51 protein-coding genes, 5 tRNA genes and 1 pseudogene (1 of these 57 cut by a window edge) are annotated in these 55444 nt (G+C 65.2%); 25 read left to right on the plus strand and 32 right to left on the minus strand.

Annotated features, from left to right (window positions below):
- Positions 1–3495, plus strand: a 3495-nt coding sequence (locus UB43_RS30075; protein WP_256205159.1) for a DUF5801 repeats-in-toxin domain-containing protein, incomplete at its 5' end; no start/stop codon positions are given.
- A 100-nt stretch (positions 3496–3595) separates the two neighbouring features.
- On the opposite strand, the gene UB43_RS12750 is transcribed toward UB43_RS30075, so the two are convergent.
- The 10 genes from UB43_RS12750 to UB43_RS12795 form a co-directional block, all read right to left on the minus strand.
- Entirely contained in the window at positions 3596–4354 is a 759-nt protein-coding gene (locus tag UB43_RS12750; RefSeq protein ID WP_045211378.1) for a LuxR C-terminal-related transcriptional regulator, read from the minus strand.
- 639 nt (positions 4355–4993) lie between these two features.
- Entirely contained in the window at positions 4994–6373 is a 1380-nt protein-coding gene (locus UB43_RS12755) for a TolC family outer membrane protein (RefSeq protein ID WP_045211381.1), read from the minus strand.
- A 2-nt stretch (positions 6374–6375) separates the two neighbouring features.
- Complete coding sequence (locus tag UB43_RS12760) at positions 6376–7689, minus strand: HlyD family type I secretion periplasmic adaptor subunit (RefSeq protein WP_045211383.1); 1314 nt, start codon at positions 7687–7689, stop codon at positions 6376–6378.
- The gene (locus UB43_RS12765) at positions 7670–9445 is read right to left on the minus strand and encodes a type I secretion system permease/ATPase (RefSeq protein WP_045211385.1); all 1776 of its coding nucleotides are present in this window, start codon (positions 9443–9445) and stop codon (positions 7670–7672) included. Before UB43_RS12765 ends, UB43_RS12760 begins: the two co-directional genes overlap by 20 nt.
- A gap of 310 nt (positions 9446–9755) precedes the next feature.
- Positions 9756–10796: a TerC/Alx family metal homeostasis membrane protein gene (locus UB43_RS12770; RefSeq protein ID WP_045211395.1), complete on the minus strand. Its 1041-nt coding sequence runs from the start codon at positions 10794–10796 to the stop codon at positions 9756–9758.
- A 55-nt stretch (positions 10797–10851) separates the two neighbouring features.
- The gene (locus UB43_RS12775) at positions 10852–11541 is read right to left on the minus strand and encodes an HAD-IB family phosphatase (protein WP_045211397.1); all 690 of its coding nucleotides are present in this window, start codon (positions 11539–11541) and stop codon (positions 10852–10854) included.
- A 352-nt stretch (positions 11542–11893) separates the two neighbouring features.
- A tRNA-Gly gene (locus UB43_RS12780) sits at positions 11894–11969 on the minus strand.
- A gap of 74 nt (positions 11970–12043) precedes the next feature.
- Positions 12044–12119 (minus strand) — tRNA-Gly (locus UB43_RS12785).
- Positions 12120–12203: 84 nt separating this feature from the next.
- Positions 12204–12279 (minus strand) — tRNA-Gly (locus UB43_RS12790).
- Positions 12280–12281: 2 nt separating this feature from the next.
- Positions 12282–12357, minus strand: a tRNA-Glu gene (locus tag UB43_RS12795).
- 215 nt (positions 12358–12572) lie between these two features.
- On the opposite strand from UB43_RS12795, the gene UB43_RS12800 reads away from it, so the two are divergent.
- Both UB43_RS12800 and UB43_RS12805 read left to right on the plus strand, forming a co-directional pair.
- Positions 12573–13343 carry a hypothetical protein gene (locus tag UB43_RS12800; protein WP_045211399.1) on the plus strand — a complete coding sequence of 257 codons (771 nt, stop codon included), beginning with the start codon at positions 12573–12575 and terminating at the stop codon, positions 13341–13343.
- A gap of 39 nt (positions 13344–13382) precedes the next feature.
- Entirely contained in the window at positions 13383–14045 is a 663-nt protein-coding gene (locus UB43_RS12805) for a glutathione S-transferase family protein (protein ID WP_045211400.1), read from the plus strand.
- Between the two features lie 56 nt (positions 14046–14101).
- Here UB43_RS12805 and UB43_RS12810 read toward each other — a convergent pair whose 3' ends face one another.
- Positions 14102–14584, minus strand: a complete 483-nt coding sequence (locus UB43_RS12810; RefSeq protein ID WP_045211401.1) for a GAF domain-containing protein — start codon at positions 14582–14584, stop codon at positions 14102–14104.
- Positions 14581–15477, minus strand: a complete 897-nt coding sequence (locus tag UB43_RS12815) for an ATP-binding protein (RefSeq protein ID WP_045211403.1) — start codon at positions 15475–15477, stop codon at positions 14581–14583. The genes UB43_RS12810 and UB43_RS12815 overlap by 4 nt, the downstream gene beginning before the upstream one ends.
- 121 nt (positions 15478–15598) lie before the next feature.
- On the opposite strand from UB43_RS12815, the gene UB43_RS12820 reads away from it, so the two are divergent.
- Positions 15599–17965, plus strand: coding sequence for an ATP-binding protein (locus UB43_RS12820; RefSeq protein ID WP_045211406.1), 2367 nt, complete (start codon positions 15599–15601; stop codon positions 17963–17965).
- A 1-nt stretch (position 17966) separates the two neighbouring features.
- On the opposite strand, the gene UB43_RS12825 is transcribed toward UB43_RS12820, so the two are convergent.
- The 3 genes from UB43_RS12825 to msrB all read right to left on the minus strand — a co-directional run bounded on the left by UB43_RS12825 (position 17967) and on the right by msrB (position 19544).
- A complete protein-coding gene (locus UB43_RS12825; RefSeq protein ID WP_045211408.1) occupies positions 17967–18437 on the minus strand; it encodes a MarR family winged helix-turn-helix transcriptional regulator in 471 nt (156 codons plus the stop codon).
- Positions 18437–18919, minus strand: a complete 483-nt coding sequence (locus UB43_RS12830) for a glutathione peroxidase (RefSeq protein ID WP_045211410.1) — start codon at positions 18917–18919, stop codon at positions 18437–18439. The genes UB43_RS12825 and UB43_RS12830 overlap by 1 nt, the downstream gene beginning before the upstream one ends.
- Positions 18920–19148: 229 nt before the next feature.
- On the minus strand, positions 19149–19544 hold the full coding sequence (gene msrB / locus UB43_RS12835; protein WP_045211413.1) for a peptide-methionine (R)-S-oxide reductase MsrB: 396 nt from the start codon (positions 19542–19544) through the stop codon (positions 19149–19151).
- 291 nt (positions 19545–19835) lie between these two features.
- Here msrB and UB43_RS12840 point away from each other — a divergent pair, with 291 nt between their 5' ends.
- The 3 genes from UB43_RS12840 (at position 19836) to htpX (ending at position 22553) form a co-directional block, all read left to right on the plus strand.
- Complete coding sequence (locus tag UB43_RS12840; RefSeq protein WP_024766955.1) at positions 19836–21047, plus strand: pyridoxal phosphate-dependent aminotransferase; 1212 nt, start codon at positions 19836–19838, stop codon at positions 21045–21047.
- Positions 21048–21065: 18 nt separating this feature from the next.
- A complete protein-coding gene (locus UB43_RS12845; RefSeq protein ID WP_045211416.1) occupies positions 21066–21506 on the plus strand; it encodes a hypothetical protein in 441 nt (146 codons plus the stop codon).
- A 171-nt stretch (positions 21507–21677) separates the two neighbouring features.
- Positions 21678–22553, plus strand: coding sequence for a protease HtpX (gene htpX / locus UB43_RS12850; RefSeq protein WP_024766954.1), 876 nt, complete (start codon positions 21678–21680; stop codon positions 22551–22553).
- 55 nt (positions 22554–22608) lie between these two features.
- Here htpX and UB43_RS12855 read toward each other — a convergent pair whose 3' ends face one another.
- Together UB43_RS12855 and UB43_RS12860 are read right to left on the minus strand one after the other, a co-directional pair.
- Complete coding sequence (locus UB43_RS12855) at positions 22609–23265, minus strand: thiopurine S-methyltransferase (RefSeq protein ID WP_045211418.1); 657 nt, start codon at positions 23263–23265, stop codon at positions 22609–22611.
- An 11-nt stretch (positions 23266–23276) separates the two neighbouring features.
- Positions 23277–23471, minus strand: a complete 195-nt coding sequence (locus UB43_RS12860) for a hypothetical protein (RefSeq protein ID WP_045211420.1) — start codon at positions 23469–23471, stop codon at positions 23277–23279.
- Between the two features lie 253 nt (positions 23472–23724).
- Here UB43_RS12860 and UB43_RS12865 point away from each other — a divergent pair, with 253 nt between their 5' ends.
- On the plus strand, positions 23725–24495 hold the full coding sequence (locus tag UB43_RS12865; RefSeq protein ID WP_045211424.1) for a class III extradiol ring-cleavage dioxygenase: 771 nt from the start codon (positions 23725–23727) through the stop codon (positions 24493–24495).
- 168 nt (positions 24496–24663) lie between these two features.
- Here the strand turns inward: UB43_RS12865 and UB43_RS12870 are convergent.
- Positions 24664–26399: pseudogene (locus tag UB43_RS12870) on the minus strand (DEAD/DEAH box helicase).
- 302 nt (positions 26400–26701) lie between these two features.
- On the opposite strand from UB43_RS12870, the gene UB43_RS12875 reads away from it, so the two are divergent.
- The 3 genes from UB43_RS12875 (at position 26702) to UB43_RS12885 (ending at position 31196) form a co-directional block, all read left to right on the plus strand.
- Positions 26702–27493, plus strand: a complete 792-nt coding sequence (locus UB43_RS12875; protein ID WP_045211430.1) for a crotonase/enoyl-CoA hydratase family protein — start codon at positions 26702–26704, stop codon at positions 27491–27493.
- A 259-nt stretch (positions 27494–27752) separates the two neighbouring features.
- The gene (locus tag UB43_RS12880; RefSeq protein WP_045211432.1) at positions 27753–29444 is read left to right on the plus strand and encodes a collagen-like triple helix repeat-containing protein; all 1692 of its coding nucleotides are present in this window, start codon (positions 27753–27755) and stop codon (positions 29442–29444) included.
- A gap of 84 nt (positions 29445–29528) precedes the next feature.
- The gene (locus UB43_RS12885; RefSeq protein WP_045211434.1) at positions 29529–31196 is read left to right on the plus strand and encodes a ShlB/FhaC/HecB family hemolysin secretion/activation protein; all 1668 of its coding nucleotides are present in this window, start codon (positions 29529–29531) and stop codon (positions 31194–31196) included.
- A gap of 19 nt (positions 31197–31215) precedes the next feature.
- Here the strand turns inward: UB43_RS12885 and UB43_RS12890 are convergent, their stop codons facing one another.
- Positions 31216–31977 (minus strand): spermidine synthase, encoded by a 762-nt coding sequence (locus tag UB43_RS12890; protein ID WP_045211436.1) that lies wholly within the window; start codon positions 31975–31977, stop codon positions 31216–31218.
- Positions 31978–32378: 401 nt separating this feature from the next.
- Here UB43_RS12890 and UB43_RS12895 point away from each other — a divergent pair, with 401 nt between their 5' ends.
- Positions 32379–33725 carry a class II 3-deoxy-7-phosphoheptulonate synthase gene (locus tag UB43_RS12895; RefSeq protein ID WP_045211438.1) on the plus strand — a complete coding sequence of 449 codons (1347 nt, stop codon included), beginning with the start codon at positions 32379–32381 and terminating at the stop codon, positions 33723–33725.
- Between the two features lie 129 nt (positions 33726–33854).
- Positions 33855–34616, plus strand: coding sequence for a M48 family metalloprotease (locus UB43_RS12900; RefSeq protein WP_045211440.1), 762 nt, complete (start codon positions 33855–33857; stop codon positions 34614–34616).
- Between the two features lie 34 nt (positions 34617–34650).
- Here UB43_RS12900 and UB43_RS12905 read toward each other — a convergent pair whose 3' ends face one another.
- The 3 genes from UB43_RS12905 to UB43_RS12915 form a co-directional block, all read right to left on the minus strand.
- Positions 34651–35871, minus strand: a complete 1221-nt coding sequence (locus tag UB43_RS12905) for a winged helix-turn-helix domain-containing protein (RefSeq protein WP_045211442.1) — start codon at positions 35869–35871, stop codon at positions 34651–34653.
- A 60-nt stretch (positions 35872–35931) separates the two neighbouring features.
- Positions 35932–36402: a DUF3291 domain-containing protein gene (locus tag UB43_RS12910; protein WP_045211445.1), complete on the minus strand. Its 471-nt coding sequence runs from the start codon at positions 36400–36402 to the stop codon at positions 35932–35934.
- An 87-nt stretch (positions 36403–36489) separates the two neighbouring features.
- Complete coding sequence (locus UB43_RS12915; RefSeq protein ID WP_045211450.1) at positions 36490–36720, minus strand: DUF1127 domain-containing protein; 231 nt, start codon at positions 36718–36720, stop codon at positions 36490–36492.
- A gap of 97 nt (positions 36721–36817) precedes the next feature.
- Between UB43_RS12915 and UB43_RS12920 the strand changes: the two genes are divergently transcribed.
- The gene (locus UB43_RS12920) at positions 36818–37669 is read left to right on the plus strand and encodes a LysR family transcriptional regulator (RefSeq protein WP_045211451.1); all 852 of its coding nucleotides are present in this window, start codon (positions 36818–36820) and stop codon (positions 37667–37669) included.
- Between the two features lie 3 nt (positions 37670–37672).
- On the opposite strand, the gene UB43_RS12925 is transcribed toward UB43_RS12920, so the two are convergent.
- The gene (locus tag UB43_RS12925) at positions 37673–38419 is read right to left on the minus strand and encodes a sulfite exporter TauE/SafE family protein (RefSeq protein WP_045211452.1); all 747 of its coding nucleotides are present in this window, start codon (positions 38417–38419) and stop codon (positions 37673–37675) included.
- A 105-nt stretch (positions 38420–38524) separates the two neighbouring features.
- Between UB43_RS12925 and UB43_RS12930 the strand changes: the two genes are divergently transcribed.
- From UB43_RS12930 to UB43_RS12940, 3 genes are all read left to right on the plus strand, one after another.
- Positions 38525–39481: a LysR family transcriptional regulator gene (locus tag UB43_RS12930; protein WP_045211453.1), complete on the plus strand. Its 957-nt coding sequence runs from the start codon at positions 38525–38527 to the stop codon at positions 39479–39481.
- Between the two features lie 62 nt (positions 39482–39543).
- Complete coding sequence (locus UB43_RS12935; protein ID WP_045211454.1) at positions 39544–39993, plus strand: MarR family winged helix-turn-helix transcriptional regulator; 450 nt, start codon at positions 39544–39546, stop codon at positions 39991–39993.
- A 178-nt stretch (positions 39994–40171) separates the two neighbouring features.
- A complete protein-coding gene (locus UB43_RS12940) occupies positions 40172–40600 on the plus strand; it encodes an organic hydroperoxide resistance protein (protein ID WP_045211456.1) in 429 nt (142 codons plus the stop codon).
- Between the two features lie 75 nt (positions 40601–40675).
- Here the strand turns inward: UB43_RS12940 and efp are convergent, their stop codons facing one another.
- Both efp and earP read right to left on the minus strand, forming a co-directional pair.
- Complete coding sequence (gene efp / locus UB43_RS12945) at positions 40676–41242, minus strand: elongation factor P (RefSeq protein ID WP_045211459.1); 567 nt, start codon at positions 41240–41242, stop codon at positions 40676–40678.
- Positions 41243–41284: 42 nt separating this feature from the next.
- A complete protein-coding gene (gene earP, locus UB43_RS12950) occupies positions 41285–42412 on the minus strand; it encodes an elongation factor P maturation arginine rhamnosyltransferase EarP (RefSeq protein ID WP_045211465.1) in 1128 nt (375 codons plus the stop codon).
- A 173-nt stretch (positions 42413–42585) separates the two neighbouring features.
- Here earP and UB43_RS12955 point away from each other — a divergent pair.
- Positions 42586–42675 (plus strand) — tRNA-Ser (locus tag UB43_RS12955).
- A 413-nt stretch (positions 42676–43088) separates the two neighbouring features.
- Entirely contained in the window at positions 43089–43340 is a 252-nt protein-coding gene (gene oprI, locus UB43_RS12960; RefSeq protein WP_017517003.1) for an outer membrane lipoprotei OprI, read from the plus strand.
- Between the two features lie 146 nt (positions 43341–43486).
- On the opposite strand, the gene UB43_RS12965 is transcribed toward oprI, so the two are convergent.
- From UB43_RS12965 to UB43_RS12975, 3 genes are all read right to left on the minus strand, one after another.
- On the minus strand, positions 43487–44470 hold the full coding sequence (locus UB43_RS12965; RefSeq protein WP_045211466.1) for a L,D-transpeptidase family protein: 984 nt from the start codon (positions 44468–44470) through the stop codon (positions 43487–43489).
- A gap of 73 nt (positions 44471–44543) precedes the next feature.
- On the minus strand, positions 44544–44822 hold the full coding sequence (locus UB43_RS12970; RefSeq protein ID WP_045211467.1) for a hypothetical protein: 279 nt from the start codon (positions 44820–44822) through the stop codon (positions 44544–44546).
- A gap of 87 nt (positions 44823–44909) precedes the next feature.
- Positions 44910–45515 carry an arylesterase gene (locus tag UB43_RS12975; protein ID WP_045211468.1) on the minus strand — a complete coding sequence of 202 codons (606 nt, stop codon included), beginning with the start codon at positions 45513–45515 and terminating at the stop codon, positions 44910–44912.
- A 10-nt stretch (positions 45516–45525) separates the two neighbouring features.
- Here UB43_RS12975 and UB43_RS12980 point away from each other — a divergent pair, with 10 nt between their 5' ends.
- Genes UB43_RS12980 through greB form a run of 3 tightly spaced genes read left to right on the plus strand, consistent with a single transcriptional unit; the run spans position 45526 to position 49263 of the window.
- Positions 45526–46209, plus strand: a complete 684-nt coding sequence (locus UB43_RS12980; protein ID WP_045211471.1) for an ABC transporter ATP-binding protein — start codon at positions 45526–45528, stop codon at positions 46207–46209.
- Positions 46210–46222: 13 nt separating this feature from the next.
- Positions 46223–48724, plus strand: a complete 2502-nt coding sequence (locus UB43_RS12985; protein WP_045211473.1) for an ABC transporter permease — start codon at positions 46223–46225, stop codon at positions 48722–48724.
- Between the two features lie 41 nt (positions 48725–48765).
- Positions 48766–49263, plus strand: coding sequence for a transcription elongation factor GreB (greB, locus tag UB43_RS12990; protein WP_045211475.1), 498 nt, complete (start codon positions 48766–48768; stop codon positions 49261–49263).
- Between the two features lie 93 nt (positions 49264–49356).
- Here greB and UB43_RS12995 read toward each other — a convergent pair whose 3' ends face one another.
- The gene (locus tag UB43_RS12995; RefSeq protein WP_045211477.1) at positions 49357–49677 is read right to left on the minus strand and encodes a hypothetical protein; all 321 of its coding nucleotides are present in this window, start codon (positions 49675–49677) and stop codon (positions 49357–49359) included.
- Between the two features lie 181 nt (positions 49678–49858).
- Here UB43_RS12995 and thpR point away from each other — a divergent pair, with 181 nt between their 5' ends.
- Positions 49859–50377, plus strand: a complete 519-nt coding sequence (gene thpR, locus UB43_RS13000) for an RNA 2',3'-cyclic phosphodiesterase (RefSeq protein ID WP_045211479.1) — start codon at positions 49859–49861, stop codon at positions 50375–50377.
- Here the strand turns inward: thpR and UB43_RS13005 are convergent.
- The gene (locus UB43_RS13005; protein ID WP_256205160.1) at positions 50363–51280 is read right to left on the minus strand and encodes a LysR family transcriptional regulator; all 918 of its coding nucleotides are present in this window, start codon (positions 51278–51280) and stop codon (positions 50363–50365) included. The two genes, thpR and UB43_RS13005, sit on opposite strands and share 15 nt — an antisense overlap.
- Before the next feature lie 75 nt (positions 51281–51355).
- Between UB43_RS13005 and UB43_RS13010 the strand changes: the two genes are divergently transcribed.
- Complete coding sequence (locus UB43_RS13010) at positions 51356–52384, plus strand: YeiH family protein (protein ID WP_045211481.1); 1029 nt, start codon at positions 51356–51358, stop codon at positions 52382–52384.
- Between the two features lie 84 nt (positions 52385–52468).
- Here the strand turns inward: UB43_RS13010 and UB43_RS13015 are convergent, their stop codons facing one another.
- Positions 52469–52903 (minus strand): DoxX family protein, encoded by a 435-nt coding sequence (locus UB43_RS13015; protein WP_045211483.1) that lies wholly within the window; start codon positions 52901–52903, stop codon positions 52469–52471.
- Positions 52904–53045: 142 nt separating this feature from the next.
- Positions 53046–54470, minus strand: coding sequence for a transglycosylase SLT domain-containing protein (locus UB43_RS13020; RefSeq protein ID WP_045211485.1), 1425 nt, complete (start codon positions 54468–54470; stop codon positions 53046–53048).
- A 224-nt stretch (positions 54471–54694) separates the two neighbouring features.
- On the opposite strand from UB43_RS13020, the gene UB43_RS13025 reads away from it, so the two are divergent.
- On the plus strand, positions 54695–55444 hold the 5' portion of the coding sequence (locus UB43_RS13025; RefSeq protein ID WP_045211490.1) for a TatD family hydrolase. The gene runs 51 nt beyond the window's last position; the window shows 750 of its 801 coding nt (coding positions 1–750); its start codon is at positions 54695–54697; its stop codon lies off the right edge, out of view.

The following is a 55444-nucleotide window of genomic DNA, read 5'->3' on the forward strand; positions in this document are numbered from 1 at the left end:
GGGCTGACCGACACGGCCACCGGCGAAGCGGTGAACCTGTCGATGAATGGCGCAGTGGTCGAAGGCCGCACCGCCACCACCAACCAGTTGGTGTTCACCGTCAGCGTGGCCGCCAATGGCGACGTCACCCTCGACCAGCAACGTGCCATCGTGCATGCCAACACCAGCGACCCGGATGACTCCCGGACCCTCACCGCCGACAACCTGGTGAAACTCACCGCGACCAAGACCGACGGCGACGGCGACAGCGCCCAGGCCACACTGAACATCGGCCAGAACCTGGTGTTCAAGGACGACGGGCCGAGCATCAGCACCACCGGCGTCGAACCGGTCATGACCGTGGACGAGTCCGTGCTGACGACCGACTCCACGCAGAACTTCGCCGCCAACTTCACCTCGGGCTTCGGCGCCGACGGTGCCGGCACCCTGGCCTACGCGCTGAGCGTGGTGGCGGGCGCTTCCGGGCTCACGGACACGGCCACCGGCCAGGCGGTCAATCTGTCGGTCAACAACGGCGTGGTGGAAGGCCGCACGGCCAGCAGCAACGACCTGGTGTTCAGGGTGAGCGTCGCTGCCAACGGTGACGTGACCCTCGATCAGCTCCGCGCCGTCGTCCATAGCGACACCACCAACCCGGACGACTCGACAACCCTGACTTCCGACGACCTGGTGAAACTCACCGCGACCAAGACCGATGGCGACGGCGACAGCGTTCAAGCCACGCTGAACATCGGTCAGAACCTGGTGTTCAAGGACGACGGCCCGAGCATCAGCACCACCGGCGTCGAGCCGACCCTGACCGTGGACGAATCCGCGCTGGCCACCGACGCGACGCAGAACTTCGCCGCGAACTTCAGCTCGAGCTTCGGCGCCGATGGCGCCGGCACCCTGACCTACGCGCTGAGCGTGACGGCAGGAGGCTCCGGGCTGACCGACACGGCCACCGGCGAGGCGGTTAACCTGTCGATGAATGGCGCCGTGGTCGAAGGCCGCACCGCCACCACCAACCAGTTGGTGTTCACCGTCAGCGTGGCCGCCAATGGCGACGTCACCCTGGACCAGCAGCGCGCCATCGTGCACGCCAACACCAGCAATCCGGACGACTCCAGAAGCCTCACCTCGGATGACCTGGTGAAACTCACCGCGACCAAGACCGACGGCGACGGCGACAGCGCCCAGGCGACCCTGAACATCGGCCAGAACCTGGTGTTCAAGGACGACGGCCCGAGCATCAGCCCCACCGGCACGGAACCCGTGCTGACGGTGGATGACTCGGACCTGACCACCAACGCCCTGCAGGCCTTCTCGGCCAACTTCCTCTCGTCGTTCGGCGCCGACGGGCCCGGCACCCTGACCTACACCCTGGGCTGCGTCTCGGGAGCTTCCGGGCTCACCGATACCGCTACCGGCCAGTCGGTGGTGCTCTCGCTCAATGGCACCGTAGTGGAAGGCCGCTGCGCCATCAGCAACGACCTGGTGTTCACCGTCAGCGTCAATGCCAACGGTGATGTCACCCTCGACCAGCAGCGCGCCATCGTCCACGCCAACACCAGCGACCCGGATGACTCGCGGACCCTCACCTCGGACAACCTGGTGACCCTGACCGCGACCAAGACCGACAAGGACGGCGACAGCGCCCAGGCCACGATGAACATCGGCCAGAACCTGATTTTCAAGGACGACGGGCCGAACATCAGCACCACCGGCAGCGAGCCGACCCTGACGGTGGACGAAACCGTACTGACCACCAACGCCACCGCGAACTTCGCCGCCAACTTCAGCTCCGGCTATGGCGCCGACGGCCCCGGCACCCTCACCTACGCCCTGAGCGTGGTCGCCGGAGCGTCCGGCCTGGTGGACACCGCCACCGGGCAGGCAGTCAACCTGTCGGTCAACAACGGCGTGGTGGAAGGTCGCACCGCCGTCAGCAATGTGCTGGTCTTCACCGTCAGCGCAGCCAGCAACGGTGACGTCACCCTCGACCAGCTGCGCGCCGTGGTCCACGCGAACGCCAGCGATCCGGATGACACCAGAACTCTCACCTCGGACAACCTGGTGAAACTCACCGCAACCATCACCGACAAGGACGGCGACAGCGCCCAGGCAACCCTGAACATCGGGCAGAACCTGATCTTCCACGACGACGGTCCTTCCCTGGCCTTCGGCAACATCGTCGGCACCGGCAGCACCATCGCGCAGACCGGTTACTGGGACCATGCCTTCGGCGCCGACGGGAGCAGCGCAGCGGGCCTGGATATCGTCCTGGCGAACGGGCAGTTCACCCTGGTGCGGCCCAACGGCACCACCACCACCGGGACCGGCACGCTCACCGAAACGTCACCGTCGCCGGATGCCAATGGTGCATTCCACTTCGCCGGCACCCTCACCGGCGACTTCGACAACAATGCCAGCACCGCCAACACCAGCGTCGACTACACGCTGACGGCCCTGGCCGACGGCACCTACACCCTGGACCTGGTGCAGGGCTTCAGCTCGACACTGGTACTGAGCACCGCGAACGGCCAGCTCGGCGCGGGCGGACCGGACCCGGTGCAGACGCTGACCATCGGCACCGACGCCGTGGTGTTCTTCGCGGCCAAGGCGCTGGCACCGCAGACGGGCGCGAACAGCATCCTGACCGGTATCGGACAGGGCGCGACCGACCCCACCGAGGCGCAGTTGCAGACCAACCCGCTGCCGTCCTACATCGACGACCAGAAGGCCCTCAACGTCAGTACCTCGGGCATCGGCGTGAAAAACAACGTCCTGCAGGGCAGCGGTGCCGGCATTACCGCCGGTGACGACAGCTTCGTCGCCAACCCGCAGACGCTGCTGACCTCGGTGAAGGTCTTCATCGACAACTCGGTGGGCGGCTACGACCCGGCGTCGGAATCGCTGTACTACGTCGCCTACTACGACGACGGTACGACCTCCGGCGCGCCGATCAAGGTGCTGGCGGCCAACCTGCAGAACGAGTCCGGCGGGCAGAAATCCTTCACCGTGCAGACCGTCGCCGGCAAGATGATCGACGCCATCCAGCTGACCATGGCCGAAGGCATGATCAAGGTGCCGACCATCCAGTTCATCCGGCAGGTCGAGAACCTGGCCAGCGACGTCAAGCTGTCGTTCAACGCCACGGTGACCGACAAGGACGGCGACGCGGCGACCAGCTCCTTCACCGCCAACCTGTTCGCCAACAAGGCCGCCGGCGGCGCCTTCGACTACACGCTGACGGGCGTGACCGGCACGAAAGAGGCCTTCAACATCGACCTGGCACGCACCGAGAACAAGTACCAGGTCACCGGCTTCGACACCACGGGCCAGCGTGACAAGCTGGTCCTCAATGGCGACGCCACTTCGACCGTGCAGAACATCGACAACAGCGGCGCCAACAGCATCGTGACCATCCACGAGACCGGCGGGCAGCTGACGACCATCACCCTGGTCGGCGTCGATGTCCTCAACACCGATATCGTGCACGGCAGCGCCACGTAGTTCGCACGCGGGATGGATGCGGGGTGGTGTGGAAACCACCCCGCATCGTTTTTTCAGGACGGGGAAACCAGAACCGCCACCGGCGCAGCAAGGTGGCGCTTCAACTGCCCCGCAGCGACGAGCCGTTGCCCGGCGGCTGCGTCCGGTCCAGCTCCACCCAGGCGGATTCCGGCGGCCCCTCGCTGCCGGCCAGCCCGTGTTTGAGCGCGTACATCAGCAGGTCCATGCGGTTGATCAGGTTGAGCTTCTGGTAGATGTTGCTCAGGTGGTTGTGCACCGTGTGTTCGCTGATGCCCAGGCGCTCGGCGATACTCATGTACTTGGCCGAGGGGTCTTCGACGATGGCGCTGATCAGCTCGCGTTCGCGCAGCGTCAGCCGCGCCTGCTTGGCCTGCTCGTGGTTGCACTTGAGCGGTATGTGCCCGCCGGCGGCATAGCCCGAAAGCCCGCCCGCCCAGGCGCGGTCCAGGCCGATATCGCGATGGTGGACATTGACGATGGCCTGGATGATCGACTCGGTCGGGTCTTCCGCCAGCACGATGCCCCGCGCGCCCGCCTCTATCGCCTGGGCGACCGGGACCGCCTCGTACAACCCCTTGAGCACCAGCACCTTCATCTGCGCGCTGCGGGTCAGTTCGCCGACCACCTCCAGCGGGTTCAGGGCATCGGGAAAGAAACTGAAGAAGATCACGTCGGGGCGTTGCTGGTCGGCCAGGTCCAGCGCATAGGTGTAGGTCGTGGCCTGGCCGCTGACCTCCATGCGTGGCTTCCTGGCGTTGATCAGGTCGTGAAGACCTATCAGAACGAGCGGGCGGCAATCGATCAGCATCACCCGTATCGGCTTTCTGTGGTCAGACATGGCCGGCTGACCCCCTCTGCAAAAGTGCGCACGCACGCCCCTCCATCGGTGTTGTTCTCACCGGGCCACAGCGATTGGAGGAAAAACGGAGGCGACGACAGGTTCTCGCGGTGCCAGCCCCGGAGCTGGCGGACAAGGGCTTCTTTGGCGCGGGCATTACCTCCTCGCGCCCGGCCAGGGGAGGTTTTCCCGGGCCGGAAGAAGCCTTTGCGGCGACATGAATACGAATATCTATCAACCAGTTGCACATGATTCTGTGCTCCCTCGTCCGGTCACCTGAGTCTAGGTCAGACCGCTTCGCTACCCGCCTTGCCACCCGTCGACCAGCGGTCCGATTTCGCGGCGAACGGTCGTGCAGGCCCTCCCTGGCAACGCGCGCCAAGCCCGCAAAATCAAAAGCTTGGGACCGCCTGCGACACTCGGGAGGCTGCTGCCGGTCACGGCTGGATTCGTCAATTAAACGACGAATGGCTGGAGAGAAATCACGATAAGCACAGCGTCGTCAAAATATCGTCAATCCCAGCACTTTGCGGGGACCGCGCGAACACAAAGACGACGACCGGCAGCGGGGATTTCACTGGCCGTACGAGAACGGATGCCGGAGCTTCGAGGGCGCGTCGCGCGCCCTGCAAGAGGGGGTCAGGGACGCGGGAAGTCCAGTCTGGAACTGCCGGGGCTCAACCAGCTGTTCACGCTCTGCACGCTCTCGATCGGCGGCTTGCCCGCCCAGCGGTTGAGGGTGAAGACATTGCTGAGGAACTCGTACTGGGTCTTGAGCAGGTCGCGACGGGCGCGGAACTCGTTGCGTACCGCGGCCAGCACATCCACCGCGTTGACCATGCCGTAGCCCAGCGCCTTCTCCGCCGACTCCCGCGACTTGTGCGCCGAGACCAGGGCCAGGCGATTGGCCTGGATCTTCTCGCCGTTGGAATTGGCCGTGAGGTAGGCGCTGGTGATCTCCTTGACCACCCGCCGGCGGATTTCCTCCAGTTGCTCCTCGGCCACCAGTTGGTCCTGATACAGCCCGCGCACCCGCGCCGACGTGGAGCCGCCACTGTAGATCGGCACCTGCAGGCCGACGCCGGCGACATAGCTGTCGGTACGCGGCGCCAGGGAGTTGTTGTAGCCCTCGTTGGTCTGCTGCGCACTGAGGTTCAGGCTCAGCGTCGGGTAGTGCCCGCCCTTGCCGCTGCGCAGCGCCGCCTCCGCCGCCTCGACGCCGCTCTCCCGCGCCTTGAGCGCCGGGTTGAGGGCAATACCGTCGCGCACCCAGCTCTCCAGGCTCTGCTCGGTCATCTGCAGGCGCACGTCATCGCGCACCCGGCTGAGCCGCTCCTTCACCGGTCGCCCGACAATCTCGGTCAACGCCTCACGGCTGATGGTCGCCTGATTGCGTGCCTCCAGCTCCTGCGCTGCGAGCAGGTCCACCCGCGCCTGCAGGTCGAGCTGGTCGGTCACCAGAGCCAACTGTTTGGCGAACAGCGCATTGACCCGGTCGAGGCTTTCCTGGGTGGTGCGCCGCTCGGCGATCACCAGCTCCAGCTCGTCCTCGGCGGCCAGTGCGGTGAAATAGCGCCGCGCCAGTTCCACCGTGGCCTCGGCCTGGGCATCCAGCGCCTCGGATTCCGACTGCAGGGCCATGCTCTTGAACTTCTGGTAGTTCTCCCAAGCCGCCTTGTTGTAGAGGTACTGGCGCAGCACCAGGCTGTAGTTCTCGCTGTCGTAGCTCTCGTCGATCAGGTCGTTGCGCTGGTGGATCTGGTTGGTCCCGGCGTTGAGCGACAGCTGCGGCAGCAGGACGCCCATCGCCTCGCGCTGGTACTCCTTGCCCGCCTGCGCGTGGGCGTAGGAAGCCAGTATCTGCGGGTCCTCCAGTCGCGCCTCGTGGTACAGGTGCAGCAGGTCGGTGGCGTCATCGGCCACACTCACTCCGCCGGACGCCACCGTGGAGGTCTGCGCCAGCGCGCCCCCCGTCGCCAGCATCAGCGCCCCCGCCAGCACAAAGCAGGATGCATCCATGGTCATTCCTCGATCATCGATTGGGACAGGGCGTTGCGCGCCGGCTGCATCAGGTACTGCAACAGGGTGCGTTGCCCGGTGATGATCAGTACGTCAGCCGGCATGCCCGGCAGCAACTTGCGCTCGCCCAGCGCATGGGCACCTTTCTCGGTGACCCGGACCCGCGTCAGGTAGTAGGCGGCGTTGGTCTTTTCACTGACCAGGCGATCCGCCGAGACGTTGATGACCTCGCCCTCGATGACCGGCGTGGTCGCGCTGTTGAAGGCGCTGAAGCGAATGTCCGCACGCTTGCCGATGGCTACGCGGTCGATGTCCACCGGCGGCACCTGGGCCTCGATCACCAGCTCGGACACCGAAGGCACGATGTCCAGCAGTGGCGTCGCCGGGCGCACCACGCCGCCCACCGTGTGCACCGTCATGCCGATCACCATGCCCGCGTCGGGCGCGCGAATGACAATGCGGCCCAGGCGATCCTGAAGGGACGAACGCTTCTCCTGCAGGTCGTAGATGCGCGTCTGCACCTCGGCCAGCTGCTTGGCGACCTCGGCGCTGAAGTCCTTGTCGATCTGCAGGATCTGCAGCTGCGTTTCGTTGATCTGCAGGCGCGTGCGATTGATGGTGGAACGGTGATCGGCGACTTCCGCACGGATCATCTCCAGCTTGCGCTGCTGTTCGAGCAGGCGCTGCTTGTCGACGTACCCCTGCTTGAGCAGGTCGGACAGCTCGCCGATCTCGCCGCTGTAGGAGTTGGCCAGCTGGACCTTGGCGCCGATCATCGATTGCAGCCCGTCGATCTGCTGGTTCAACTGGCCGATGCGCTCGCGCAGCACGGAGATCTGGCCCTGCCGCGACCCCTGGCGGGCATTGAACACCTGCGTCTCGCTCTGCCGCGCCTCGACCCCGCGCGGGCTGGCAAGATCGCCGACACCGTCGAAATTGATCGCTGCCTGCGCATCGCGTTCGGCCTTCAGCCGCGCCTCCATGGCCTCGGCGGCGATCAGCTGGCTGCGCGTCATGTCGAATTCGAAACGCAGCTGTGCGTCGTCGAGCACGATCAGCGGGGCATCGCGCTTGACGATGTCGCCGTCGTGCACCAGCACTTCCTTGACGATGCCGCCTTCGGGGTGCTGCACCGTCTTGCGGTAGGCCTGCACGGTCACCACCCCCGGCGCGTAGACCGCTCCGTCCAGCGGTGCGAATGCGGCCCAGCTGCCGAACAGGCCGAATGTCACCGCGACGATGGCCAGCCCCACGCGACGGACCTTGAGGTCCGACACGGGCAGGTCGGCGAAGCTCTCAATTGGACGACTGGGCATCAGCGTCATCCTTGTGGGTATCCACCGGAGCGATGCTGGCGCCCGCCGGCATCGGACGCTGCGGCACCTGAGGCTGCTGCCTGGCCGTGAGTTCGGCCAGCACCTGGTCGCGGGAGCCGTAGAGCGTGACGGTGCCGTCGTTCATCAGCATCAGCCGGTCGAGCTGGGAAACGAGGTTGGTGCGGTGGGTGATGACGAACACAGTCGCGCCACTCTGCTTGAGCAGGTGGATGGCGGCCGCCAGGGCGCGATCTCCCACGTCGTCGAGGTTGGAGTTGGGCTCGTCGAGCACGATCAGCCTCGGGCTGCCATACAGCGCGCGGGCCAGGCCGATGCGCTGGCGCTGTCCGCCCGAGAGCATCAGCCCTTCGCTGCCGATGACGGTGTCGTAGCCGTCGGGCAGCAGCAGGATCATCTCGTGGACGCCGGCGGTCTTCGCCGCCTGGATGACCTTCTCCGAATCCAGCTCGGTGAAGCGGGCGATGTTCTCGCCGACGGTGCCCTCGAACAGCTCGATGTCCTGGGGCAGGTAGCCGATGTGCGGGCCGAGGTCGTGCTTGTTCCAGGTACTGATGTCCGCGCCGTCCAGGCGGACGACGCCGTGCAATGGAAGCCAGACGCCCATCAACGCCCGCACCAGGGTCGACTTCCCCGCCGCGCTCGGGCCGATGATGCCCACCACGCAACCGGCGGGCACGCTGAAGCTGATGTTCTTGATGATCGGCGTCATCGAGCCGGGCGCCGTGACGACCAGGTTCTCCACCTGGATATGGCCCAGCGGCGCCGGCAACGGCATGCGTTCGGGCTGCGCCTGCAGCTTGTCGAGGATGTCGTTGAGCCGGTTGTACTGCGAGCGGGCCGAAATGAAGCCCTTCCAGCTGCCGATGATCAGGTCCAGCGGCGCCAGCGCCCGGCCGAGCAGAACGGCACCGGCGAAGACCATCCCCGGCCCCACCTGGTGGTCCACGGCCAGGAAAGCCCCCAGGCCCAGCACCAGCGACTGCACCAGCAAACGGAAGGTGCGGGAAATGGTGCTTAGGATCGCGCCCTTGTCGCTGGCCAGGGACTGCAGCAGCAGCACGCCGCGCTGCCGCGCGCCCCAGCGGTCCATCAGGGTTTCCAGCATGCCCATGGACTCGATGACTTCGGCGTTGCGCAGGTTCTTGGTGGTATGCAGCGACGCGGCGATGTGTTCCTTGTTGGCCTGCGCGAGGGCCGGCGCGGTCAGTTTCTCGTTGATGAGCGCGAGCACCAGCAGAAGCACCGCACTGCCCACCGCCACCCAGCCCAGCCAGGGGTGGAAGAGGAACATCACGGCGATGTAGATGGGCAACCAGGGCGCATCGAAGAAAGCGAACAGGCCGCTGCCGGCGAGGAACTGGCGCAGGCCGGTCAGGTCGTTGAGCGGCTGGGCCGAGGCATCCATCCCGCCGCTGAACAGCGCCCGCTTGAAACTGGCCTTGTAGACCTGGCGACTGAGCAGCACGTCGAGCCGCGTGCTGACCCGCACCAGGATGCGCGAGCGGACCCACTCCAGGGAGCCGAGCGTGATCACCAGCAGGGTCATGATCAGCGTCAGCATGGTCAACGTGGTCAAGCTGCCACTGGTGATTACCCGCCCGTAGACCTGCAGCATGTAGAAGGTCGGCACGAGCATCAGCGTGTTGATGAACAGGCTGAAGAAGCCCACGAACAGGAAACTCTCGCGGCAGGCCTGCAGCGCGCTTCGGAGGCTTTCTTCAGGGGTGCTTCGCATGAAAACCTCTGCTCGAGAGGCCAACCTGAGTGGAGCTTAGATCAAGGAAAATGGCGCTGTGCGGCCAATGGCCATGCCGCTTCCAGCCCCGGCCGGCGTCCGTGAAAAACTCGTGAAAAACCGGCTCGGGCAAGCGCCCGAAGGGCGTCGGCAATCCCGCATGCGGAGGCTCTGCAACGGGACTCTTAACCGTCGAAGGCCGGCACGGTCCACGCACTGAAAAATCCGATCATCGGCTTGTGGCACACAGCGCCCGAAACGAGAAAGGCCCGCTGCATAGCGGGCCTTTCTCGTAGCGGTATGGTCCGGATCAGCGCCCGGAAGCCTCGGCCTGAGCGTCCGCCTTGCCCGGGAACACCAGGCTGGCGAGTATGCCCAGCGCCAGAACGACCAGCACCACCATCAGGCTGGTATTGGCATCGATGCTGACGCCATGGTGGAACAACTGGTCGGTGGCGTTCAGACCGAGCTTGGCGGCAATGAAAAACAGCAGGACCACTACGGCCTTTTCCAGGTGGACCAGGTAGCGCTTGAGCGCTTCAAGCACGAAGTACAGCGTGCGCAGGCCGAGGATGGCGAACAGCATGGCCGAGTAGACGATCAGCGGCTCGCGGCTGACGGCGATCACCGCCGGTACCGAGTCGAAGGCGAACAGCACGTCGGAAACCTCGACCACCACCAGGCAGAGCAACAGTGGCGTGGCGAAAAGCGCCCCCTTGGCCGCCAGGCTGATGTCCTTGTTCTCGCTCTTCTGCACTTCGACCTGGAGCTGCTTGCGACTCACGAAGAAGCGCCCGCCCAGCAGCTGCGGCCAGACCGGGAACAACTTGCTGGCGAAGCGGTAAGCCAGGTGCCTGGAGTAGTCCTCTTCCCCGTCATCGTCGCCACCGCCCTTGAGCATCATCACGCCCGTCCAGGCGACGATGGCGGCGAACAGGATTTCCACCCAGGGACCGAAGGCCAGCAGGCCGGTGCCGATGGCCACGAAGATGGCGCGGAACACGATGGCGCCGAGAATGCCCCAGTACAGTACGCGGTGGCGCAGACCGTCCGGCATCTTGAACCAGGCGAAGATGGCAATGAACACGAACAGGTTGTCGACGCTCAGCACCTTCTCCAGCACGTAGCCGGTAAGGAACAGGCTGGCCACCTGGGCACCGTGCTGGATATAGAGAAAACCGGCGAAGCCGAGGGAAATTGCGACCCAGAAGATCGACCAGCCCACGGCGCCGGCCAGGGAGATGGGTTTGTTGTCGCGGTGGGTCGCCATGTCCAGCAGCAGGGCGGCCAGGGCGAGCCCGACGAAGACCGCCAAGGTCAGCGGGGGGAAACCAATGTGTGTCTGTTCCACGATTGCCACTCTCGAAAATGGAATGTCGGCCGGATCGATCCGGCCACCGTTCGGATCAGTCGACCGGGCGGGCTGCGCCGATCTTTCGCCGCCAGCGAGGATGGAAGACCCGCCAATGCGGGTCCTGTGCGGCCCGCAAAAGCGCGTGATCGCCCTGGGTGTCGCCCCAGGCGCGCAACCGGTAAGCCGTGAGGGGGCCGTACTTCGCCTGCAGGCGCAGCACCTTGTTCCCGGCGCGGCAGTTGCCGCCCACGATGCGGCCGGTGAGGCGACCCTGAACGACTTCCAGTTCAGTGCCGATCAGCCCCACGCCCAGGCGCTCGGCGAAGGGCCGCAGCACCAGTGCAGGGGACGCCGAGCAGAGGGTCACTTCCGCCCCTGAGCCCAACTCGGCGGCCACACCGCGCACCCCTTCCGGGCGCAGCAGATAGCCCCAGATGAACCGGCAGTACGCGTACGCACGATCCGACAACCATTTCGCGTCGATGCCGCGCAGGAAAACCGCAATCAGGCAGGCCTTGAGCTCATCACGACTGACTCGACGAACGAGGAAGGCCAGGCTTGGCCGCAACAGGGCAGGCAGGCGCCGCAGGAATCCGAACGTGCCGAAAGCGAACCAGAGAAACGGCAGAAAACTGTCATGACGGGTCAGGGTGCCGTCGAAATCGAAAACCGACAGGACACTGCCCGCACTCGGCAGACACTCGCAGCGGTCCGATTCCAGACGATTCAGCAACTCCACCATTCGCTCAGCAACCTCAACGGGGCGACCAGGAATTCCCGCTCAGGTTGCCGACAGGCGGCGCGAACGGGCCCCGCTCCATCGCAGGACGATCGAGTGCGGGCATTCTCGGATGCCCATCCGGGCCGACAAACGGGATTCCCCTCAGGACTGAGTCAGAAAGTTCTTCAATGCAGGCGCGCGAAGGGTTTCGCGCGGATAAGGCGCAGTCGGCTGAGGGCCAGATGGGGAGCATGGCGACAGGGGCGCGCCAGGATGACGGCGGGAAATACGCTCAGGAGCGCTGCTCATGACGGCGGCACGCCTTTTCGACGCACAAACGAAAACGCCGCCCTGATGGGCGGCGTTTCGATTCTGGAGCGGGAAACGAGACTCGAACTCGCGACCCCGACCTTGGCAAGGTCGTGCTCTACCAACTGAGCTATTCCCGCATCAACTTGCTGTAACCGCCAGCTTTCGCCGGAGGTTAACGAAAACGCCGTCCTGATGGACGGCGTTTCGATTTTGGAGCGGGAAACGAGACTCGAACTCGCGACCCCGACCTTGGCAAGGTCGTGCTCTACCAACTGAGCTATTCCCGCAGCAACTTGTTGCAACCTTCGGCTTTCGCCGAAGGGTAACGCCATTTCATCTTTCGGTCACCGCCGTGGCGATGATCGAGAATCTGGAGCGGGAAACGAGACTCGAACTCGCGACCCCGACCTTGGCAAGGTCGTGCTCTACCAACTGAGCTATTCCCGCAATGGCGTCCCCTAGGGGACTCGAACCCCTGTTACCGCCGTGAAAGGGCGGTGTCCTAGGCCACTAGACGAAGGGGACGCGGCCCGGAACTTAACATCTTTCCGACTTCGTCGCTCCGGCTTATTCAGCGTTTCGCGTCGAAGTGGCGCGCATTCTAGGGAGGCTTTGAAGGGTCGTCAACCCTTCAGAGAAATTATTTTTAAATCAAAGACTTCTGGTTAAAAACCGAGCTGCCGCTATCAGCAGTATCACTAAGACATTACACTCGCGGAAAACATCCGGAGCACTCCACGGTGTCGCCAATCGTCATTACGGTCCTGGTTCTCGTCGGTATCGCCCTGCTGGTCGCCATCGGCTACATCAATCATCTGGTGGAAAACCGCAAGCTGGAACAGGCGCGCCTGAAGGCCGACCTGTCCGACCGCTGCAGGCGCTGCGCCGATGTGTCCGAATCCCTGCCCGGCCAGTTCATGTCACCGGCATTGAAGCTGCTGCTCAGCGGCTTCGAGCTGAACCTGAGCGAACGCCTGCTGGCCGTGGATAAACAGAACGCCGCGCTGAAACAGCGCATGGAAGAGCTGCGCGGCCTGGTGGCCAAGGGCGAAGCCATCCCGGTCAGGAATGCTCCGCAGCCGATCCTCACCGAGGCCAAGGCCAAGGACGTGCGCTTCCTCTTCGAAGCGCTGCACGCCCAGCTTACCCGCTGCGCCCAGGACAACATGCTGCCGCGCGCCGAGGCACAGAAGTGGGTCAAGGAAATCCGCCACCTGCTCACCCTCCTCCATATAGAGTTCTTCGGTAACCTCGGCCAGCAGGCGCTGCAGCAGGGCCAACCGCGCCAGGCACGCCTGGCCTTCGAGCGCGGCGCGCAGTACCTGCAGAAGCAACCGGAGATCGGTCGCTACCAGGCGCAGCTCAAGCAGATGGAAGCCCAGCTGGCCCACGCCAACGCCCTGGTGCTGGAAACCTCCCAGCCCGCCCCGGACGAGCCGAGCGAGTTGGGCGACGGCCTCAAGGCGCTGGACGAAGACGATATCTGGAAGAAGAAGAACCTTTACGACTGATCGACATCACCCCGGCCACCTTCGCCCCAGGAGCCTTGCATGAGCCTCGTCGTCTTCGGCGCCCCGCTGTCCCCCTTCGTTCGCAAAGTCCGCCTGTTCGCTGCCGAGAAAGGCCTGGACTACCAACTGGAGAACGTCAACCCGTTCAACCAGCCGGACTGGTACCGCGAACTCAACCCGCTGCGCCGCGTACCGGCGATCCGCGACGGCGACTTCACCCTCGCCGACTCCAGCGTCATCTGCCACTACCTGGAAGACCGCGAACCACAGCGCGACCCGCTGTGCGGCGCCAGCGCCCAGGCCCGCGCGCGGATCAACTGGCTGGAGAAGTACGCCGACTACGAGCTGGCCCCGCTGACCACCTTCACCGTGTTTCGCAACCGTCTGCTCAAGCCGCTGATGGGCAAGGTCTGCGACGAAGTGGCGGTCAAAGGCGCCATGCAGGAGAAGCTTCCCGAACACTTCGACTACCTGGAGAAGTGCCTGGGCGAACAGCAATGGTTCGTCGATGACCGCTTCAGCCTCGCCGACATCGCCATTGCCTGCCAACTGGTGAACCTGCGCCATGGCGAGGAGGAGTTGGACGCCCAGCGCTGGCCGAAGCTGGCCGCGCACTTCGAGCGCACCCTGGCCCGCCCTGCCCTGGCCGAGATCGTCCAGGGCGAGCTGCAGATCATCGCCAAGATCATGGCCAAGCGCTGATCTTCCCGCATGAACGAAAAAGCCCCGCCTAGGCGGGGCTTTTTCATGGGCGCGGATCAGCAGTCGGAGAGGCGCAGGAAAATCTGCGCCAGGCGCTCGATACCCGCCTGGTCTTCCTCACTGAATCGGCCAACCTTCGGGCTGTCCAGGTCCAGCACGCCGATCAGGCGGCCGTCCTTCACCAGCGGCACGACCAACTCGCTGTTGGAAGCGCTGTCGCAGGCGATGTGCCCGGGGAAGGCGTGCACGTCTTCCACACGCTGGGTTTCACGGGTGCGCGCCGCCGCGCCGCACACGCCCTTGCTGAAGGGAATGCGAACGCAGGCGACCTTGCCCTGGAACGGGCCGAGCACCAGCTCTTCGTTGCGATTCAGGTAGAAGCCGGCCCAGTTCAGGTCCTGCAACTCGTTGAACAGGAACGCGGAAAACTGCGAGGCGTTGGCAATGAAGTCGCGCTCGTCGGCGAACAGCGACTCAGCCTGGGCGGCCAGCAGCGCATAGCCGCCAAGGCCGGCGCCGGCCTGTTGCAGATCGATCATGGGGTGTCTCCTTCCAGCAATTGTCGGCCCACCCAGTAGCGGGCGAATTGATAGGCACAGCGGCCATTACGGTTGCCGCGTCCAAGCGCCCAGCGGATGGCTTCCTTCTCCAGCTCCTCGTCCCAGGCCCAGGCGGCGAGCCCGGACTTCTGCGCGAGCACCTCGACCCAGTGGCGCACCACGCTGAGGAAGTGCTCCTGGGTGAAGGGGTAGAAGGACAGCCACAGGCCGAACCGGTCGGACAGGGCGATCTTGTCTTCGACGGCTTCGTTGGGGTGCAACTCGCCATCGACCATCTTCCAGTTCTCGTTGTCGCTCTGCTTTTCCGACACCAGGTGGCGACGGTTGGAGGTGGCGTAGAGCAGCACGTTGTCCGGGGCCTGTTCCAGCGAGCCGTCGAGCACACTCTTGAGGACGCGGAAATCACCCTCGCCCGCGTCGAACGACAGGTCGTCGCAGAACAGCACGAAGCGCTGCGGCAGCCCCTGGATCAGCTCGACCACGCGCGGCAGGTCAGCCAGGTGGTCGCGCTCGATCTCGATCAGGCGCAGCCCCTCTCCGGCCAGCTCCGCCAGCAGTGCGCGCACCAGCGAGGATTTGCCGGTGCCACGGGCACCCCACAGCAACGCGTGGTTGGCCGGCTGGCCAGCCACGAACTGCCGCGTGTTGCGTGCCAGTTGCTCGCGCTGCCGGTCGACGCCCAGCAGGTCGTCCAGGCGCAGGTCGAGGCTGACCTTCAACGGCTGCAGATAACCGCTGCGGCCGTCACGGTGCCAGCGCGCCGCCAGGCTCTGCTGCCAGTCCACGGTTTCGCGGGCGGCGGGCAGCAAAGGCTCCAGGCGCACCATCAGCGCTTCGGCGCGGGCAAGAAAATCGTTCAGGCGGGAATCCACGCGGGTCTCCAGGCTCTTCAGGGGTAAGTCTCCGCGAGCAATGCTCCGGGTACGGGGCTTCGGGCGCAGGTCTGGAATTTCTTAGCCTTCGAGCTATCCCGACAGACGGTTCCGATGGGCTATGCTACGCCGCAGGAAAGCTTCTGCGAGGCGACGCTCCGCAACCATGGATATTGCGCTTACACATCGCCTCTCGTTCAAGCAGGCCAGTCTGACGGTGCTGGTGGCGTTCATCCTGGGCACCTTGCTCAGCCTCATCCAGGTAGGCGTCGATTATGCCAGCCAGGACGCCTCCATCAACCGCGAAGTGCGCGCCCTGCTGGACGTCAGCCACAACCCCGCCGCCCGCATCGCCTACAACATCGACGCCGAACTGGCCCAGGAACTGGTCGTGGGCCTGCTGCGCTCGCCCGCCGTGATCCGCGCCGAGATCATCGACAACGCCAACGTGCCCCTCGCCAGCGCCGACCGACCACCGGCGGAAAGCCACCTGCGCGGGCTCAGCGACTTCCTCTTCGGCGAGCAGCGCTCCTACGAGGAGCCACTGTTCGTCGAGCATGCACCGGCCGAATCCCTCGGCGTGCTGCGCCTGGAGATCGACACCTTCGTCTTCGGCAACGACTTCCTGCGCCGTGCCGGGATGACCTTCCTCTCCGGCTTCGTGCGCAGCCTGATGCTCTCGCTGATCCTGCTGGTGCTCTTCTACGCGCTGCTGACCAAGCCCCTGGTAAGCCTGATCGACGCCCTCTCCCGCCATGACCCGCGCTCGCCCTCGCGCCTGCGCCTGCCGTGCCCGCGCGGGCACGAGCGCGACGAGATCGGCGTGCTCGTGGAGGTCACCAACCGCCAGCTCAATCGCATCTCGGTGGAGATGGAACAGCGCCGCGAAGCCGAAGACCGTCTGACCCAGTACCTGGAAGAACTGGAAAGCATCGTCGCCGCGCGCACCGCTGAACTGAAGGCGGCCAACGCACGCCTGACGCTGTCCAACCAGGAGCTGGAACAGGCGCGGCAGACCGCCCTGGCCATGGCCCAGGCGCGCGGCAACTTCCTGGCCAACATGAGCCACGAGATCCGCACCCCGCTCAACGGCCTGCTCGGCATGCTCGGCCTGGCGCTGGATGGCCCGCTGACCGCCGAACAGCACCAGCAGCTGTCCATCGCCCATGACTCGGGCAAGGTGCTGGTGGAACTGCTCAACGACGTGCTCGACCTGTCCAAGTTCGAGGCCGGCCAGTTGGAGCTGGAGCAGATTCCCTTCGACCTCGGCACCCTGGTGGAAGACACCGCCAGCCTGCTGTCGCAGAACGCCGGCCCCGCCGTGGAACTCACCTGCCTGATCAGCCCGCAACTGCCGGCGCAACTCTCCGGCGACCCCACGCGGGTGCGCCAGGTGGTCAGCAACCTGCTGTCCAACGCGCTCAAGTTCACCCGCTTCGGCCGCGTGGATGTCCAGGTGGAACCACTCGACAAGGCTGTACGAATCAGCGTCCGCGACACCGGCATCGGCGTGGCGCCCGAGGCCCTGCAAAAGATCTTCCAGCCCTTCACCCAGGCTGACGCGGGTATCGCCCGCCAGTACGGCGGCACCGGGCTGGGCCTGGCGCTGACGCGCAAGCTCTGCGAGGCGATGAAGGGCGAGCTGAGCGTCACCTCCGAGCCGGGCCTGGGCAGCGAGTTCATCGTTACCCTGCCCCTGCAGGCACTGGAGCCTGCGCAACCGCTGGCGAAGCTCAGCGGCAAGCTCATCGTCCAGTGTGCCGCCAGCAGCGGGCTGGCGGCGCTGCTGCAGAACTGGCTGCCGGAATGGGGCGTGGACTACCAGCGCCTGGACATCGACGAAAGCCTCGCCGGCGTGGAGCTGGACGCACTGCTCTCGGACTGCCCGGACTGCCTGGTCGTGCTGCGCCAGAACGTCACCAGGCCGGTGCTGCTGGTCACGGCCTACGGCAACTTCCTCGAACCCGAATTGGCCCAGCGCCTCGCCCCCCTGCGGCAACTGGCACGACCACTGTCCCGAGCGGTGCTCTACCAGGCGCTGAAGCAGGCCTTCGAGCACCAGCCGCCGCCCGCATCGAAGACGACTGGCACCACCTCGCAGGAGCAGTTCTCCGCCCGCGTGCTGCTGGTGGAAGACAACCCGGTCAACCAACTGGTCGCACGCGGCCTGTTGCAGAAACTGGGCTGCCAGGTCGGCATCGCGATCAACGGCGAGGAGGCACTGAAGCAGCTCGATGGCAGCGAGTTCGACCTGGTGCTGATGGATTGCAACATGCCGGTGATGGACGGCTACCAGGCCACCCGGGAAATCCGCGAGAGCGGCCGTTGGCCGGACCTGCCGGTCGTTGCCCTGACCGCCAACGCCCTGCCGGAGGAGCGTGAACGCTGCCGCGCCGCCGGCATGGACGATTACCTGGCCAAACCCTTCCACCGCGATGAGCTGGCCGCCATCCTCGAACGCTGGGCCGGCCCCCAGCCGCGCGGCTGAATCAGGCGTCCAGCTTCGACAACTGCAGCAGCAGGCTGTCCAGTTGTTCGCGCAGACCGTCAGTGACACTCAGGTCTATGCCACTGCGGCACAGCAGCTCTTCACGCAGCGGCAGCACCTTCCCGCGCAATGCCACCCCTTCTGCGGTCAGCCCCAGGTGCACTTCGCGCTCGTCATGCTGCGCACGCCGGCGCTGCACCAGGCCCAACTGCTCCAGGCGCTTGAGCAGCGGTGTGAGGGTGCCGGAATCGAGCATCAGGCGCTCGCCCAGCGCCTTCACCGACGGCTGCTGCGGCGGTTCGGCCTGCCACTCCCAGAGCACCAGCATGGCCAGGTACTGCGGGTAGGTCAGGCCGAGCGCCTCGAGCATCGGCCGGTAGCCACGGATCACCGCGCGGGACACGGCGTACAGGCGGAAGCACAACTGGTTGTCCAGCTGCAGTTCGGCTGGCAGGGATACAGCGTCTTTCATCACAGCAGCGCTTCGATCTCGGCGGACAGTTGCTCGGGCTTGGTGGTCGGGGCGAAACGCTTGACCAACTGGCCGTCCTGGCCGATCAGGAACTTGGTGAAGTTCCACTTGATGCCCTGGCTGCCCAGCAGGCCCGGCGCGCGCTTCTTCAACTGCACATAGAGCGGGTGGGCCTCGGCGCCGTTGACATCGATCTTTTTGAACAGCGGGAAGCTCACGCCGAAGTTCAGCTCGCAGAACTGGGTGATCTCTCCTTCGCTGCCCGGTTCCTGCTTGCCGAACTGGTTGCAGGGGAAGCCGAGCACCACCAGGCCCTTGTCCTTGTACTGCCGCCAGAGCTTTTCCAGCCCCTTGTACTGCGGGGTGAAGCCGCACTGGCTGGCAGTGTTCACCACCAGCAGGGCCTTGCCGCCGAAGTCGGCGAGGGTCGTCTGTTCGCCCTTGATGGTGGTCACGGGAATGTTCAGCAGTGCGTCGCTCATCGGACATGGCTCCGGAGAAAGTGGGAAATCCAAGAATAGTGATCAATTAAATTGCATGCAATTCAATTGATCACAAATCACTCACTGAATGCCCCGCTATCAGGATTCCCCTGTAGGAGCGAGCTTGCTCGCGAACGAATTTTCCGGCGGCAACCGAACTGGGCGGGTTCGCGAGCAAGCTCGCTCCTACGGTGCAAAGAAAAGGCCCGCTCGGTGGCGGGCCTTGGGTTCACGCTTTCGGCACCAACTTCAACGACGCCGAATTGATGCAGTAGCGCAGCCCGGTTGGCCGTGGGCCGTCGGGGAAGACGTGCCCCAGGTGCGCATCGCACTTGCCGCAGCGCACTTCGATGCGGTGCATGCCGTGGCTGAAGTCCTCCAACTCCTTGACCACCTCACCGTTGACCGGCTGGAAGTAGCTCGGCCAGCCGCTGCCGGAGTCGTACTTGGCGTCGGAATCGAACAGCGCGGTACCGCAGCACACGCAGTGATAGATGCCGGGCGTCTTGGTGTCGTGGTATTCGCCGGTGAAGGCGCGCTCGGTGCCGCCCAGACGGCAGACATGGAACTGCTCATCGGTGAGTTCGTCACGCCAGGAATCCAGGGGCTTTTCCAGCTTTTCCATCGATCTGCCTCCATTAATGGAAAAAATGCCCGATGCCTCCTTTTCCGGGAATCGGGCCGCACGTATGATGCGCGTGGTTAACGTCAGGTTCAGAATCTGCCGCACAGAGACATTCTCGCGATAGAAAAGCCTTAAAAACTCTACTTCTTCGAGAAATCCACTGTTTTCCTGTCGATTTTCAGGGTCGACACCAGGGAAAAGCACTTCCAAACCCATCATTTGACGCCAGTCTGTCACCCGCGTTACAGCCTGCCAAGTCGCCGGCCGCGGACTATTTCGGAATCCCAGATCATGCAGGTCACCAAATCGAACAAGCTCGCCAACGTCTGCTACGACATTCGCGGGCCCGTGCTCAAGCACGCCAAGCGCCTGGAAGAGGAAGGCCATCGCATCCTCAAGCTGAACATCGGCAACCCGGCGCCGTTCGGTTTCGAGGCGCCGGACGAAATCCTCCAGGACGTCATCCGCAACCTGCCGACCGCCCAGGGCTACAGCGACTCCAAGGGCCTGTTCAGCGCGCGCAAGGCGGTGATGCAGTACTACCAGCAGAAGCAGGTGGAAGGCGTCGGCATCGAGGACATCTACCTGGGCAACGGCGTGTCCGAGCTGATCGTCATGGCCCTGCAGGCGCTGCTCAACAACGGTGACGAGGTGCTGATCCCGGCGCCCGACTACCCGCTGTGGACCGCCTCGGTCGCCCTCTCCGGCGGCAAGCCGGTGCATTACCTGTGCGACGAGCAGGCCGGCTGGTTCCCCGACGTCGCCGACATGAAGGCGAAGATCACCAGCAATACCAAGGCCCTGGTGCTGATCAACCCGAACAACCCCACCGGCGCGGTCTACTCGAAGGAAGTGCTGCTGGACATCGTCGAACTGGCACGCCAGCACAACCTGGTGATCTTCTCCGACGAGATCTACGACAAGATCCTCTACGACGAGGCCCAGCACATCTCCACTGCGTCGCTGGCACCGGACGTGCTCTGCCTGACCTTCAACGGCCTGTCCAAGTCCTACCGCGTGGCGGGCTTCCGCTCCGGCTGGATCGCCATTTCCGGCCCCAAGCACAAGGCGCAGAGCTATATCGAAGGCCTGGACATCCTCGCCAACATGCGCCTGTGCGCCAACGTGCCGAGCCAGCATGCGATCCAGACCGCACTGGGCGGCTACCAGAGCATCAACGACCTGGTGCTGCCGGGCGGCCGACTGCTGGAGCAGCGCAACCGCGCGTGGGAACTGCTCAACGACATTCCCGGCGTCAGTTGCGTCAAACCCATGGGCGCGTTGTACGCCTTCCCACGCATCGACCCGAAGGTCTGCCCGATCCACAACGACGAGAAATTCGTCCTCGATCTGCTGCTTTCCGAGAAGTTGCTCATCGTTCAGGGCACCGCCTTCAACTGGCCCTGGCCGGATCACTTCAGGGTCGTTACCCTGCCTCGACTCGATGACCTGGAACAGGCCATCGGACGTATCGGCAACTTCCTGAAAAGCTATCGCCAATAAATCATCGCCAGTGAACTGATGGATCTACAGATCGACGACTTCTACAAGGATGCCGCCGGCGGCCTGCTGACGCTCTACCAGGCCTTCCCGCGCAAGGTCGCCCTCTACGTCGAGGACCTGATCGGCCGGGAAGAGCCCGACGAGTTCGGCCTGCCCAGCACCCGCCACCAGAGTTGCCTGGGTGCACTGCTGTGGTTGGCCGAGGAAGGCTACCTGCGCTTCGAGGCAACCATTCGTTACGAAGCATTGGACCAGGCGGTGCTCAGCGAAAAGGCCTTCCTGCGCCTGACCCGCCTCGTCCCCCATGCCGTGCGCGACCACCAGGAACTGCCGCCCAGCGTGCGCCGCGACCAGGCCACGCTGGCCAACCAGCTGCGCGAGGCACTGGCCAGCCGGCACGGGGAACGCATCGCCCGGCTGACCCGTCTACTCTTCGAGAGCGACCTGGGGCGCCCGTAGTACGGGCAGGCGACACAAGTTGAAATAGTCCCCGAGTTGAATCGCTTGGGGGGCAACCGTATATACCCCGCATACTATTCAGCGATCCCGTGCACGACCGTGCCCGGCGATCCGGAAAGCCGCATTCCAAGGCGGCTTTCGCCCCGTCACCGTGAGGAGAAGCTTTACGCCATGATGCGCATCCTGTTGTTCCTGGCCACCAACCTGGCAGTTCTGGTGATCGCCAGCATCACCCTGAAACTGCTCGGCGTGGACCGTTTCACCGGCCAGAATTACGGTAGCCTTCTGATTTTCTGTGCCGTCTTCGGCTTCGCCGGCTCCCTGGTTTCGCTGTTCATCTCCAAGTGGATGGCGAAGATGAGCACCGGCACCGAGATCATCAGCCAACCGCGCACCCGTCACGAACAGTGGCTGCTGCAGACCGTGGAAGAACTGTCCCGCGAAGCCGGCATCAAGATGCCGGAAGTGGGTATCTTCCCCGCCTACGAGGCCAACGCCTTCGCCACCGGCTGGAACAGGAACGACGCGCTGGTCGCGGTCAGCCAGGGCCTGCTGGAGCGCTTCTCGCCTGAAGAAGTGAAAGCCGTGCTCGCCCACGAGATCGGCCACGTGGCCAACGGCGACATGGTCACCCTGGCGCTGATCCAGGGCGTGGTGAACACCTTCGTGATGTTCTTCGCGCGTATCTTCGGCAACTTCGTCGACAAGGCGATCCTGAAGAACGAAGACGGCCCGGGTATCGGCTACTTCGTCGCGACCATCTTCGCCGAGCTGGTCCTGGGCATCCTCGCCAGCATCATCGTCATGTGGTTCTCGCGCAAACGCGAATACCGCGCGGACGAAGCCGGCGCCCGCCTGGCCAGCACCGGCGCGATGATCGCCGCCCTGCAACGCCTGCGCGCCGAACAGGGAGTACCCGTGCAGATGCCCGACTCGCTGCAGGCCTTCGGCATCAACGGCAACCTCAAGCACGGCCTGGCCGGCCTGTTCATGAGCCACCCGCCGCTGGAAGACCGCATCGAAGCCCTGCGCGCCGCTGGCCGCTAAGCTTCAAGGCAATAAAAAAGGGCGACCTCGAGTCGCCCTTTTTCATGCCTGCAATTCAGCCGCGACGCAGCGCGAACACCACTTCGTCCAGGTGGCTGACGCCGCGCTGGAGGAACTTCGGGTTCTCCGCCAGCACATCCAGGCGCTCCACCTCTTCCACTTCCCAGCCGTCAGCGAAGAGCCGGCGCACTTCATCTGCCAGCACGGCGAACGGCGGGCCATCCATCTCGGCCTGGGGGTATTCCAGGCTGACCACCAGCCCGCGCGCCTGTTGCGGCAGGATGCGCTGCAGGTGCAGCGCGTAGTCGGCACGCAGGTCCGGCGGCAAGGCGATCAGCGCCGCGCGGTCGTAAAGGCCGCTGCAGCCCGCCACCTGTTCAGCGGTGACATCGAAGAAATCACCCTGGAGAATCTCCAGGCGCTCGAAGCTGTAACGGCGCAGCGCGCCATCCTCGGTGACCTGCGGCGTGACACCCAGTTCGGCGAAGAAGTCGACAGCGGCGCGCTCGGCCAGCTCGACTCCCAGCACGCGATATCCCCATTGCGCCAGCCAGAGCATGTCCAGGCTCTTGCCGCACAGCGGCACCAGCACCTGCGACTCCTCGGGCAACCCCAGGCCCGGCCAGTTGCGCTGCAGGCCGGGGTTCACCGACTGCTGGTGGAAACCGATTTCATTGCGCGCCCAGCGCGACTGCCAGAATTCATGCTGCATAGGTCACCTGTTCAAACACTGCGCATCGCGCGCGGCAACAGCCAGCGCCACCAGGCACCGCGCCGCTCGCGCTGGCTCTCCCCGGCTTCGAGGATCTTCAGCCGCACCAGGTCACCTCGGACCCGCTGCACACAGATCTCGGTGCCGTCCTCCAGGCGGAGGCAGTCGCCGATCTCGAGCACCAGGACTTGTTCAACTTGTTGCATAGCCGAATTCGCCATTCATTTAGGAAATTTCCGCAGACTCTAACGCATCATCCGACTGACATCCTGCCAAAGCGCTCTATGGCGATTGGCTCTGTGACTCTGCAACCGAGTTCGCACTTCCGCGGCGATGCATTTCAAGGGGACGAACACGAGCAAAACAATCGACCCTAACGATCATTACTGTCAAAAACCTATACTGGATTTCGATCTTTACCCGCGTGAACATAGAGGCATTCAAGTAGCGAGGTTCGCCATGCTCCCTGCCCTGTTCATCTCTCACGGCTCCCCCATGCTGGCCCTGGACCCCGGCGCCAGTGATGCGCCTCTGAAGCGCCTGGCCCGCGAGCTGCCCCGTCCGACAGCCATCCTGGTGGTCTCCGCCCACTGGGAAACCCCGGACTTGCGCGTGACTGCATCGCCCAAGCCGGACACCTGGCACGACTTCTACGGCTTCCCGCCCGAGCTCTATGCCGTGCAGTACCCGGCCGCCGGCTCGCCGGAGCTTGCCCGGCGCGTTGTCGAGCTGCTGGCCGAGGATGGCCTGCCGGCCACCCTCGATGCTGAGCGCCCTCTGGACCATGGCGCCTGGGTTCCACTGAGCCTGATGTACCCGGACGCCGATATCCCCGTCGTGCAACTGTCCCTGCCCAGCCGCCTCGGCGTGCCCATGCAGCACCGCATCGGCGCGGCCCTGCGTGCACTGCGCGATGAAGGCATCCTGCTGATCGGCTCGGGCAGCATCACCCACAACCTGGGTGAACTGGACTGGCACGCCGGCCCCGAGGTCATCACCCCCTGGGCCAAGGCGTTCCGCGACTGGATGGTGGCGCGGCTGGAAGCCGACGACGAAGCCGCCCTGTTCGACTATCGCCAGCAGGCTCCCTACGCGGTACGCAACCACCCGCGCGACGAGCACCTGTTGCCGCTGTACTTCGCCCGCGGCGCTGGCGGCTCGGCGATGACGGTGGAGCACGCCGGCTTCACGCTGGGCGCGCTGGGGATGGATATCTACCGCTTCGACTAAGTCTGCACCGCCTTTGTAGGAGCGAGCTTGCTCGCGAACCGCCCAACTCCGAAGCTGCCGCGAGAAGTTCGCGAGCAAGCTCGCTCCTGCAGATCTGATCCGGGCAACTACCGGAAACGAAAAAGCCCCGCCAATGGCGGGGCTTTTTCATGCGCGAGGGCTGACGAATCAGTCTTCGCGGTAACGACGCAGACGCAGGGCCTTGCCAGCGACGCGAGTGTCCTTGAGCTTGGTCAGCAGACGGTCGAGGTTCTCTTCCGGCAGCTCGATCAGGCTGAAGGTCTCGCGGATCTGGATGCGACCGATGGCCTCGCGGGACAGGCCGCCCTCGTTGAGGATGGCGCCCAGCAGGTTCTTCGCCTGCACGCCGTCACGGGCGCCCAGGGCGGTACGGCAACGGGCCTTGCCTTCCGACGGCGGGGCCATGGTGCGAGGTGCGCCGCTGCGCTCCGGACGGTCGCCGCGCTCGGGGCGATCGCCACGCTCGCTGCGCTCGTAACGGTCACCACTGCGCTCGCGCGGGGCGGCCGGGGTCAGCGGCTGTTCGCGGCGGACCGATTCCAGGTCCAGCGCCTTGCCTTCGGTGAGCTTGGCCAGCAGCACGGCGGCCAGGGTGTCCATGTCGGTACCCAGGCGACGGCACAGCTCGTCACGCACGGCGCCACGGCTGGCAACGGCGTTGGCCAGCAGCGGTTGCAGGCCGGTGGCGAGGCGGTTCAGGCGGGCCTCCAGCACGGTCTCGGCGTCCGGCAGGCGAACTTCGCCGACCTTCTGCCCGGTCACACGCTCGATCACCTGCAGCATGCGGCGCTCGCGCGGAGTCACCAGCAGCAGGGCGCGACCTTCACGACCGGCACGGCCGGTACGGCCGATACGGTGGACGTAGGATTCCGGATCGTAGGGCATGTCCACGTTCAGTACGTGGGTGATGCGCGCCACGTCGAGGCCGCGGGCGGCGACGTCGGTGGCGATGACGATGTCCAGCGAGCCATCTTTCAGCGACTCGATCACGCGCTCACGCTGGGCCTGCGGCATGTCGCCGTTCAGCGCGGCGGCACGGTAGCCCTGGCGCTCGAGCAGCTCGGCGATGTCCAGGGTGGCCTGCTTGGTGCGGACGAAGCCGATCAGCGCGTCGAACTGCTCGACTTCCAGCAGGCGCAGGATCGAGGCCGGTTTCTGGTCGGCGTGAACCATCAGGTGCGCCTGCTCGATGCGGGCGACAGTCTGGGTCTTGGCAGCGATGCGGACGTGCTTGGGTTCTTTCAGGTGGCGTTCGGCGATGCTGCGGATCGAGGCCGGCAGGGTCGCGGAGAACAGCACGCTCTGGCGGCTGGACGGCATGGCTTCGAAGATCACTTCGAGGTCATCCATGAAGCCGAGCTTGAGCATTTCGTCCGCTTCGTCCAGCACCAGGCTCTTGACGGTGGACAGCAGATTTTCGTCGCGACGCAGGTGGTCGCACAGACGGCCCGGAGTGGCGACCACGACCTGAGCGCCCTGGCGCAGAGCCTTCAGCTGCGGGCCCATGGGCGCGCCACCGTAGACGGCGATGACGCCGACGCCCGGCATCTGCTTGGAATAGGTTTCGAAAGCGGTAGCAACCTGCAGGGCCAGCTCGCGGGTCGGTACCAGTACCAGCACCTGCGGAACGCGGCGGCTCGGCTCGATCTGCGACAGCATCGGCAGCGCAAAGGCAGCGGTCTTGCCGGTACCGGTCTGGGCCTGGCCGATCATGTCGTGGCCTTCGAGGATCACCGGGATCGACTGCGCCTGGATCGGCGACGGCTCTTCATAACCGACAGCGGCAATGGCAGCGAGAACATTGGGGTGAAGACCGAGCGCGGCGAAGCCGGCGGTTTCCTGGGTCATGGGTTTTGCCTCTAAGTACATCCGCAAAGACCCAATAGCCGAGCTGCGCATGCCCTGTACGACGATAAAGTCACCCAGGCAGCTGGAAGCGGGGATTTGCGAAATGAAGATTGGAAGAATGCGTCAAGGAAGTCCGCACTGCGGACACACAGACCGAGCCTGAAGCTGCGGAAAAATGCGGGATCCGAAACGAGGCCAGCGTTTGGCCGGCGCGTATCATACCGGAAATTCCTGACCAATGTGTTTCTTTTCGGAACATGCCCGGCGAACGGTCATTCCGTGGACAACCCCGCCCGTGCCGGCTATACCGTGCAAGCCACCTGACCGGAGCCCGCCGATGACCGCCAGCAGCGAACCTCGCATCACCGTCGAACGTCATGACCACGTCCTGCTGCTCGGCCTGAACCGGGTCGACAAGCGTAACGCCTTCGACCTGGAGATGCTCACCCGGTTGGTGCTGGCCTTCGGCGAGTACGAGCGCGACGATGACCTGCGCTGCGCCCTGGTGTTCGCCCACGGCGATCACTTCACCGCCGGCCTGGACCTGGCCAACATCGGCGAGACCTTCCGCACCGGCTGGACCATGCCCGAAGGCTCCGCCGATCCGTGGGGCACCTTCGGCGGCCGGCGCCTGACCAAGCCGCTGCTGGTGGCCGCCCAAGGCTACTGCTTCACCCTGGGCATCGAACTGATGCTCGCCGCCGACATCAACCTGTGCGCCAGCAATGCGCGCTTCGCCCAGCTCGAAGTGCAGCGCGGCATCTTCCCCTTCGGCGGCGCAACCCTGCGCATGCACCAGGTCGCCGGCTGGGGCAACGCAATGCGCTGGCTGCTCACCGGCGATCCCTTCGACGCCCACGAGGCGTATCGCATCGGCCTGGTGCAGGAAGTCACCGCGCCGGAAGAGCTGATGCCCCGTGCGCTCTGGCTGGCCCAGCGAGTTGCGGCCCAGGCGCCGCTGGGCATCCGCGCCACCCTGGCCTCCGCGCGCCGCAGCCTCGATGAAGGAGAGGAAGCGGCGGCGCGACTGCTGCCGGCAATGGCCAGCGAACTGCTGTCCACCGAGGATGCGCAGGAGGGTTTGAAGGCCATGCTCGAGCGCCGCGAAGGCCGATTCCAGGGCAAATGAGCGCACGGCGAAAACGCCAGGCTGAACCATCGTGCTAAAAGCGCTATATCCAAGGTATTAAAAACGCCTGGCAAGTCGCCATAATCCTTTAGTTTTTCCTTTTAATTCAAAGACCTGCAAAACACAAAACGGCTATATACAAGTTCCAATTTCGCGCCTGAAAACAAACCTCTAGAACTGACTCCAGAGCAGCGCAGCGACTCGCCGGGATACCGAACCGGGCAGCCAGCTGACTGACGTTCTCATGGAGGAATTCGCTATGTCCGGTCCGATTCGTGTTTTCGCACTTTCCCTTCTCGTCGTTGCCCTCTCGCTGCAAGGTTGCAGCAGCCACGGCGGCAGCAGTCACCACCGCGCTTCCGATAGCAGCACCACCGACGATGGCTCCGGCTCTGGTTCCGGCGGCGATGGCAGTGGCGGCAGTGGTGGCACCGGCGGGACCGATGGAACCGGCGGTACTGGCGGTACTGGCGGGACCGATGGAACCGGCGGTACTGGCGGTACTGGCGGGACCGACGGCACTGGTGGTACCGGCGGCACTGGCGGGACAGGCGGCACGGATGGAACCGGTGGCACCGGCGGAACAGGAGGCACTGGCGGCACCGGAGGAACGGGCGGCGGCGACGGCACCGGCGGCGGCACCACTACTCCGCCAGCCAGCACCACCGGCAATATCCTGACCAATACCGGCGAAGCGGTTTCCAATGTCGGCGACACGGTGAGCACCGTCGGCGCCGTGGTGAAAACAGTCGACCTTCCGGTGCTGGGCAATGGCGTCACGCAGAATGCTGGCACCCTGGTCCAGGAAGTCGGCGCCGGCGTGGACAGCGTCGGCACCGGCGTTACCAACGGCCTCGGTCAACTGGGCAACAACCCCAACGCCCTCGGCACCACCGTCGCCGGCGCCACCGGCCTGGTCAGCCACACCGGCGGTGCAGTCAGCAGCCTGGGCGACACCGTAGCGGCCATCGGTGATGCACCGGTGCTGGCCAACACCCCGCTCAACGGCGTGACCGGCCAGGTCGGCAACCTGGTGGATGGCGTCGGCGGCAAGATCACCATGCTCGGCGACTCTCTCAGCGGCGCAGTCACCACCGGCCCGCTGAGCCAACTGACCACCCAGCTCAGCGGCACCACCGCCGGGCTGGTCGGCAAGGTCGAAGGAACCACTCGCGGCGTCGGCGCCGCCACCGGACTGGGAACGCCGGTGAACAACCTATTGACCACCGTCGGCGGTGTTGTGACCCAGACAGGCAACCAGGTAGCCAGTGCGAATCCGGCGCTGGCACCGGTCGGCGGAATCGTCAGCGATGCGGGTCAGGCAGTCAGCGCCACCGGCGGCTTGGTCAATGGCAGTAATCCGGGCGGCGGTCTGCTCGGCAACGTTACCGGCGCACTGGGTGGAGCCACCGGCGGCAGTAATCCGGTGGGCGGCGTGGTCAGCGGCGTGACCGGCGCAGTAGGCGGCCTCACCGGCTCCCTGGGCGGCGCCACCGGCGGCAGCAATCCGGTGGGTGGCTTGGTCAGCGGTGTGACCGGTGCAGTAGGCGGCCTCACCGGCTCCCTGGGCGGCGCCACTGGCGGCAGCAATCCGGTAGGTGGCCTGGTCAGCGGTGTGACCGGCGCAGTAGGCGGCCTCACCGGCTCCCTGGGCGGCGCCACTGGCGGCAGCAACCCGGTGGGTGGCCTGGTCAACGGCGTAGCCGGCACCGTCGGCGGTGTGACCAGCAGCCTCACCGGTGGCGGCGGCCTGGTCGCCGGGGCAGGCGTGGGCATCGGCAGCAACACCCAGGGTTCGGGCGTGGCAGTCGGCGCAGGCGCCGGTACGACTGGCGGTACCAGCGGCCAGGGAGGCCTGCTGGGCAATACGCTGGGCGCCGTGGGTGGCGCGCTGGGTGGTGTGACCGGCGGACTGGGTGGTGGATTGGCGATCGGTACGCCCAAGCAATAATCCGAATTACACCCATACTGTGGTTACCAGGAGCCGCCCACGGCTCCTGGTCCTTTATCGAAGTCGGTCTCATGGAGGAGCCAGATGCGCAAACTTGCTGTCCTGCCCCTGTTGTTGGCTGCACCTTTCGCCTGGGCCGAGCGCCCTATCCAGCTCCCCGGCTCCGATATCGAACAGACACTCCCCCGCCCCAACCTCCCTGGCGGCGACATTCGCCCCAAGGCCCCCAAGGTCACTGCGCCGGAACCTTCGGCCACCCAGCCCGCCCAGATCCTCCAGCAGCGCATCCGCATCAAGCGCATCGAACTGGCCGGCGGCAAGCACTATCCCGTCGAAACCTGGAAACCCCTGCTGGAGCCCCTGACCAAGCGCACCATCCAGGTCAGCGAACTGGTGGCGGCGGCCAAGGCCATCACCCAGCGCTACCAGGACGACGGCTACTTCATCTCCTTTGCCTACGTGCCCAACCAGGACTTCCGCAGCGGTGTCGCGCGCATCGTGCTGGTCGAGGGCCACATCAGCCAGGTGCGCGCCGCGGGCGACCTGGGTGTCCACCAGATGCGCGTGGACCGCTGGATCGAGAAGCTGAAGGCGGAAAAGCCCCTGACCCGCGAGAGCTTCGAGCGCTTCAGCGTGCTGATGAGTCGGGTGCCCGGCATGCAGATGGCCATGGCGCTCAACCCGCCCACCACCAGCGACGGCGGCGCCGTGCTGGAGCTGGCCGGCAAGCAGAAGCGCTTCGACACCGGGATGAACCTCGACTCGCGCCGCGGCGAGCAGCGCGGGCTGTTCAACGCCGAGGTGATGTCGATGCTCGGCTGGGGCGAGCAGCTGCAGTTCAGCTACCTGTACCCACCGGGCGACGACCACGAGTACTACCGCGCCTGGAACTACAGCCAGCTGCTGGGCGACAACGGCGTGCAACTGCTGGCCGGCTACAGCAAGTACAACTCGCGCCCCGGCGAGAACCTGCGCCTGGCCAGCGGCCTGGAGTTCGAACGCAAACGGCAGAACGAACGGGTCAGCGCCGGCCTGGGCATTCCGCTGGTACTGCGCCGCGACCTCACCTGGGACCTCAACCTGCGTGGCTATACGGTCAACGACACCAGCACCTACGACCTGGTCTATCCGGCCATCCCCTTCCGCATCGAACAGAAGAGCAAGCTGCGCGTGGTGGGGATCGAAACCGTCGTCCAGCAGTTCGCCGAGAAGCGCGTGCGCGCCGGCAGCGTGGCGGTTTATCAGGGGTTGAACGGCATGGGCGCGGAAGCGCCGGAGCCGATCAAGAAGAACTTCACCCGCCTGCTCGGCTTTGGCGCACAGCAGGACCAGTTCGGCTCCAACTGGCAGGGCGTGGTGAGCGCCGCCTTCCAGTGGAGCGACGACGTGCTGCCCGACTCCGAGCAGGTCACCTACGGCGGCGGCAACTTCGGCCGCGGCTATCCGGACGACCAGGCCAGCGGCGACAAGGGCTGGGGCGCCTCGTACGAGGTGAACTATTCCTTCCTGCGGCAGAGCGTAGTGCTCAACCAGATCCAGCCCTACTTCGTCGTCGACACCGCGCGCACCCGCTACAACCAGGACGGCCTGAGCGAAGGCAAGCTCGGCTCGGCGGCGCTGGGCGTGCGCTTCTCCAACCGCAAGCACTATCTGGTGTCGATGGAGGTCGCCAAGCCGTTCGGCGACCGCGCACTGGACAACAACGAACGCAGCCCGCGGCTGAACTTCGCCTTCAGCTATCAGATCCCCTGAGGGTTTCCCTTGCCGAGAGTCACTGCGCCGGGCGCAGTGAATCGATATAGGTGCGCAGCGAATAGCCCAGCTTGGGTTCGAGCTGGCCGACACGCTTCTTCAAGCCGCGCAGGTTCAGCTCCTGGTCCAGCTCGGCAGGGACGAAGACGATCACATTGCCCTCGGGCACCGGGCATTCCCAGTAATGCCGGTTGAAGCGCCCGCGCAGCAGCGCGGCGCCCAGCGGCCGGCCATCATCGGTACTCCACTGGTTGATCACCAGCCAGCCGCCCGGCCGCAGGCGCTCGCGACAGGCACCGAGGAAATCCCAGCCGATATGCGCCGGCGCCGGCCCGGTATCGGTGTAGAGATCGAGGAAGATCAGGTCCGCCGGCTCGCACTCGGCCAGTTCCTGCACGGCGTCGCCGATACGCAGGTTCAGACGTTCATCCTCCACCAACCCGAGGTGTTCACGGGCCAGGCGCGGGATGGACGGGCGCAGCTCGATGGCTTCCACCTCCTCCAGCGGCAGGTACTTCAGGCAGGCCTGGGTCAGGCTGCCTGCGCCGAAACCGAGGAACAGCGCACGGCGCGGGCGCGGATGGCACAACGCACCGACCAGCATGGCGCGCGAATAGTCGTACTCCAGCCAGCTCGGATCGCCCATCAGCACGCAGCTCTGCTCGACCTCATCGCCGAACTCCAGGTAGCGGAAGGCGCCGCTCTCCACGACGCGGATCACGCCGAAGTCATCGCGCTCCTCGACGATCAGCAATTCTTCGCCCAGCAACTCCTCGCTCATGACCGGCTCCGGGCAGGAACGGCCGTGACAATGCGGTCCGCCGGGAGCGGCGAACGGCACGGATTGCCATTGAAATACAGGGGCTCGCGCACGCAATAATCCTTCGAATCAAGACGGCCAGCCACGACCGCCGGGCCGCAAGAATAACAGCCCAAGAGGCACAACCGAGCATGCGCCAGCGCAACGCCCTTCGCGATCCCGCCCAACGACACCCTTTCCCGCCGGCATTCCCACAACAGCATCAGCACGCACCCGCCTGCTGCGCGGGCGGCTGATCGTCTTTCAGTGTTCCCCTGGACAAGGATGTCCCCCCTCTTCTTCTCACGCTGCCACCACGCGCGGGGCAAAAGCCGAGCTGATACCATGGGCGGATACCGTCCACAGCCGCGAAGACCCCGCCGATGAGCCTGCCCTGGAGCCCCGATAGCTGGAGAAGCAAGCCGATCCAGCAACAGCCCGCCTACCCCGACACCAATCGCGTGAGCGAAGTCGAGCGCACCCTGGCCAGCTTCCCGCCGCTGGTGTTCGCCGGGGAGGCGCGCGAGCTGCGCCGGCAATTCGCCGAGGTCACCGCCGGCCGTGCCTTCCTGCTGCAGGGCGGCGACTGCGCTGAAAGCTTCGCCGAGTTCTCCGCGGCGAAGATCCGCGACACCTTCAAGGTACTGCTGCAGATGGCGGTGGTGATGACCTTCGCCGCCGGCTGCCCGGTGGTGAAGGTCGGGCGCATGGCCGGGCAGTTCGCCAAGCCGCGCTCCGCCGGCGATGAAACCATCGCCGGAGTGACCCTGCCCGCCTACCGCGGCGACATCGTCAACGGCATCGGCTTCGACGAGAAGAGCCGCGTTCCGGATCCGGATCGCCTGCTGCAGGCCTACCACCAGTCCACTGCCTCGCTGAACCTGTTGCGCGCCTTCGCCGGCGGCGGCTTCGCCGACCTGCACCAGGTGCACCAGTGGAACCTGGACTTCATCGCCAACTCGGCGCTGTCCGAGCGCTACCAGCAACTGGCCGACCGCATCGACGAGACCCTCGCCTTCATGCGCGCCTGTGGCCTGGATACCGCCCCGCAATTGCGCGAGACCAGCTTCTTTACCGCCCACGAAGCGCTGCTGCTGAACTATGAGGAAGCCTTCATCCGCCGCGACAGCCTGACCGGCGGCTGGTACGACTGCTCCGCGCACATGCTGTGGATCGGTGACCGCACCCGCCAGCTCGATGGCGCCCACGTGGAAATGCTGCGCGGCGTCGGTAACCCCATCGGCGTGAAGGTCGGCCCGAGCATGGACAGCGAGGAGCTGATCCGCCTGATCGACATCCTCAACCCGGACAACGACCCCGGCCGCCTCAACCTCATCGTGCGCATGGGCGCGGACAAGGTCGGCGACGGCCTGCCGCGCCTGATCCAGACCGTGCAGCGCGAAGGCAGGCAGGTGCTGTGGAGCTCCGACCCCATGCACGGCAATACCATCAAGGCCTCCAGCGGCTACAAGACCCGCGACTTCGCGCGCATCCTCGCCGAGGTCCGGCAGTTCTTCGAAGTGCACCAGGCCGAGGGCAGCTACGCGGGCGGCATCCATATCGAGATGACCGGGCAGAACGTCACCGAGTGCATCGGCGGTGCGCGGCCGATCACCGAGGACGGCCTCAGCGACCGCTACCACACCCACTGCGACCCGCGCCTGAACGCTGACCAGTCGCTCGAGCTGGCCTTCCTGATTGCGGAAACACTGAAGCAGGTGCGCCGTTGAATCCGACACGGGTCTCAGAGCAGTCCTAAAACCACTTCCTGTAATTGACGGTCCCAGGGCGTCTACCTAGAGTGGCGCCCCGCGCAGCACCCGCCGCGCCGTGGAAACCGTCAACCAAGGAAGATCCCGATGCAACTGCACCGCTCCCTGCTCGCCCTGCTGATCGGCGCCAGCGCCGCGCTCTCCGGCTGCCAGAACATGAACACCGACAGCCTCGTGCAGTCGGGCATGATGGCCATGAAGGCCGCCACCCTCAGCGATGCCGAGATCAAGCAGGTCGCCGACGAAGCCTGTGCCAAGCAGGATGCCGAAGCCCAGATCGCCCCGTCCTCCAGCCCTTACGCGCAGCGCCTGGACAAGATCGCCGCCGCCCTGGGCAACCCGCTCACCGGCACCTCGATCAACTACAAGGTCTACCTCACCGAAGACATCAACGCCTTCGCCATGGCCAACGGCTGCGTGCGCGTGTACTCCGGCCTGATGGACCTGATGAACGACAACGAAGTGGAAGGCGTGCTCGGCCACGAGATCGGCCACGTCGCCCTCGGCCACGTGAAGAAGGCCACCCAGACTGCCTACGCAACCGCCGCAGCCCGCGGTGCCGTCGCGGCTTCGGGGAACGCTACCGTCGCCGCCCTGTCGCAATCGCAGTTGGGTGAAATCGGCGAAGCGTTGGTCAACGCGCAGTTCTCCCAGTCCCAGGAGTCGGCGGCCGACGATTACTCCTTCGACCTGCTGAAGAAGCGCGGCATCGACCTCAACGGCCTGGCCAGCGCCTTCGACAAGCTGGCCAAGCTCAGTGGCGGCCAGGAAAGCAGCATGTTCGACTCCCACCCTGGCTCGCAGCAGCGTGCCGACCACATCCGCAAGCGCATCGCCAGCGGCAAGTGATCACGGACGGGCCTCTGCGGAGGCCCGTTTCATTTCAGGCCTGCACCAGCAGCCCTTGCAGGCGCTCACCGGACGGCCGCCGGCAGTTCACCGCCACCCGCTCCAGCCCGAGCCACTTCGCCATCTCGCCCAGTTGCTGCGCCAGCGCGGCGTGCCCCTCTTCGCCCAGCCCCTTTTCCTCTTCGTGGACGGCATGCACCACCAGCTGTCCCGAAGCGCGGTCGGAGCGCAGATCGACCCGCGCCGCCAGGCGCTCATCGAACAGGAACGGCAACACGTAGTAGCCGTAAACCCGCTTGTGCTGCGGCGTGTAGATCTCCAGGCGGTAGCGGAAGTCGAACAGCCGCTCGGTACGGGCGCGCTCCCAGACCAGCGAATCGAACGGCGAGAGCAAGGCACTGGCGCGCACCTTGCGCGGAATCACCGGGTCCGCCAGGCAGTAGGCCGGCGCCTGCCAGCCCTGAACCTGCACCGGCAACAGCTCGCCCGCCTCCAGCAGCTCGGCCAGCCGCGCCTTGCTGTCGGCGGGATCCAGGCGGAAGTAGTCGCGCAGGTCCTTCTCGGTGGCCACGCCCAGCGCCTGCGCCGAATGCAGCAGCAACTGGCGCTGCGCCTCGGCCTCGTCCAACTCAGGCTGCCGAAGCAGATCGGACGGCAGGACGCGCTCCGGCAAGTCATACAGACGCTCGAAACCGCGCCGCCCGGCGACTGTCACCTCGCCGACGGCGAACAGCCACTCCAGTGCGTGCTTCTCGTCGCTCCAGTCCCACCAGGGGCCGGCGCGCTCTTCGCGAGTGGTCAGGCTGCCGGCACCCAGCGCGCCTTGCTCGCGCACGGCGTCGAGCACCCGCTGGATCACCGGTTGCTGCTCGCGCCCGAAGCGCGCCAATTGCTGGTAGATGCCACGCCCCTCCGCCGCGCGACGCATGCGCCAGCGCATCAGCGGGTAGAGTTCCAGCGGCAGCAACGAAGCTTCATGCCCCCAGTACTCGAACAGCCGGCGATGCCGCCCGCCGCTCCAGGCCGCCTCTTCCAGCAGCGTCGGCGAATAGTTGCCCAGCCGCGAGAACAGCGGCAGGTAGTGCGAGCGCACCAGCGCATTCACCGAGTCGATCTGCAGTACGCCCAGTCGTTCGAGCAAGCTGCGCACATGACGGCGCTGCACCTCGCCACCGGACCTGCGCAGGGTGAAACCCTGGGCGGCCAGGGCGAGGCGGCGGGCCTGCTTGAGAGACAGGGATTCGACGGTCGGCATCGTGGACTCCTGGGCTGGGCAAGCCCTAGAGCCTAACGCCAATCGCAGCGCCTGGCTGCATCAGACGGGTTCGCCGAGTCGCGCGGGCACCGGGAAGGGACGAGCGAAGGTAAAGACCTCGGCCGAGGGACCTTCCAGCTGCAGACGTTCCAGGCGCTCACGAGCCATGGACACATCGGGCAGTTCGCCTTCGGGCAGCCACCAGAGCGCGAGACTCGGCGAAGGCAGGCGCTCCATCCAGTGGCGCTTGCTGCGCAGCACCTGCAGGTGCTCGCCGGCGTAGACGTAATCCTTGAGCGCTTCGACTGACTCCCACACCGACAGGTTGACGATGATCAGCGGGTCGTCGAAGACACGAATGGCGGTGGCGTCGCCCTCCTCCGTCTGCAGGCGCCAGACGAAACCGCGGCTGCGCTCGGCGAGGGCATTGATGTGATCGAGCTGGTCGACGAATCCCTTCATCAGAGGGTGGTCCAGCGGGGCGCGGGCCTTGGCGATGTTGACCTGGGCGAGGTGGTAATGGGTGGACATGGGCTTCCTTGTCATCTGGCTGGCCATGGGGCTGACCAGGTTTGCGGGAGTGGGCGGCACGACGAGGGAGCGTGCCGCCCCGCGGGCTCAACGACGGACATAGTCCATCCAGAACGGGCGCTCGACTTCCTGCTGGATGTCGGCACGACTCAGGCCGATGTCCTTGAGCGCCTCATCGCTCATGGTCGCCAGCTCACGGCGCTGGCGGGCCAGTTCGTGCCAGTGCAGGACACGTTGCACGGCGCGCTTCCACAACGGCGCGGCCGGCACTTTATGGACATGGTAGGACGCTGCTACGAAACCGAGTTGACCTTTCATCTTGCTTCCCTCCCAGTGGGGTTGGATGCAGTTTCAGGCTCGCGCTAAGATCAATCCAACGAATCATTCTTATGCAACCCATCTCGGAGATTGATGAATGAGCAGCTTCCCCAGCATCGACAGCGAACTGCTGCGCACCTTCGTCGCCATTGCCGACCATGGCGGCTTCACCCGCGCCGCCGAGATGGTCAACCGCACCCAGTCGGCGGTGAGCATGCAGATGAAACGCCTGGAGGAAGACGTGCTGGAACGCAGCCTGTTCGAGCGCGACGGTCGTCAGGTGCGCCTGACGCCGGAGGGGCAGATATTGCTGGGCTACGCGCGGCGCATCCTGCGATTGCAGGGTGAGGTGTTCAACACCTTCCGCCAGCCGCACATGGTCGGCTCGGTGAAGATCGGCACACCGGATGACTACGTGATGCGCTTCCTGCCCAGCATCCTTTCGCGTTTCGCCGAGGCCTACCCGCTGGTGCAGGTGGAAGTGCACTGCGATTCGTCCGCGCAACTGCTGATGCGCAACGACCTGGACCTGTCCATCGTCACCCGCGAGCCGGGCACCGAGATCGGCCAGCTGCTGCGCCAGGAAGACTTCGTCTGGATGGCCGCCGAGAGCTTCTGCCCGCAGGACCAGCGCCCGCTGCCGCTGGCGATGTTCAACACCGCCTGCTTCTGCCGCGCCTGGGCCTGCAATGCGCTGGAGGCAATGGAAGTGGACTACCGCATCGCCTACAGCAGCCCGAGCCTGTCGGCGCTGTTCGCCGTGGCCAGCGCGGGCCTGGCAGTGACCGCGCAGCTTCGCAGCCTGCTCACCGGCAACCTGCGCATCATCGGCGAGGAAGAGGGCCTGCCGGTGCTGCCCAACGCCAGCATCGTGCTGCTGCGCGGGCAGAAGATGACGCCGGTGACCGACAAGCTGGCCGAGTACATCGTCGAAGGCTTCCGCTCGTAAGACTCAGCGCACCGCCAACAGCACCGCGCAGACGATCAGGAAAGCACTGAAGGCCACGCGCAACTGACGCACGGGCAGCGCATGAGCCAGGCGCACGCCCCAGGAAATGCTCACCAGCCCGCCCAGCGCCAGCGCGCTGCCCATGCGCCAGTCCACATGGCCATGCACGGCGTAGGTCGCCAGCGCCACGCCCGTGCTGGGCGCCGCCAGCGCCAGCGCGAGACCCTGGGCGATCACCTGGGTCAGGCCGAACACCGAGGTCAGCACCGGCGTCGCCAGAACGCCACCGCCCACACCAAACAGGCCGCCCAGCGAACCAGCCCCCAGCCCCAGCACGCCCATCCACGGCAAGCCGTAGCGCGGCGTACTGCCGCCCTGGGGAACACGCTGGAACAGGCGCACCAGCAGATACAGCGCCAGCAGCACCAGGAAGACCACAAAGGCGCTGCGCATGCTGCGGGCATCCAGGTTCACCGCGATGCTGGAAGCGAAGAACGCGCAGACCAGGCCGGTCAACGCCAGCACGCCGGCCTGGGCGAAATCGATACGGTTGCGCTGGTGGTAACGCCAGATCGCCAGCAGCACGTTCGGCACCACCATCACCAGCGCAGTGCCCTGCGCCAGTTGCTGGTCCAGCCCGAACAGCACGCCCAGCGCCGGAATCGCCAGCAGCCCGCCACCAATCCCGAACAGCCCACCCAGGCTGCCCAGCACGACGCCGAGCAGAACATCCACAACCAGGTCCCACATGACACACCTCCACAACAGTGCGTCCATGCTAGAAAACACGGGTTGGATGGGAAACGCAAAGCGCAGCACAATGGCTTTGTCTTTTTAGCAAAGCCGCCACGCGCCATGAATCCTTCCAGCCTCGAAGACCAACTCGACCTCTACCTGGACGTGCTCGACAACGGCAGCTTCTCCGCCGCCGCCCGCCTGCGCCAGCTCACACCTTCCGCCGTGGCACGGCGCATGGACGCGCTGGAGCAGGGATTGGGTTCGACCCTGCTGGTTCGCAGCACGCACAACGTACGCGCCACACCGGCGGGCCTGGCGTTCGCCGAGCGAGCGCGGAGGATAGTCATCGAGTTGCGCCAGGCACGCGCGGAAGCGGTGTCACTGAGCACCGCGCCGGAAGGCCTGATCCGCATCGACGCCCCCGTACCCTTCGGTCGCCGTCACCTGGCCCCGGCGCTGGCCGATTTCCTCACCGCCAACCCCGGCCTGGACGTGCAGCTGCGGCTGATCGACAGCTTCACCGACACCCGCGGGGAAAACCTCGGCCAGGTCGACCTTGTGCTGCGCATCGGCACCCTGCCCGACAGCCGCCTGGTTGCCACGCGCCTGGCGCCCATGCGGCGGGTCGTCTGCGCTAGCCCCGCCTACCTGCAGCAGCACGGCAGACCGGCCTCGCCACTGGATCTGCCGGAGCACACCGGCCTCGACTGGGAAGGCCTCGCGCCACCCCTGGCCTGGCGCTTCCTCATTGACGGAAAGCTGCAGCACCTGCGGCCACGCCGGCTGCGCATGACCGCCAACAATGCCGAAACGCTGGTGGAAGGTGCGCTGCAGGGCATTGGCCTTGCCCACCTGCCAACCTGGCTATGCAGCGAGTACCTGATCAGTGGCCAATTGCTGCCGCTGTTCTGCGACAACGGCCTTCCCGAGCCGGAGCCCGGCGTTATCCACGCATTGCGCCTGGAGCGTGGCACCCACCCGCGCAGCGAGCGCCTGCTGGCCTTCCTGCTGGAGTGCTTCGGCTTCCCGCCACCCTGGGATGCAGCCCTGGAAGAAGCGCTGTTCAAGAATTAACCATCGCGCTAAATTAATGCGTAATCAACTCTTCGCTTCGAGCGCCCTGCCAGGAGCACGCCATGACCCAGCAAGAACCCACCTGCGAAGCCCTCAAACTGGATAACCAGCTGTGCTTCGCCCTCTACTCCACCTCCCTGCAGATGACCAAGGTCTACAAGCCCCTGCTGCAGGAGCTGGGCCTCACCTATCCGCAGTACATCGCCATGCTGGTGCTGTGGGAAGAAGACGGCATCACCGTGGGCGAGATCAGCTCGCGCATGCTCACCGACCCCGGCTCCCTCACGCCCCTGCTCAAGCGCCTGGAGGCCGAGGGCCTGATCACCCGCACCCGCAGCCAGGCGGACGAGCGCGTGGTGCAACTGCGCCTGACCGACAAGGGTCGTGAGCTGCGCCGACAGGCGGAGAGCATTCCGGCCTGCATCCTGGCCAGCAGCGGTCTAACGTTGGACAGTCTGAAGCGCCTCCAGGAGGAGCTCGTGGACCTGCGCGGGCATCTGCAAGCCCCGTAAATCGGGGCTTATACCCAAGCTGCAGGTCCTTTAGTCAGAAATCTTCCAATAATTATCTTGCGCACTAAATTAAATCGAACTAACTTCCTCCTCACGAACTGCTTAGCGCACAAGATATTAAGCAGCCAGATGCCCTCGGTAAAAACAACCTAGCCCTACCTGCGAATCGGAGACCACCATGCAAACCATCAAAGCCCTCTACACCGCCACCGCTACCGCCACCGGAGGCCGCGACGGCCGAGCCGTTTCCTCGGACGGCATCCTCGACGTGAAACTGTCCACCCCGCGCGAGCTGGGCGGTGCGGGCGGCGAAGCCACCAACCCGGAACAACTGTTCGCCGCCGGCTACTCGGCCTGCTTCATCGGCGCCATCAAGTTCGTCGCCAGCCAGAGCAAGAAGCAGATCCCGGCGGACGCCTCGATCACCGGCAAGGTCGGCATCGGCCAGATCCCCGGCGGTTTCGGCCTGGAAGTGGAACTGAACATCAACCTGCCGGGCCTGGACCGGGCCGAGGCCGAAGAGCTGGTCGCCAAGGCTCACCAGGTCTGCCCCTACTCCAATGCCACCCGCGGCAACATCGACGTGCGCCTGAACGTCAGCGTCTGATTCAGCTCACGATCCCTCGCCGCAGAAACGAAAAAGCCCGGCATCAGCCGGGCTTTTTTGTGTCTCGGATCAGGCTCAGGCCTTGACGCGGGACTTGTACTCGCCAGTGCGGGTATCGATTTCGATCGAGTCGCCGATTTCGCAGAAGGCGGAAACCTGGACTTCAGCACCGTTCTTCAGGCGAGCGGTCTTCATCACTTTACCGGAGGTGTCGCCACGGACAGCCGGCTCGGTGTAGACGATTTCGCGAACGATGGTGGTCGGCAGTTCAACGGAGATGACTTTCTCGTTGTAGAAGACGGCTTCGCAGACGTCGGTCATGCCGTCTTCGATGAAGGTCAGCACGCCTTCCAGATCGCCTTTCTCGATCTCGTACTGGTTGAACTCGGTGTCCATGAAGACATACAGCGGGTCCGCGAAGTAGGAGTAGGTTACTTCCTTGCGATCGAGGATGATCGGCTCCAGCTTGTCGTCGGCCTTGAACACGGTCTCGGTGCCAGCACCGGTCAGCAGGTTCTTCAGCTTCATCTTGACGACCGCGGAGTTACGGCCGGACTTGTTGAACTCGGCCTTCTGGATGACCCAGGGGGCGCCATTGATGTTGGCAACCTGGCCAGCGCGGAACTCTTGTGCGGTTTTCATACGATTATCCGATTGGATTGGAGACAAAAATCAGGGGCCATATCATAGCCAATTTGTATAAAAACGCACCAGCCCCGCGGCAAGATCGGTTTGTTCACTCAGGCGCCGCTGCCAATTGCCAATCCACGCGGCCCACTCCGGCAGCCGGCTTTCCAGCTTTTGCCAGGCATCGCCGATATCACCCTGGCCATTCCAGGCCATCCAGAAAGCCTGCAACGCCACCCGCAGCGTCTCGTCCATCCCCTCGCAGAACAGGGCCAGAAAAGCTTCCAGCTTCTCCAGATGGATATCCTCATCCTGCTGATAGATGTGCCAGACGAATGGCCGCCCCGCCCATTGCGCCCGCACGAACGAATCCTCGCCACGCACCGCATTGAAATCGCAACTCCACAGCAGCGGGTCGTAGTCTTCCTGGCGCAGGAAGGGCAACACCTGCACACGCAGGGCCTCCTTCTGGTACTGCCCCCCTATTCCCAGTGCCTGCCCCGCCCAGCGCTCGACATCGGCCAGCACCCTGCCCTCCGGCACCAGCAACAAGGTGGCGGCGCTGCTTCCGGCCAGCGCATCAAGCCACCCCCCCAGCGCGCCATTCTCATAGGCAAACAGGGACATGCGCCGCTCCTGAACCTGCGGGTACACACCCAGACCTTGCAGGAAGCCAAGGCTGGCCGCCGGATCGGCCTGGAAGGCATCGCGCCGGGCGATCAGCTCACCCTCCCGCAACAGTCCGCCGGTGGCAGCGGTGAAGCCGGGGAAATAGAAATACTTCTGCAGCCCACTGGCCTGCATCGACGGCAATCCATGGCAGGACTCCACCCAGGACTCGGCACTGAGGTATTCCAGGTTCAGCCACAGCGCAGGCGCCTGCCGCTCGCGCATCGCTTCTATATAGGCAGCCGGCATTTCGCAGGCGAAGGCCTCGATCACCACATCCGCTGCGGGAGTGTCCCGCCAGGGCTTCGGCCACAGGCGAACGTCCACGCCCGATTGCTGCTGCACGTCGGCCGCGCCATCGGCCGCCGGACAGATACGCACGAAGGCAGCCAGGTCGTCGACCCACAGCCGCACCTGCTGCCGATGCTCTGCGGCCAGTTGCCGGGCCAGACGCCAGGTGACGCCGATATCGCCATAGTTGTCGACTACGCTGCAGAAGATGTCCCAGCTGGCCATGCGCTTTCCTACGTAGCAGAGCGTGCCTCAGAAGGCGCCAGTGTACCCGCGATCCCAGCCATGCTCCTTAAGCCGATGAATCCCTTGGAAAAAATTTTCAAAAAAGATTTGCCAAGGAAGAAACCTTTGAGTAAAGTGCGCGCCTCGACAGACACAGCGCTGTCGAGAAATCTGGTGAGGTGTCCGAGCGGTTGAAGGAGCACGCCTGGAAAGTGTGTATACGAGAAATCGTATCGAGGGTTCGAATCCCTCCCTCACCGCCAGATTCATGAAAAAGCCCGGCTAAGCAATTAGCCGGGCTTTTTCGTTTTCCCCTTCACACTTTCTTCACCTGTTGCGGCCTAGTTGCAAGTTGTCAGTTGGACAAATGCGCAACGGCGATTAAACAGTTGTTCGACCATTGTCGACAGTCATCTGGCAGCTTGGTTCCGCAACCCGGAAACCCGCCTCAGACCCCGCCTGACACCTGTTAGCAACACTCCTTTGCCAGATTGGACAGTTTTTGCCCAAATCGGCCTCGGACAACTGCTAACAGCACCCGTAACATGAAAAAAAAGTGCCGTACTTGCGCTTGGTCAGTTTACTTACTACAAGTAATGGGTACTATGTAGTCCGGCTAATTTCCCAGTCATGGGAGATTGCTTTTAATGGAAATGTCCACCTTAAGGGGAACACGATGAACAACGTTCTGAAATTCTCTGCTCTGGCTCTGGCTGCTGTTCTGGCCACCGGTTGCAGCAGCCACTCGAAAGAAACCGAAGCACGTCTGACCGCTACTGAAGACGCCGCTGCTCGCGCTCAAGCCCGTGCCGATGAAGCCTATCGCAAGGCTGACGAAGCTCTGGCCGCCGCTCAGAAAGCCCAGCAGACCGCTGACGAGGCTAACGAGCGCGCCCTGCGTATGCTGGACAAAGCCAGCCGCAAGTAATAGATCTTCGGATCTGTTCGAAAGAACCGACCCCTCGGGGTCGGTTTTTTTATGCCCGCAGTCTTGTCTCCACGACAAAGCAGGCGGACAACAAAAAGCCCGCTCGACCGGTAACGGTCGGCGGGCTTCTTAGTGCGCGCTACAAGTTACTGCAGCGGCACGGCGTCCTGGTCAACAGTGGCGGCAACCGAACCACCCTGCTGCACTTGCTGCGGCTGGGCAATGGCAACCGGCAGGCCGTCTTCGGCGGCAACCACTTCACGCACCACGTTCCAGTCCATCTGCATCTGGCTGGCGATGTCTTCGCGCTTGAGCAGGGCGTTGATCACCGCGGTGTGCTTGTCGACGACGGACGGATCACCGTTGTCATCGATGGGCGCATGGGCTTCGAGGTAGATCTTGCCTTCGCTGCGACCGAACTTGTACGGCTCGTTGATGATGCGCACCTTGGTGCCCACCGGAATCATCGAGAACAGCTGGGTCACGTCCCAGTTGTACATACGGAAGCAACCGTGGCTGGTACGGGTGCCGATGCCGAACTTCTTGTTCGAGCCGTGGATCAGGTAGCCGTGGAAGCCCAGGCTCATCTTGTACGGACCCAGCGGGTTGTCCGGGCCCGGCGGCACCACGGTCGGCAGCGGATCACCGTCGGCAGCGTGCTCGGCGCGGATCGATGCCGGCGGATACCAGGCCGGATCCTTGGTCTTGGCGATCACACTGGTGCTGCCCACTGGCGAACCCCAGCCCTCACGACCGATACCCAGGGCGTAGGTGTAGACGACGTTCTTGTCCTTGGGGAAGTAGTACAGGCGGTATTCGGCGAGGTTGATCACCACGCCTTCGCGCGGGCCGGCCGGCAGGACGAAACGGGTCGGAATGATGACCTCGGTGCCCACACCCGGCAGCCAGGCGTCGACGCCCGGGTTGGCGGCGATCATCTCGGAGTAGCCGAGACCGTATTTCTCGCCAAGGTCGGCGAAGGTGTCTTCGTACTTGGCCTTGATGACCTGGACCTGGCCGACGATATCGTCGCCCGGCGCCGGCAGCGGCAATTCAATGGCGGAAACGGGGCCGGCCGAGAGCAGCGCGGCGAGGGACAGCGAGCAGGCGGCAATGACGCGCGACAACATCCGAGGATCCTTGACGTGGGCAATGAGCAAAGGGTGATCAGTTTACCACCGCAAGCCCCGTCAACGGGAGATATCAGACGAGCCAGGAACTGCGCGCGCCGCGCTTTTCCTCTTCCAGTTGTTTCAGGCAGGCCGCGCAGATTCGCCGGTCGCGCAGCAACGGCCTCTCGGCGCCGCGCCACAGCGGCTGCGCCGGCAGCAAGCTGCCGCACAAGGTGCGGTCGGCCGGGGTTCCCAGCTCCAATTGGCGCGCAACCAGGTGCACCCGCACTTCGCGGCAGGCGAACAGGTCCAGCTGCTCATCGGGTTCGATCAACTGGTAGGCGAAGAGGGTCCAGGCGGGGCGCGACATAGGGGGTTCCAGAAGGGTGCGCAAACATAGCCGAAAGGCCGGGCGCGGGGAAGCCTCGATTCAGTGGTTTATCACTGCAGCCGCCTATCACAGCAAGGGTTTGAGCGTCGGCCACACGTTGTCGAGCAGTTTAGGCTGTGCCGCCACCGCCGGATGAATCCCATCGGCCTGCATCATGTCCTGCACACCACCAACTCCTTCGAGGAAGAACGGTACCAGCGCAATCTTCTGCTCGCGCGCCACGCTGTCGAAGACCTTGGCGAATGCATCGGTATAGCGCTGCCCGTAGTTCGGCGGCAGGCGCATTCCCAGCAGGACGACCTTCGCGCCCGCCTGGCGCGACTGATCCACCATGGAGGCAAGATTCTGTTGCAATTGCGCCGGCGCCATTCCGCGCAGGCCATCGTTGCCACCCAGTTCGATCACCACCAGCTTCGGCTTCTGCTCCGAAAGCAGCGCCGGCAGCCGCGCGAGGCCTCCCGCCGTGGTGTCGCCGGAGATCGACGCATTCACCACCTGGTAGTCGAAACCCTGCTCCTTCAGGCGCTTGTCCAGCAGGCTGACCCAACCCAGGCTGGTATCCAGCCCCAAACCGGCGCTGATACTATCGCCGACGACCAACAGCGTCTGCGCCGCGGCCTGCTGCGTGATCAGAAGCAACGCCAGGCAGCCGCCCATTAGCCATGCACGCATCGGATTCTCCATGAGCGAAAGCATTCTCACCGCGCGGAACCTTAGCAAGGTTGTTTCCAGCGCGGAAGGCAAGCTGACCATCCTCCACGACCTCTCCCTCGACCTCTCCCGCGGTGACAGCCTCGCCATCGTCGGCAGCTCCGGCTCGGGCAAGTCCACCCTCCTCGGCCTGCTGGCCGGGCTGGACCTGCCCAGCGGCGGCGAGATCGTCCTGCTCGGCCACACCCTCTGCAGCCTCGATGAAGACCAGCGCGCGCGGATGCGCGCCGCCCACGTCGGCTTCGTCTTCCAGTCGTTCCAACTGCTCGACAGCCTCAATGCGCTGGAGAACGTCATGCTGCCGCTGGAGCTCGATGGCCGGAAGGACGCCGAGCAGCGCGCCCGCGAGTTGCTGGAACGCGTCGGCCTCGGCCAGCGCCTCACCCACTACCCGCGCCAGCTCTCCGGCGGCGAGCAGCAGCGAGTCGCCATCGCCCGCGCCTTCGCCGCCGAGCCGGACGTGCTGTTCGCCGACGAGCCCACCGGCAACCTCGACACCCACACCGGCGAGCGCATCAGCGACCTGCTCTTCGAGCTGAACCGCGAGCGCGGCACCACCCTCGTCCTGGTGACCCACGACGAACGCCTCGCCCACCGCTGCCAGCGTCACATCCGCCTGGAAAGCGGCCACCTGATCGACCACGTCGAACCCTGACGGACGAGAGCCGATGAAGCCACTGTCGCTGCCCAACCTGTTCCGCCTGTCCCTGCGCCAGCTGTGGCGCGAGGGGCGCAGCGGCGAACTGCGCGTGCTGTTCTTCGCCCTGCTGGTGGCGGTCGCGGCCAGCTCCGCCATCGGCTATTTCAGCGCACGCCTGAACGGCGCGATGCTGGTGCGTGCCCCCGAATTCCTTGGCGCCGACCTGGTGCTCACCGGCACCCAGCCGGCGCGCCAGGAGCAGATCGACAGCGGCCTCAAACTGGGTCTGCAACACGCGCAGAGCGTTGAGTTCTCCAGCGTGGTGGCCACCGACAACGGCATCCAGCTGAGCAGCGTGAAGGCCGTCGGCGACAGCTATCCGTTGCGCGGCGAACTGAAGAGCGCGCCGGCCCCCTTGCAGCCGGAGGTCGAGGGCGGCCGTCCGGTGCCGGGCGATATCTGGGTCGAGTCGCGCCTGCTGGCCAGCCTCGACCTGAAGATCGGCGACAGCGTCGACATCGGCCGCCAGTCTCTGCGTATCGCCCGCGTGCTGACCTACGAACCGGACCGCGCCGGCGACTTCTACAGCCTCACCCCACGCGTGATGATGAGCCTGCACGACCTAGATGCCACCGGCGTGGTGCAGCCCGGCAGCCGGGTGCGCTATCGCGACCTCTGGGGCGGCGCGCACGATGCGTTGCAAACCTACCGGCAGGCAACCCAGGGCAACCTTGCCGCCAACCAGGAACTGCAGGACGCCCACCACGGCAACCGCCAGATCGGCGACGCGTTGGAGCGCGCCGAACGCTACCTGAACCTCGCCAGCCTTGCCGCCGTGCTGCTCGCCGGCGTGGCCGTGGCGCTGTCGGCCAACCGCTTCGCCACCCGCCGCTTCGACGCCAGCGCACTGCTGCGCTGCCTGGGCCTGTCGCGCCGCGAAGCCCTGCTACTGTATGGCAGCCAACTGCTCATGCTGGGATTGGCTGCCAGTGCCTGCGGCGCCTTCATCGGCTGGCTCGCACAACTCGGCCTGATGCACCTGCTGGGCAACCTGCTGCCGCCGGAGATCCCCGAGGCCGGCATTGTTCCCGCGCTGGCCGGCATGGCCACCGGCCTGGTCGCGCTCGCCGGCTTCGCCTTGCCACCGCTCGCCGCCCTCGGCCGCGTACCGCCGCTGCGGGTACTGCGCAGCGACCTGCTGCCGGTGCCGATGCGTACCTGGATGGCCTACGGCTGCGCGCTGCTCGCCCTCGGCCTGATCATGTGGCGCCTGAGCCTGGACCTGAAACTCACCCTCGCCCTGCTCGGCGGCGGCGCTATTGCCGCGGTGGTCCTCGGCTTCATCCTGCTGCTCGCCCTGCGCGGCCTGCGCAACGCGCTGCAAGGGGCCAGCCTGCCTTGGCGCCTGGGCCTCGGCCAATTGCTGCGTTACCCGCTGGCCGCCGCCGGGCAGAGTCTCGCCTTCGGCCTCATCCTGCTGGCCATGGCGCTGATCGCCCTGCTGCGCGGCGAGCTGCTGGACACCTGGCACGCGCAACTGCCACCCAATGCACCGAACCATTTCGCCCTGAACATCCTGCCGGCCGAGAAAGACGGCTTCGAGCAACGGGTGAAGGCGCTGTCGCCCAACGCCGAGGACCTCTACCCGATGGTGCCGGGTCGGCTGGTAGCGGTGAACGGCAAGCCCGTCCACGCGATGAACGAAGACATCCGCAGCGAGCGCGCCCTGCAACGCGACCTCGGCCTGACCTGGTCCGCACGCCTGCCCGCAGGCAACCAGATCGTCTCTGGCGACTGGTGGAAAGCGGGCGAGAAGAGCGAGCTGCCAGGCGTCTCGGTGGAAGAGAAGCTCGCCGGCAACCTCGGCCTGAAGGTCGGCGACCACCTGAGCTTCACCGTTGCCGGGCAGACCCGCGAAGCGCAGATCCGCAGCCTGCGCTCGGTGAAGTGGGACAACTTCCAGCCCAACTTCTTCATGGTCTTCGAGCCGGGCACCCTGACCGACCTGCCGGTGACCTACCTCACCAGTTTCTATCTGCCGGCCAGCCAGGAGCGCCAGTTGATCGAACTGGCCCGCGCCTACCCCACCGTCACCCTGCTGCCCGTGGACGCGCTGCTGGCGCAGCTGCGCAGCATCCTCGACCAGGTGACGCTGGCGGTGGAGTACGTGCTGGTATTCGTCCTTGCCGCCGGCTTCGTGGTGCTGTTCGCCGGGCTGCAGGCGACGCTCGACGAGCGCCTGCGCCAGGGTGCGCTGCTGCGCGCCCTGGGTGCAGAACGCAGCCTGTTGATGCGCACGCGGCGCAGCGAGTTCGCCCTGCTCGGCGCGGTCAGCGGCCTGCTGGCGGCACTGGGCTGCGAGCTGATCAGCTACCTGCTCTACCGGTTGGTGTTCGACCTGCCATGGAGCCCGCATCCCTGGCTGCTGGGGCTGCCGCTACTGGGGGCGCTGCTGGTGGGTGGCGCCGGGCTGCTGGGGACGCGCCGCGCGCTCAACGTGAGCCCATTGCGCCTGCTGCGCGAGAGCTGATCGGGTAGACTGCCCCGATCACTCTCGCCGCACTGGATGCCATGAGCCGCTATCGCCCGCCCCGCCCCGCCGGTACCCCGCTGATCACTCCCGAAGGCGAAGCGCGACTGCGCGCCGAACTGCATGAACTGTGGAACGTGCGCCGGCCACAGGTGACCCAGTCGGTCAGCGAGGCCGCCGCGCAAGGTGATCGCTCGGAGAACGCCGAGTACACCTACGGCAAGAAGATGCTGCGGGAGATCGACAGCCGCGTGCGCTTCCTGCGCAAGCGCCTGGAGAACTGCAAGGTGGTCAGCGAGCGCCCGGCCGACCCGAACAAGGTCTACTTCGGCGCCTGGGTCACCCTGGAAGACGAGGACGGCGAGCAGGCCCGCTACCGCATCGTTGGTCCGGACGAACTGGACCTGCGCAACAACCACATCAGCATCGACTCGCCCCTGGCCCGCGCCCTGGTGGGCAAGGAACTGGACGCCGAGGTGATGGTGCGCAGCCCCTCCGGCGAGAAGCTGTGGTTCGTGGTGGAAATCGACTATCCCTGAGGCATATGCGTGTAGGAGCGAGCTTGNTCGCGAACCCGCCCGGCGCCGGAGCTGCCGGTGAATCCATTCGCGAGCAAGCTCGCTCCTACAGGATCAGAGCGGCTGAGGACGCCGGGTGATCAAACCCTGCCGAGCGACACGAGTCAGCTCGTGGATGGCCGACTCCAACTGCTCGGCCACCGGCGACTGCACCACCGCGAAGTCAAAGCTGTCGGAAGGGAAGCGCGCGAGATCGGCAAAGGTTTCGGCAAACTGGATCAGGAAGGTACGCGAGCCGTTCCAGCGCTTGGGCCAGCCATCGAGGTAACGGACGAGGGTGGGCTGGTGATTGCCGCCCAGGAGAATCTTCGGATTGCGACGCACCAAGCCCGTGGTGATCGGGGCCAGGCGCACATGCGGGTTGGGACAGGTCATGGTGTCACGTCTCCGCCTCAGGGGTCCTGCTGGACGCGGCGAGAGGCACACCGAACCAGCGCTTTAGCGGTATTTCGATGTCAGCCATCGCTGCATCCGCGCCCCGCAAGTTGCTACTTAAATCGGCGCTGTGCGGCATCCTAGAGAAGCCCCGGCAAAGCTGTCAAGGAGACTTCAGTCGATGACCACACCCCCCATGCGGCTGTTCTTCGCCCTGCCCTGCCCGACGGAACTGGCGGCGCGCATCTGCTCCTGGCGCGACAGCCTGCACCATGACGGCCAGCCCGTAGCACAGGGCAACATGCACCTGACCCTGGCCTTTCTCGGCTCCGTGCCGCGCGGGCGCAAGGCAGAATTGCGCGCCATCGGCGAACGTCTGCCACGCCAGGGATTCAACCTTGAGCTGGACCACCTCGCGCGGTGGAGCAACGGCATCCTTCATCTGGCCCCCGGCAGCATTCCGGCAACACTGCACGAGCTTGTGCACGCCCTGCGCGAGGAACTGCGGGCGGGTGGATTCGAGGTCGAGCATCGCCCGTTCCATCCGCACATCACCCTCGCTCGCCATGCCCACCATACGCCGGCCGCCACGCCCTGCTTCCTGCTGCCAGCCCAGGCCGTGACGCTGTTCAGCTCGGAGAACAGCCCCACCGGCGTGCGCTACCGCGCCATTGGCGAGTGGCCGCTAGACAGCGTCTGATCGCGCCGCCCAGTCCTGGGCGTAATCGAGGAAGCGGCGCAGGCCAGCCGTGGGGTACTTGTCGATATGCAGCGCGCGGAAGAAGGTGCGCCGCAGCGGTCCCAGCGGATTGTCCAGACTCACCAGTTCGCCGCGCGCAAGCTCCGCCTGCACCACGCGCTGCGACAGGCAGCCGATGCCGAAACCGCTGCCCACCAGATGCTTGATCGCCTCGGCGTTACTCACCTCCAGGGGCGCGTTGACGCTACCCAGACGCGGCAACACCTGCTGCTCGAATGTCACCCGTGTGCCCGAACCGGCTTCGCGCAGCACCCAGCGAGCCGCCGCCAGATCCTTCAGGCTGACGCGTTCGGCCAGCGCCAGAGGGTGGTCCGGCGCCACTACCAGCAGCAGCTCATCGGCCATCCAGGGCGTGAGCTGGATCTGCGGATGCTGGATCGGCGCTTCGATGAAGGCCACGTCCAGGCGGAACTCGGCCAGCGCCTCGATCACCCCGCCGCTGTTGGCGACCTGCAGCTCCAGGCGGCTTTCAGGCAGCTCACCGAGAAAGCCGGCCATCACCTGCGGCAGCAGGTAGCCGCCAATGCTGCGGCTGGCACCGAGGCTCAGTTGCACCGGCGCCGATTCGAACAGGCTCTCCAGTTCGGCGCTCTGCGCCAGCAGCGCACTGGCCTTGGGGTAGAAGGCGCGGCCATTGTCGTTCAGCGCCAGCCGCTTGCCACTACGGTCGAACAGGCGCGTGCCGAGTGCGCGCTCGAGTTCCTGCAACGCCTGGCTGGCGGCAGACTGCGAAAGCGCGATGCGTGCCGCGGCCTGGGTGACATTGCCCAGTTCGGCAATCGCGGTGAAGGTCGCCAGTTGGCGAAGGGTGATACGCGGGCCCATATCGATAAAACCGGTCATCCCAATAAGAACAATCCGTTTTTACACTAAGCAAGGCAGCGGCACCATGGCTTCACCTTACACAAGGAGCCTGTAATGAACGCCCTTCGCCGCCTGCCCTACTACTTCCCCGGTGCCCTGCTCTGCCTGGGCATCGCCTTCGGCTCCCGCCAGCTCATGGAAATCCCCGCGCTGCAGCACCTGGGGCTCGGCAGCCTGACCCTGGCGATCCTCATCGGCCTGCTGGCCGGCAACCTCGGCCTGGCCCGCTTCGGCAGCATCCGCCCCGGCATCGACCTGTCGCGCCAGCAACTGCTGCGCCTGGGCGTGGTGCTCTATGGCCTGCGCCTGACCTTCCAGGACATCGCCGCCCTCGGCCCGGCGGCATTGATCATCGACGTACTGATGGTCGCCAGCACCCTGACCGTCGCCTGGTGGATCGGCGAACGCTGGCTCAAGTTGCCGCGCGAAAGCGCCCTGCTGATCGGCGCCGGCAGCGCCATCTGCGGCGCCGCCGCGGTCATGGCGAGCAGCCCGGTACTCAAGGCGCGCGCCGAGCACACCGCCGTTGCCGTAGCCACCGTCGTACTGTTCGGCACCCTGGCAATGCTGCTGCACCCGATGATCTACGCGGCGCTGCCCAACCTGTTCGGCAGCGAGCAGGCCTTCGGGGTGTTCACCGGCTCGACCATCCACGAAGTCGCCCAGGTGGTTGCCGCCGGCCGCGCCATGGACCCCGCCGCCGCCGACGCCGCGCTGATCAGCAAGATGTTGCGGGTCCTGCTGTTGGCCCCGGCGCTGCTGATCCTCGGCCGCGTCGGTTTCGCCGAAGCCGCCGAGCCCGGCGCGCGCCGCAAACTGCACATTCCCGGTTTCGCCGTGTTCTTCCTGCTGGTGACCGGCCTGCGCTCGCTGGGCTGGGTGCCGGAAAGCTGGCTGGCGCCGCTGCAGCAACTGGATGACGTGATGCTCGGCATGGCGATGGCCGCCCTGGGCCTGGCCACCCGCCTGGGCGACCTGCGCAAGGAAGGCCCCAAGCCGCTGCTGCTGGGCGCCGGGCTGTTCGCCTTCCTGCTGGTGGGCGGTGGCCTGATCAATGGCGGGGTGCAGTACCTGTTCCACTGATTCACTGGCCAGCCATTCACGCAGACGAAAAAAAGGGCGGACACCTCAGGTGTCCGCCCTTTTTCGTTTCTGCTGGCTGATGTATCAGCTGGACAGCTTGCGGTCCAGGGAGAACGGGCCAGCGCCGCTGATCAGCAGCGCGACGCTGATCATGATCAGGGTGAAGGCGTATTCGAAGCCGTTGGCGGTGATGAAGAAGCCGTTGGCCAGGTGCACGCTGAACACTGCGACCAGCATGGCGACGATCAACGGGATGCTCGCCAGGCGCACCAGCAGGCCGAGGACCAGGGCCAGGCCGCCGAAGAATTCGGCGCTGCCGGCCAGGGTGGCCATCAGGTAGCCGGGAGTCACGCCGAGGGATTCCAGCCAGCCCGCCATGCCTTGCAGACCGGGGCCACCGAAGGCGCCGAAGAGCTTCTGCGAGCCATGAGCCATGAAGGTCAGGCCGGTGGTGATGCGCAGGACGGCGATGCCGGCGCCAGCGTTGGTGGTCAGGATGGATTTGATCAGCGAGTTCATGGTGCGTCCTTATGCGAGCTCTAGTGGGAGCGAAGGGTTGCGTAGGAAGTAGGTGACAACCGTGGTTGCTTGGCGACCAATATATCCAGTTTTTCCGATATCAAAAGCGCAAAATCGCGCTAATAACTATCGAATAAACCGATTATTTCTTGATTGCCGCCACGCTCTCACGTGGCTCGAGGCCATCACGTTCCCGCTGATATGCAAGATAGTACTTGTTGACGCTGCTGACGTAGTTCACCACGCCCATGCCCAACTGCTCGGCCGCCACGCGCTCGACCTGGAAGAACCACTGGTTGGGGTTCAGGCCCTGGCGCTTGGCCTCCGCACGCAGGCTTTGCACCCGCTCGGGACCGGCATTGTAGGCAGCCAGAACGAAAGCCATGCGGTCCCGTTCATTGATGCGCGGACTGGAGAAGAAGCGCTTGCGCAGCATGGCCATGTAACGGCTGGCTGCCTGCACGTTGTTCTCCTTCTGGTGCACGGTATCCACGCCCACGGCGCGGGCCGCCGCCGGGGTGATCTGCATCAGCCCGGTGGCGCCGCCGGCGCCGCGCGCGCCGGCATTCAGGTTGGACTCCTTGAAACCCACCGCGGCCAGGGCCAACCAGTCGACCTTGCTCTGCTCACCGTAGCGTTGCAGGGTCGGGCGCACGGCTTCCAGGCGCTTGCGGTCGGGAACCAGCAGTGGGTTGCGCACCTGGTAGGCGCGACGGTACAGGCGCTGGAAAGCCGCATCCTGGTCCGCCGGGGCGCGATAGTCCTTGAGGAAGCGGTTGACGCTGGCGCGCAGCATCGGCGCATCGCGGCGAACGTACCAGGCCATCGGCTCGCTGTTGTCCAGCACCAGGTGGCGGTCGACACGCAGCTTGGTGAAAACCTTGCTCCAGCGCTCGGCGATGGGCTGCTCGACCACGGTGTAATTGAAGATGCCGGCCTGGACCATCTCCAGCACGTCTTCCACGGCCAGGGAGGAATCGGTCCACTCCAGCACCAGCGGCGCCATGCGCTTCTGCGCCAGGCGCTCGTTGACCTTGCGCACCGCCTCGCCGGCGGCGCTGCCGGCTGGCAGGGTGATGGTGCGGCCGGCCAGTTGCTCCAGGCGCACGAACTTGCGGTTGCCCTGCCTGGTCACCAGCACCAGCGGCACGTCGGCCTTCCACGGCAGGCTGGGGCTGACGTTCTGGCCATCGCGGGCCAGCAGGACTTCCCCGGGCGCGACCAGATCGCCTTCACCGCGCTGCAGCGCGCCGAGCAATTGATCCTTGGCCTTGGGAATGAATTTGATGGTGAGCGGCTTGCGCCCCGGGGCGCTGTCGTTGAGGTACTGCTCGAAGGCGCGAAGGCGGCGGTATTCGATGCCGATGGGTTCGCCCTTGATTTCGCCGGAGCTGTTGCGGCTCTGGTTGACCAGGACCCGCAGAGTGCCACCGGATCGGATGGTGGCCAGGTCGCGGGCGTCGCTGCTTTCCTGCTCCCAGTTTTCCGGCTGGGCGGTCAGGCGCGCAGCCGCTGGCAGTGGCGTCAGGGCCACGAGGCACAGCAGTAGCAGCAACAGTCGGGTCATCCAGCTCTCCGGGGGCTCGCACTCGGCGGTGGGCCGATTAGAGTGCGGTTTCGGCCGGTAGTTCCCGACCGCCAAGGGCGCGCAAGACTCTCACAGGAGGGGATAAACACCAACCCGAAACTTCCGCCAGATCTTCGGAATGTTTCTCAACCTGTTGTTTTTGAAGAATTTTCGTCAAAAAAGCGGCTTTTGCTATGCTCCGCTTCCGAACAAAGGGAACAAAAATGCAACTGATCGACATCGGCGTCAACCTCACCCACCCGAGCTTCGCCCCGGAACGTGAAGCGGTCCTCGCTCGCGCCATCGAGGCCGGCGTCGTGCAGATGGTGCTGACCGGAACCAGCCTGGACGACAGCGAGCAGGCCCTGGAGCTGTGCCGGCAACTGGACGAAGAACAGCGTCTTTACTGCACCGCCGGCGTCCATCCGCACGAAGCCAGCCACTGGGACAGCGGCAGCGCCAAGGTACTTCGCGGACTGCTGGCCGAGGACCGGGTCAAGGCGGTCGGCGAATGCGGCCTGGACTTCAACCGCGACTTTTCGCCGCGCCCGCAGCAGGAGAAGGCTTTCGAAGAACAGCTGGGCCTCGCGGTGGAACTGCAATTGCCGGTATTCATCCACGAGCGCGATGCCGGAGAGCGCCTGCTGGCGATCCTCAGGGACTTCCGCGACAAGCTGCCGGCAGCCGTGGTGCATTGCTTTACCGGCGAGCGCCGCACGCTTTATTCCTACCTCGACCTCGACCTGCACATCGGCATCACCGGCTGGATCTGCGACGAACGCCGCGGCACCCACCTGCAGGAACTGGTGCGGGAAATTCCCGAAGGCCGGCTGATGCTGGAAAGCGACGCACCTTATCTATTGCCACGCACGCTGCGGCCGAAGCCCAAGAATGGCCGCAACCAGCCGGCCTACCTGCCCGAAGTGCTGAGCTGTGTGGCCCAGCACCGTGGCGAGAGCGCAGAGCGCGTCGCT

It is taken from the genome of Pseudomonas sp. 21, assembly GCF_000955805.1.
GTDB lineage: Bacteria > Pseudomonadota > Gammaproteobacteria > Pseudomonadales > Pseudomonadaceae > Pseudomonas.

What these genes read in the sequence shown, in the direction of transcription:
- UB43_RS12750 (WP_045211378.1), bottom strand. Translation starts at nt 4,354, where the DNA reads ATGTCTGACCACAGAAAGCCGATACGGGTGATGCTGATCGATTGCCGC.
- UB43_RS12875 (WP_045211430.1), top strand. Translation starts at nt 26,702, where the DNA reads ATGACCGCCAGCAGCGAACCTCGCATCACCGTCGAACGTCATGACCAC.
- UB43_RS12840 (WP_024766955.1), top strand. Translation starts at nt 19,836, where the DNA reads ATGCAGGTCACCAAATCGAACAAGCTCGCCAACGTCTGCTACGACATT.
- UB43_RS13005 (WP_256205160.1), bottom strand. Translation starts at nt 51,280, where the DNA reads ATGACCGGTTTTATCGATATGGGCCCGCGTATCACCCTTCGCCAACTG.
- UB43_RS12920 (WP_045211451.1), top strand. Translation starts at nt 36,818, where the DNA reads ATGAGCAGCTTCCCCAGCATCGACAGCGAACTGCTGCGCACCTTCGTC.
- UB43_RS12885 (WP_045211434.1), top strand. Translation starts at nt 29,529, where the DNA reads ATGCGCAAACTTGCTGTCCTGCCCCTGTTGTTGGCTGCACCTTTCGCC.
- UB43_RS12975 (WP_045211468.1), bottom strand. Translation starts at nt 45,515, where the DNA reads ATGCGTGCATGGCTAATGGGCGGCTGCCTGGCGTTGCTTCTGATCACG.
- htpX (WP_024766954.1), top strand. Translation starts at nt 21,678, where the DNA reads ATGATGCGCATCCTGTTGTTCCTGGCCACCAACCTGGCAGTTCTGGTG.
- UB43_RS12940 (WP_045211456.1), top strand. Translation starts at nt 40,172, where the DNA reads ATGCAAACCATCAAAGCCCTCTACACCGCCACCGCTACCGCCACCGGA.
- UB43_RS12860 (WP_045211420.1), bottom strand. Translation starts at nt 23,471, where the DNA reads ATGCAACAAGTTGAACAAGTCCTGGTGCTCGAGATCGGCGACTGCCTC.
- UB43_RS13015 (WP_045211483.1), bottom strand. Translation starts at nt 52,903, where the DNA reads ATGAACTCGCTGATCAAATCCATCCTGACCACCAACGCTGGCGCCGGC.
- UB43_RS12825 (WP_045211408.1), bottom strand. Translation starts at nt 18,437, where the DNA reads ATGAAAGACGCTGTATCCCTGCCAGCCGAACTGCAGCTGGACAACCAG.
- UB43_RS13010 (WP_045211481.1), top strand. Translation starts at nt 51,356, where the DNA reads ATGAACGCCCTTCGCCGCCTGCCCTACTACTTCCCCGGTGCCCTGCTC.
- UB43_RS12895 (WP_045211438.1), top strand. Translation starts at nt 32,379, where the DNA reads ATGAGCCTGCCCTGGAGCCCCGATAGCTGGAGAAGCAAGCCGATCCAG.
- UB43_RS12980 (WP_045211471.1), top strand. Translation starts at nt 45,526, where the DNA reads ATGAGCGAAAGCATTCTCACCGCGCGGAACCTTAGCAAGGTTGTTTCC.
- earP (WP_045211465.1), bottom strand. Translation starts at nt 42,412, where the DNA reads ATGGCCAGCTGGGACATCTTCTGCAGCGTAGTCGACAACTATGGCGAT.
- UB43_RS12880 (WP_045211432.1), top strand. Translation starts at nt 27,753, where the DNA reads ATGTCCGGTCCGATTCGTGTTTTCGCACTTTCCCTTCTCGTCGTTGCC.
- UB43_RS12965 (WP_045211466.1), bottom strand. Translation starts at nt 44,470, where the DNA reads ATGTTGTCGCGCGTCATTGCCGCCTGCTCGCTGTCCCTCGCCGCGCTG.
- UB43_RS12830 (WP_045211410.1), bottom strand. Translation starts at nt 18,919, where the DNA reads ATGAGCGACGCACTGCTGAACATTCCCGTGACCACCATCAAGGGCGAA.
- UB43_RS13020 (WP_045211485.1), bottom strand. Translation starts at nt 54,470, where the DNA reads ATGACCCGACTGTTGCTGCTACTGCTGTGCCTCGTGGCCCTGACGCCA.
- UB43_RS12760 (WP_045211383.1), bottom strand. Translation starts at nt 7,689, where the DNA reads ATGCCCAGTCGTCCAATTGAGAGCTTCGCCGACCTGCCCGTGTCGGAC.
- UB43_RS12775 (WP_045211397.1), bottom strand. Translation starts at nt 11,541, where the DNA reads ATGGTGGAGTTGCTGAATCGTCTGGAATCGGACCGCTGCGAGTGTCTG.
- UB43_RS12930 (WP_045211453.1), top strand. Translation starts at nt 38,525, where the DNA reads ATGAATCCTTCCAGCCTCGAAGACCAACTCGACCTCTACCTGGACGTG.
- thpR (WP_045211479.1), top strand. Translation starts at nt 49,859, where the DNA reads ATGACCACACCCCCCATGCGGCTGTTCTTCGCCCTGCCCTGCCCGACG.
- UB43_RS12820 (WP_045211406.1), top strand. Translation starts at nt 15,599, where the DNA reads ATGCTACGCCGCAGGAAAGCTTCTGCGAGGCGACGCTCCGCAACCATG.
- UB43_RS12855 (WP_045211418.1), bottom strand. Translation starts at nt 23,265, where the DNA reads ATGCAGCATGAATTCTGGCAGTCGCGCTGGGCGCGCAATGAAATCGGT.
- UB43_RS12925 (WP_045211452.1), bottom strand. Translation starts at nt 38,419, where the DNA reads ATGTGGGACCTGGTTGTGGATGTTCTGCTCGGCGTCGTGCTGGGCAGC.
- UB43_RS12755 (WP_045211381.1), bottom strand. Translation starts at nt 6,373, where the DNA reads ATGGATGCATCCTGCTTTGTGCTGGCGGGGGCGCTGATGCTGGCGACG.
- UB43_RS12865 (WP_045211424.1), top strand. Translation starts at nt 23,725, where the DNA reads ATGCTCCCTGCCCTGTTCATCTCTCACGGCTCCCCCATGCTGGCCCTG.
- UB43_RS12915 (WP_045211450.1), bottom strand. Translation starts at nt 36,720, where the DNA reads ATGAAAGGTCAACTCGGTTTCGTAGCAGCGTCCTACCATGTCCATAAA.
- UB43_RS12900 (WP_045211440.1), top strand. Translation starts at nt 33,855, where the DNA reads ATGCAACTGCACCGCTCCCTGCTCGCCCTGCTGATCGGCGCCAGCGCC.
- oprI (WP_017517003.1), top strand. Translation starts at nt 43,089, where the DNA reads ATGAACAACGTTCTGAAATTCTCTGCTCTGGCTCTGGCTGCTGTTCTG.
- UB43_RS12890 (WP_045211436.1), bottom strand. Translation starts at nt 31,977, where the DNA reads ATGAGCGAGGAGTTGCTGGGCGAAGAATTGCTGATCGTCGAGGAGCGC.
- UB43_RS12810 (WP_045211401.1), bottom strand. Translation starts at nt 14,584, where the DNA reads ATGATCGATCTGCAACAGGCCGGCGCCGGCCTTGGCGGCTATGCGCTG.
- greB (WP_045211475.1), top strand. Translation starts at nt 48,766, where the DNA reads ATGAGCCGCTATCGCCCGCCCCGCCCCGCCGGTACCCCGCTGATCACT.
- UB43_RS12805 (WP_045211400.1), top strand. Translation starts at nt 13,383, where the DNA reads ATGAGCCTCGTCGTCTTCGGCGCCCCGCTGTCCCCCTTCGTTCGCAAA.
- UB43_RS12845 (WP_045211416.1), top strand. Translation starts at nt 21,066, where the DNA reads ATGGATCTACAGATCGACGACTTCTACAAGGATGCCGCCGGCGGCCTG.
- UB43_RS12985 (WP_045211473.1), top strand. Translation starts at nt 46,223, where the DNA reads ATGAAGCCACTGTCGCTGCCCAACCTGTTCCGCCTGTCCCTGCGCCAG.
- efp (WP_045211459.1), bottom strand. Translation starts at nt 41,242, where the DNA reads ATGAAAACCGCACAAGAGTTCCGCGCTGGCCAGGTTGCCAACATCAAT.
- msrB (WP_045211413.1), bottom strand. Translation starts at nt 19,544, where the DNA reads ATGGAAAAGCTGGAAAAGCCCCTGGATTCCTGGCGTGACGAACTCACC.
- UB43_RS12905 (WP_045211442.1), bottom strand. Translation starts at nt 35,871, where the DNA reads ATGCCGACCGTCGAATCCCTGTCTCTCAAGCAGGCCCGCCGCCTCGCC.
- UB43_RS12935 (WP_045211454.1), top strand. Translation starts at nt 39,544, where the DNA reads ATGACCCAGCAAGAACCCACCTGCGAAGCCCTCAAACTGGATAACCAG.
- UB43_RS12765 (WP_045211385.1), bottom strand. Translation starts at nt 9,445, where the DNA reads ATGCGAAGCACCCCTGAAGAAAGCCTCCGAAGCGCGCTGCAGGCCTGC.
- UB43_RS12970 (WP_045211467.1), bottom strand. Translation starts at nt 44,822, where the DNA reads ATGTCGCGCCCCGCCTGGACCCTCTTCGCCTACCAGTTGATCGAACCC.
- UB43_RS12910 (WP_045211445.1), bottom strand. Translation starts at nt 36,402, where the DNA reads ATGTCCACCCATTACCACCTCGCCCAGGTCAACATCGCCAAGGCCCGC.
- UB43_RS12995 (WP_045211477.1), bottom strand. Translation starts at nt 49,677, where the DNA reads ATGACCTGTCCCAACCCGCATGTGCGCCTGGCCCCGATCACCACGGGC.